Origin of the sequence: Burkholderia territorii, assembly GCF_001718335.1 — a bacterium.
In the GTDB taxonomy this organism is placed as follows: domain Bacteria; phylum Pseudomonadota; class Gammaproteobacteria; order Burkholderiales; family Burkholderiaceae; genus Burkholderia; species Burkholderia territorii.
Genome location: NZ_CP013366.1, coordinates 2,051,141 through 2,107,171, shown reverse-complemented (window position 1 = coordinate 2,107,171; position 56,031 = coordinate 2,051,141). Strand labels below are relative to the sequence as shown.

Here is a 56,031-nt window from a genome sequence, read left to right as displayed (position 1 = left end):
CGGCCGGAGCTGCGGCGGCGTCGCGCAACTGCCCGAGCGCACGCACGGCGCGCAAGCGAACCTGCCAGTAGTCGTCGTCGAGTGCGGCGACGAGCGGTGCGCGCGCGGTCGCGACCCGCAGCTTGCCGAGCGTCGCGGCCGCTTCCTCGCGCACCTGCCATTCGGTGTCGCGCAATGCCGCGAGCAATGCGGTGACGACGGACGATTCGTCCGGCGCCGCGAATCCGATCGCACCCACCGCGACGCGTCGTACGTCCGCATTTGTATCGTTCGTTGCGATGCGTGCGAGCGGCGCCAGCGCGCGCACGTCCTTGAGCCAGCCGAGCACGGCGACGGCCTCCGCGCGCACGGCTGGCGTCGGCGCGTCGAGTGCGCGCAGCGCCGGTGCGAACGCCCTTGGGTCGCGCAGTTCGCGCAAGCCGCGCAGCGCCGCGCCGCACACGAATGGCTCGGCGCGTTCGGCCCAGCGGCACAGCACGGCGCCGGACGCGACATCCTTCAGTTCGGACAGGCTTTGCGCGGCCGTGGTACGCACCTCGTCGTCGGCGTCGAGCAGTGCGCGGCATAGTGCATCGACGACATCTGGCTGTTCCCACGCGGCGAGCACGCGTGCGGCTTCGCGGCGCACATCGGCGGACGGATCGGCGTGCAGCGCCGTGACGAAGATCGGCACGAGGCCGGGATCCTCGAGATCGTCGAGCTCGAGCAGCGCAATGCGGCGCACCGATGGGTCAGGCGCGGCCACGCGCGCAATGAGCGAAGCGCGGCCGGGATCGTGCGCGCCCGGCGGCGGGAAGGCAGGGGAAGAAGCGGTCATGGGTAAAAACTCGCAGCAGAAAGGTGACGTGCGATCAGGCTGGCATCGCGCAAGTGCGTGAGGCAGCGACGCTCGAAGTCGATGAAAGCAGGTTCGGTGGCGCTGTCGCAGATACGCGGCCGCGCGCGCGGCACGCGAATGCCGGCGACGCGCACGCGCGACGGGGCGCTGCCGGCGCGAGCGACGCGGCAAACGGCAAACCGGCGCAGCGGTCGTTGCTCGGGTTTCATGTGTCGTGAGTCCGCAAGGCGGGAAGCGACGCACCGGTCAGCGCAGCAGGTACGGGATGTCGACCTTCACTGCGCCGGTCGGGCAGTCGCGCTCGCACGGCATGCAGTACCAGCATTCGTCGAACTGCATGTACGCCTTGCCTTTGGTCACGTCGATCGCGAGCAGGTCGAGCGGGCACACGTCGACGCAGACGGTGCAGCCCTTGTCGGCGATGCAGCGGTCCTCGTCGATCGTCACGGGCGCGCTGCTGCGCAGGAAGATGTCGTGCGGGGTATGGGGCACGGTAAGGCTCCTCGGAGTCAGAGGGCGGCCGCGACGGCGGCCGGTTCGCGGATGCGCAGGTGCGCGTAGGCGCTGCGCTCGTCGTCGGCGAGCGGCACGATGTAAGGCTCGACCGGCCGTTTCTCGCTGCGCATCGTGCCGTCGGCATCCTTGCGCAGCCAGGTATGGCAGAACCATTCGTCGTCGTTGCGATGCGGAAAATCGACGCGGTGGTGGTACAGTCCCCAGCGGCTCTCGGTACGGAACAGCGACGCACGCGCGGCCATTTCGGCGCAGTCGCGAATCGCGCGCACCTCCGCCGCTCGCATCAGCTCGTGCGGGTTGTGCGCCTTAAGTTCTTCGATATCCTCAATAATTCCGTCAAAACGCTGGAGACCGATTTCCATCTTGCGCGTGACCTTCGGCGGTTGCAGATAATCGTTCACCATGCGGCGCAGCTTGTATTCCACCTGTGCCGGCGCGAGGCCGCGTTCGCGCGTGAGCGGTGCGAGCACGCGGGCGCGTTCGGCCGCGACCTGTTCGTCGTCCACCGGCGCGTGATCGCGGCCGGCCACGTCGTCCGCCGCGTTCTGCCCGGCGAACCAGCCGTAGGTAAACGCGCCGAGCATGTAGTTGTGAGGCACGGCCGCCATGTCTCCTGCTGCGTAGAGCCCCGGCACCGTCGTTTCCGCGCGGGCATTCACGTACACGCCGGATGCACTGTGGCCGCTGCACAAGCCGATCTCGGAGATGTGCATCTCGACCATCTGGTGCCGGTAGTCGGTGCCTCGGCCCGCATGGAAGCGGCCGCGGCTCGGCCGCTCGTTCGTGTGCAGGATCTGCTCGATCGTCTGGATCGTTTCTTCCGCGAGATGATCGAGCTTCAGGAACACCGGGCCGTTGCCGCTTTGCAGTTCCTGATGGAACTCCCACATCATCTGGCCGCTCCAGTAGTCGCATTCGATGAAGCGCTCGCCCTTGCCATTCGCGGTGAAGCCGCCGAGCGGGCCCGTCACGTACGCGCAGGCCGGGCCGTTGTAGTCCTTGATCAGCGGATTGATCTGGAAGCATTCGAGGTTCGCGAGCGCCGCGCCTGCGTGGTACGCCATCGCATAGCCGTCGCCCGCATTGGTCGGGTTCTCGTACGTGCCCATCAGGTAGCCGGATGCCGGCAGCCCGAGACGGCCGGCCGCGCCGCAGCACAGGATCACGGCCTTCGCGCGGATCACGTGAAAATCGGCCGTGCGGCAGTCGAAGCCGAGCACGCCGCTTGCGCGGCCGTGCGCGTCGGTCAGCACCCGCGTTGCGACGATCCGGTTGGTGATCGCGATGCGCGCGCGCTTCAACTGCCGGTACAGCACCTTCTTGATGTCGTGTCCTTCCGGCATCGGCAACACGTACGAACCCATGTGGTGAACCTTCTTCACCGCGTAGTCGCCGGTGCCGTCCTTTTCGAACTTCACGCCCCAGCGATCGAGCTGCTCGATCGTCGCGAAGCTGTGCGCCGCATACGCGTACACGGCTTCCTGATCGACGATCCCGTCGTTGGCGATCGTGATCTCGCGCGTGTACTGCTCGGGCGTCGCGTGGCCGGGAATCACCGCGTTGTTCAGGCCGTCCATGCCCATCGAGATCGCGCCGCTGCGCTTCACGTTGGCCTTCTCCAGCAGCAGCACGCGCAGCGACGGATCGCGTTCCTTCGCCTTGATCGCCGCCATCGGGCCGGCCGTGCCGCCGCCGACCACGACGATGTCGTATTCGAGTATATGAGTGTTCATTGGGGATTCCTTACGGGTTGATGCGTCTTCTGCCGATCGATGCGCAGCCGGTACTGGAAAGCGTCGCCGCGGAAGTACAGGTGTTCGTAGTCGACCGGCATGCCTGACGCGTCGTGCGTGAGCCGTTCGATCCGCAGCACGGGGCTGCTTTCCTCGACGCGCAATGCATCGACGATTTCATCGTCGGCGAGGATCGCGTCGATCGACACGTCGGCGTGGCCGAGCGGCACGCCGCAGTCGTTTTCCAGTATCAGGAAGATGTCGCGGGTCGCGAGATCGGCGCCCGCGAGCCGCTTGCCGAGCGCCTCGGGCACCCACGTCTGCTCGAGCGACACCGGCTCGCGGTTCAGCAGCCGCACGCGGTGGATCTCGACGAGCGGCGCGCCTTCCCGCACGTTCAGTTTCGTCGCGAGATGGCGGTCGGCATTCACGGTGCGAAAGCTGCGCAACTGATTGACGATCTCGTAACCCATCGACGACATCGCCTCGGCGAAGCCCTGCAGCGATGTCACGTTCTGGAACGCCTTCGGCTTGGACACGAACGTGCCCTTGCCGTGCAGCCTGAACAGCAGGCCTTCCTTCTGCAGGTCGCCGAGCGCCTGGCGCACCGTGATGCGGCTCACGTCGAACATCGCGCAGAGTTCGTGCTCGGACGGCATCCGGCTGTGCGGCGCGTACGAACCGTCGAGGATACGTGCGCGCAGCGTGTCCTTGATCTGCACATAGAGCGGTGCCGTCGACAGCGGCACGACGTTGGATGGGTTCATGGGTCAACTTGTCATGACAAGAGGATTGGAGTGTAGTGAGCGCGCTTGCCTGCCCGAACCAACTATTTCTGATTTCGACTTTCCGATTCCGGGAAAGCGGGGCGGCCGAAAGCGGATCGGATCTGCCCCCTTGTCAGCCGCTCGAATGGGTCGACAATCGGACATTCGCGGCCGCATGGGTCGCGCATGTCGATTTGCCCGCGTCTCGTTCGTCGTATCGATGCCGACCGGATTTGCGATGACGCCCGCAATCCGGTTCCTCATCCATCAATGCCTGATCGACAGAGAGAAAGGAGGTGCCAGATGCGTGATTCGCGCTATCGCTGGGTGATCGTCGCTGCGGGCGGCCTGATGGGCTGCATCGCGATCGGCGCGATGTTTTCGCTGCCGGTGTTCCTGCGGGCCATCGCACGGGACACCGGCTGGTCGATGACCGGCATTTCCGCCGCGATGACGCTCGGCTTCATCGCGATGGCCTTCGCGAGCATCGGCTGGGGTAGCCTGTCGGACCGGATCGGCACGCGCGCGGTGGTCGTGACGGGCGCCGTCCTGCTGTCGGCGAGCCTGGCGCTTGCGAGCCGCGCGCCGTCGCTGCTCGCGTTCCAGCTGATTTTCGGGCTGGCCGTCGGTGGCGCCACGGCCGCGGTGTTCGCGCCGATGATGGCGTGCGTGACGGGTTGGTTCGACACGCACCGCAGCCTCGCGGTGTCGCTGGTGTCGGCCGGCATGGGCATGGCGCCGATGACGATGTCGCCGCTCGCGGCGTGGCTCGTCTCGGGGCACGGCTGGCGTACGTCGATGTTGTTGATTGCCGCGCTCGCGGCCGCCGTGATGATTCCGGCGTCGCTGCTCGTGCGCCGCGCGCCTGCGCTCGACGCGCCGCCTGCGGGGCCGGCGCCGGCTGGCGGGCCCGCGCCGCTGTCGGTCGGCGGCGCGCTGCGTTCGCCGCAGTTCCTCGTGTTGTTGCTGACCAACTTTTTCTGCTGCGCGACGCACTCCGGCCCGATTTTCCATACGGTCAGCTACGCGGTGACGTGCGGGATTCCGTTGATCGTCGCGGTGTCCATCTACAGCGTCGAAGGGCTTGCCGGCATGGGCGGGCGCATCGCGTTCGGACTGCTGGGCGACCGCCTCGGCGCGAAGCGCATGCTGGTGGCCGGGCTGCTCGCGCAGGCGCTCGGCGCGCTCGGCTATTACTTCGTGCGCACGCTCGACGGGTTCTACGCGGTCGCGACGCTGTTCGGCTTCATCTATGCGGGCGTGATGCCGCTCTATGCGGTGCTCGCACGCGAAAACTTCCCGCTGCGGATGATGGGCACCGTGATCGGCGGCTGCGCGATGGCCGGCAGCCTCGGGATGGCGGCGGGGCCGGTGGCGGGCGGGTTGATCGTCGACGCACTGGGCGGTTACGGGTGGCTGTACCTCGGATCGTTCGCGATCGGCATCGGGGCGTTCCTCGTCGCGATGATGTTCCGGCCGTTTCCGAAGGCCCGGTCGCAAGCGCTCGCCGCGTGACCGGGCAGTCGCGAAACCGCGATTTCGGCCGGAGGACGAGCGCGGTCCATCCGGGCGAAATTCAAAACCGGAGCGGAGCTTGCCTGCGCAAAATGCCGCGAAAACCGCGCGGAGCCTGCTGCGGCGCAGCACAGCGGGAAGTCGCGGTGATCGGCACGCATGCGCAGCGATTCGGCCCCTAAAAACACAATATCGAGCATACCTTCGAAGGGCCTGTCATACGCACGTCACCCTGCTAGAATTCGGCTGCCGCATTTGTTCCGATTGACTGATGAGATTGCTTGATGCACTGGTCGAACAACGCATTGCCGCCGCTGCCGCGCGGGGCGAGTTCGACGATTTGCCGGGTACCGGCGCGCCGCAGGCGCTGGATGACGACCTGCTCGTACCGGAGGAGGTCCGGGTGGCCAATCGCATTCTGAAGAATGCGGGCTTCGTGCCGCCGGCCGTCGAGCAACTGCGCGCGCTGCGCAATCTGCAGGACGAACTGCAGGCGGTCAGCGATCGTGCGGCGCGCTGCCGGCTGCAGGCGAAGATCCTCGCGCTCGACATGGCGCTCGAATCGTTGCGCGGCGGCCCGATGGTGATGCCGCGCGACTATTGCCGACGCATCGCGGAACGTCTGTGCGAGCGCGGGCTCGACGACGTGCCGGCCGAAGCGGGGCCGATGTGAGTGCCGACGCGCTGCACGACGCGGCAGCCGGATCGGCTGCCGCTTGCGATTCTGCCGTTCCCGAAGCTGCGCCCGTGTCCGCCCGCGACCTGCATTTCATGCGGCTCGCGCAGGCGGCGGCCGAAGAGGCGCGCGCGGCCGGCGAAGTGCCGGTCGGCGCGGTGCTCGTGCGCGGCGACGAGGTGATCGCACGCGGCTTCAACCATCCGATCGGCGGGCACGACCCGTCCGCCCATGCGGAAATGGCCGCGCTGCGCATGGCCGCGCAGCATCTTCAAAATTACCGGATGCCCGGCTGCGAACTGTACGTGACGCTCGAGCCGTGCCTGATGTGCGCGGGCGCGATCATGCATGCGCGCATCGCGCGAGTCGTCTATGGCGCCGCGGATCCGAAAACGGGCGCATGCGGCAGCGTGATCGACGCGTTCGCGAATCCGCAACTGAACCACCATACCGTCGTGACGGGCGGCGTGCTCGCCGACGAGTGCGGCGCCGCGCTGAAGTCGTTCTTCGCGGAGCGCCGTCGCGCGCTGCGTGAAGCAAGGCTCGCCCGAGACACCGAATCCGGCGCCCCGTAAGCTGCTGCGCGCGTCGCCTGAAGCGGGGCGGGCAGCACCGTTGCGTGAACCGGAGACGGTTCGGACCCTCTAAGCAGGTTTGACGATCCCGATACCTTTCGCCATGTCCCTCCAGCCCGCTGCGTCCTACACCATCCGCCTGCTGGCGCCGTCCGGTTATCCGCACGATCCCGACGCGATCAATCGCGCGCTCGAGCGCCTGAGCGGCGCGCAACATCGCATCGAGAACATCGAGGCGACGCAGCGCCGCTTCCAGCGATTCGGCGGCACCGACGGCGAGCGGGCCGGCGACCTGAACCGCCTCGCGGACCCGGAGCGCGCGCTGCCGGACATCGCGCTCGCGGTGCGCGGCGGCTACGGCGCCGCGCGCATCCTGCACGGGCTCGACTATCGCGGGCTCGAACGACGCCTGCGCGACCAGCCGATCGCGCTCGTGGGTCACAGCGACTTCACCGCGATCCAGCTCGCGCTGTATGCGAAGGCGCGCATCAAGACTTTCGGCGGGCCGATGCTCTCCGCCGACTTCGGCGCGGAAACACCGAGCGACTTCACGATGCAGCACTTCTGGCGGACGCTGTCGCGGCCGAGCACGACGATCGTCGCCGATGCGCCGCAGGTCCAGACCGCGAACGTGACGGGCACGCTGTGGGGCGGCAACCTGGCGATTCTCACGTCGCTGGTCGGCACGCCGTACATGCCCGACATCGAGGGCGGCATCCTGTTCGTCGAGGACGTCAACGAGCAGCCGTTCCGGATCGAACGGATGATCTACCAGCTGCACCTGTCGGGTGTGCTTGCGCGCCAGCAGGCGCTCGTGCTCGGCCAGTTCACGGGCGCGCGGCCGTTCGAATACGACAACGGCTACGACATGCAGGCGATGATCGACCAGGTGCGCTCGGTGGTCGGCATTCCGGTCATCACCGGGCTGCAGTTCGGTCACGTGCCCGATCTGCTGACGCTGCCGTTCGGCGCGCAGGCCGAACTCGTCGCCAATGCGCACGGCTTCCGGCTCACACTGTCGGACTATCCGCATCTCGGCTGAGCCGGTCGGCTACGATCGAAAGGCGGGGTTTACCGCCTTTTTCTTTAAGTAAGTGTGCAACTAACGGTCAACTATTTTCGTCACCGTCGCTCGGCTTGGTGCCCGGGCGTGCACCAATTTTGTCAACAAAACGACCGCGAGGGTATACACCGTGAGCCGCTATGGAGAAGCAGGAGAGGCTTGCCGTGCCTGGATTTCGGGCGCGATGCACCTCTCTGGCACGGGCGGGTGCACGCGGATTGTGCACATTTCGCGAAAAGAATTGTTGACAATCTTTATGTCCATCCTAGGATGAGGATCATCACGCGATGCAGAACATGAACGACCTCGATTCCCATCCGTCCGGCGCTGCCGGCCCCGAAGCGATCGCCGAGCGGATCCGCACGGCGATCCTCGAGCATCGGCTCGCGCCCGGCGCGAAGCTGACGGAGGCGCAGCTCTGCGACGTGTTCGGCGTGAAGCGCGGGACGATCCGGCAGGCGCTCTCGCAGCTCGCGGCCGACAAGCTGGTCGATCTCGAGCCGAACCGCGGCGCGTTCGTCGCGAGTCCGACGCTGCAGGACGTGCACGAGGTATTCGAGATGCGCCGGATCATCGAGCTGGCCGTCGTCGAGCGGCTCGCGACGGGGCCGGGCGCGAAGCGGCTGAAAGGCATCGCTACGCTGATCGACAAGGAACGCAAGGCGTTCGAGCGGCACGACTTCGCGGCGTGGATCCGGCTGTCGGGCGAATTCCACACGGCGCTCGCGGCGCTGACGGGCAATGCGACGCTCTGCGAGTGCCTCGACGGGCTCGTCGCACGCTCGACGTTGATGTCGGCGCTGTATGAATCGCACGGCCGCAGCCCGTGCTCGTGCGACGACCATGACGAGATCCTGACCGCGCTGGAAGCGGGCGATTCGAAGCGGGCGGTGACGCTGATGGCGCACCACCTGCAGCATGTCGAACTGAAGATGCTGGACCGGCCCGCGCAAGGGCAGGTCGATTTGCGCGAAGTGTTCGGCGGCGCCTGAGCGGCGACGCGAATCCGGCTGCGCGCCACACGACAAGAGCAATGCAGGCCGGCGGTTCGCGCCGTCGGCCGCCAGTCCGACTCCGGGCGATGTCCGGAGCGATATCGATGACGGTGGAGCGGCTCCCAGGCCGCGTCAAGGAGAAGTCATGGCTCAGTTCAGTGTGGCGCACGACAGCGCGTATCCGGAGGAAGAAGGCGGCGAGGGCGGCGGCCCGGCGTTGCCGGACGGTTACAGTCAACGTTTGTACAACGAAGATTTGGCACCCCTGAAGAATCAGACGTGGGGCGCCTACAACATCTTCGCGTTCTGGATGTCGGACGTGCACAGCGTCGGCGGCTACGTGTTCGCGGGCAGCCTGTTCGCGCTCGGGCTGACGAGCTGGCAGGTGCTGATCGCGCTGATCGTGGGCATCACGATCGTGAACCGGCTGTGCAACCTGATCGCGCGGCCGAGCCAGCAGATCGGCGTGCCGTACCCGGTCGCATGCCGTGCGACGTTCGGCGTGCTCGGCGCGAACGTGCCGGCGGTGATCCGCGGGCTGATCGCGATCGCGTGGTATGGCATCCAGACCTATCTCGCGTCCAGCGCGCTCGTGATCGTCGTGCTGAAGTTCTTTCCGCAATGGCTGCCGTACGCGGACGTCCATCGCTACGGTTTTCTCGGGCTGTCGGCGGTCGGCTGGGCCGGCTTCATGCTGCTGTGGGTGCTGCAGGCGCTCGTGTTCTGGAACGGGATGGAGACGATCAAGAAATTCATCGACTTCGCCGGCCCGGCCGTCTACGTCGTGATGTTCATCCTGGCCGGCTACATGGTGTGGCGTGCGGGCTGGCGCAACATCGGCATCAACCTCGGCGGCGTCAAGTATCACGGCGCGGAAGTGATTCCGGTGATGATCACGGCCGTGTCGCTGGTCGTGTCGTACTTCTCCGGGCCAATGCTCAACTTCGGCGACTTCTCGCGCTACTGCCGCTCGTTCGGCGACGTGAAGCGCGGCAACTTCTGGGGGCTGCCGGTCAACTTCCTCGCGTTCTCGCTGGTCACGGTGATCACCACCGCCGCGACGCTTCCTGTGTTCGGCGAGCTCATCACCGATCCCGTCGAGACGGTCGGCCGCATCGACCATCCGACGGCCGTGATCCTCGGTGCGCTGACGTTCACGATCGCGACGATCGGCATCAACATCGTCGCGAACTTCGTGTCGCCCGCGTTCGACTTCTCGAACGTGGCGCCGCGGCTGATCAGCTGGCGCGCGGGCGGCATGCTCGCGGCCGTCGCGTCGATCTTCATCACGCCGTGGAACCTGTTCAACAATCCGGCCGTGATCCATTACACGCTCGACGTGCTCGGCGCGTTCATCGGCCCGCTGTACGGCGTGCTGATCGCCGACTTCTACCTCGTCAAGCGCGGCCGGCTCGTGCGTGACGACCTGTACACGATGTCCGAGCGCGGCACCTACTGGTACACGGGCGGCGTGAACCGCCGCGCGCTCGCCGCGCTGCTGCCGGCCGCGGTGATCGCCGTCGTCTGCGTGATGGCGCCGGGCTGGCAGGCCGCCGCGAACTTCTCGTGGTTCATCGGCGCGGGGCTCGGCTTCGTGTTCTACCGGCTGCTCGTGAGCACGAAGGCTTGAGGAGCGCACGATGAAGATCAAGCTGATCAATCCCAACACGACGCAGCGGATGACCGATGCGATGGGCCGCTGCGCTCGCGAAGTCGCGGCCGCGGGCACCGAGATCGTCGCGGTGAGCCCGCCGATGGGTCCGCCGTCGATCGAAGGCTATTACGACGAGGCGCTCGCGACGCCCGGGCTTCTGGCCGAGATCGCGCAGGGCGAGCGCGATGGCTGCGACGCGTACGTGATCGCATGTTTCGGCGATCCGGGCCTTCATGCGGCGCGCGAACTCGCGCGCGGCCCGGTGATCGGGATCGCCGAGGCGGCGATGCACGCGGCGAGTGTGCTTGCGCCGGGCTTCTCGGTCGTCACGACGCTCGCGCGCACCTGCGGGATGGCGTGGCATCTCGCCGAGCGCTACGGGATGAAGCGGTTCTGCCGCAACGTGCGGGCGACCGATGTCGCGGTGCTCGAGCTCGACCGCCCCGGTTCGGCCGCGCGACGGATCATCGTCGATGAATGCCGGCGCGCGCTCGACGAGGACGGCGCCGACGCGATCGTGCTCGGCTGCGCCGGGATGGCCGAATTCGCGCACGAGATCGAGCAGCAGATCGGCGCGCCGGTGGTGGAAGGCGTCACGGCGGCCGTCAAGTGGGCCGAGGCGCTCGTCGCGCTGCGCCTCGCGACCGCGAAGCGCGGCGATTATGCGCGGCCGCTGCCGAAGCGCTACGACGGCGAATTCGCGCGGTTCAGCCCGCCGGAGGACGCGTCCACGGCCGGGCCGGCCGCCGCGGCCGCGCGCAGCGGCGGCGCCGACGAGGAACCGGTGCCGAATTTGCCGCAATCGCACATACACGCCGTCTGACATGCACTATCTGCGCCGCTGTATGGGCGCGTATGGACGTTTTCGCTACACTGGGCCGTCATCGCATCGGCCCGTGCGGCCGGCCCTCGGGCAGCCGCGCGCGTCGATGCGAACCCATTACTTCAGCAGGCTTTCGCCGCACCTCGAACTCATGTCACTCGATCCCGATTATCCTCGCGACCTGATCGGCTACGGCCGCCATCCCGTGCAGGCGAACTGGCCCGGGCGTGCCCGCGTCGCCGTGCAATTCGTCCTCAACTACGAGGAGGGCGGCGAGAACTGCGTACTGCACGGCGATCCGGGCTCCGAACAGTTCCTGTCCGAGATCGTCGGCGCGGCCGCGTATCCGGACCGCCACATGAGCATGGAATCGATCTACGAATACGGCTCGCGTGCCGGCGTGTGGCGCATCCTGCGCGAATTCGAGAAGCGCGGGCTGCCGCTGACGGTGTTCGGCGTGGGCATGGCGATCGAGCGTCATCCGGAACTCGCGCGTGCGTTCGTCGAACTCGGCCACGAGATCGCGTGCCACGGCTGGCGGTGGATCCACTACCAGAGCATGTCGCCCGAGCTCGAGGCCGAGCACATGCGCCTCGGGATGGAAGCGATCGAGCGCGTGACGGGCGAGCGTCCGCTCGGCTGGTACACCGGCCGCGACAGCCCGAACACGCACCGCCTCGTCGCGGAATACGGCGGCTTCCTGTACGACTCCGACAACTACGGCGACGACCTGCCGTTCTGGATGGACGTCAAGGTGTCCGGCGGCGGCACGTCGCCCCAGCTGATCGTCCCGTACACGCTCGATACGAACGACATGCGCTTCGCGACGCCGCAGGGCTTCAACACCGGCGAGCACTTCTTCGAGTACCTGCGCGACGCATTCGACGTGCTGTACGCCGAGGGCGACGAAGCGCCGAAGATGCTGTCGATCGGCATGCACTGCCGACTGCTGGGCCGGCCGGGACGTTTCCGCGGGCTGCAGCGTTTCCTCGACCACATCGAGAAGCACGATCGCGTATGGGTGACGCGCCGTGTCGATATCGCGCGTCATTGGCGTGAACATCATCCGTATCAGCCCAATCATCGAAACGAAGGGAAAGCATGAAGGCGATGCGTTACACGTTGGAGCAACTGAACACGATGGCGCCGAGCGCATTCGTCGCGGCGCTGTCGGGAATCTTCGAACATTCGCCGTGGGTGGCCGAGATTGCCGCGGCCGCGCGACCGTTCGCGAGCATCGACGCGCTGCACGAGACGATGTCGAACGCGGTGGAGACGAGCGGCGAAGTGCGCCAGCTCGCACTGATCAACGCTCACCCGGAACTGGCCGGGAAAGCTGCGGTGCGCGGCGAGCTGACGGCCGAGTCGACGCGCGAGCAGAGCGGCGCGGGCCTCGACCAGTGCACGCAGGAAGAGTTCGACAAGCTGCTGACGCTGAACCGCACGTATCGCGAGAAGTTCGGCTTCCCGTTCATTCTCGCGGTGCGCGGCTACGACCGGCACGGCATCATCGCGAATTTCGAGTCGCGCGTGAACCACTCGCGCGCCGAAGAACTGCGGGCGAGCCTCGACCAGATCTACCGGATCGCGCGCTTTCGTCTCGACGACCTCATCGACGCCTGACTCCGCAACATGGCCTGCTGCGGCGCAGCGGCCGGTTCGCTTTACTGAAACAAGGAAACATCATGGCTGTTCCGCTTCTCGATCCCGACGCACCCGATTTCACGCGGCGCTACGTGAACCTCGCCGACCCGCGCCTCGGTGCGCAGGCGCTCGAGGCCAGCGACGACTTCTTCGCGCCGAAGGAGCGGATGCTGAATCCGGAGCCGGCGGTCTTCATCCCCGGCAAGTACGACGATCACGGCAAGTGGATGGACGGCTGGGAGACGCGCCGCAAGCGCACGACCGGTTATGACTGGTGCATCGTCAAGCTCGCGCGGCCCGGGGTGATCAAGGGCTTCGACATCGACACGAGCCACTTCACCGGCAACTTCCCGCCGGCCGCGTCGATCGAGGCCGCCTACGTGGCCGATGGCGCGCCGACGCATGCGACCGAATGGGTCGAGATCGTGCCGTCGACGACGCTGCAGGGCAACAGCCATCACTACGTCGAAGCGAGCGACGCGCGTGCATTCACGCACCTGCGCGTGAACATCTATCCGGACGGCGGCATCGCGCGCCTGCGCGTGTACGGCCAGCCGCAGCTGGACTGGGCCGGCGCGAGCGCGACCGAGCAGTTCGACCTCGCGGCGATGGAAAACGGCGGTTACGTGGTGGCCGCGAACAACCAGCATTTCGGCGTCGCGTCGAACCTGCTGCTGCCCGGCCGCGGCGTGAACATGGGCGATGGCTGGGAGACCCGCCGCCGCCGCGAGCCGGGCAACGACTGGGCAATCATCGCGCTCGCGCAACCGGGCGTGATCCGCAAGATCGAAGTCGATACCGCGTTCTTCAAGGGCAACTATCCGGACCGCTGCTCGATCCAGGCCGCGTACGTGTCGGGCGGCACCGATAGCTCGCTGATCACGCAGTCGATGTTCTGGCCGGCTCTGCTCGGCGAACAGAAGCTGCAGATGGACAAGCAGCATTACTTCGAACACGAGATCGCATCGCTGGGCCCGGTGACCCACGTACGCCTGAACATCATTCCGGACGGCGGCGTGTCGCGCCTGCGTCTGTGGGGGACGCTCGACAAATGAAGACGCTTGCAATCGAACCGCTGACCAAGGACGCGTTCGCGCCGTTCGGCGACGTGATCGAAACGGAAGGTGCGAAGCAGATTCCGATCAACCTCGGCACGACGATCCGCTTTCACGATCTCGCGAAGGTCGACGTGACCGACGAAGGCGGCCGCACGCTCGTGAACCTGTTCCGCGGCCAGCCGCGCACGCTGCCGTTCGAGGTGAAGATGCTCGAGCGCCATCCGCTCGGCAGCCAGGCGTTCGTGCCGCTGAACGACCGGCCGTACCTGGTCGTCGTCGCGCCGGCGGGCGATCTCGATCCGTCGAAGATCCGCGCGTTCGTGACGAGCGGGTGGCAGGGCGTGAACTATGCGAAGGGCGTGTGGCATCACCCGCTGATCGCGCTCGGCGGCGTCAGCGACTTCATCGTCGTCGATCGTGGCGGCGACGGATTGAATCTGAACGAGCAGGACCTGCAGGAATCGCTGTGGCTCACCGAGGATGCGCTGGATGCCGTGACGGCCTGAGCAGCATTTCTGCAGTACCTCGTTTCATCAAGGAAACCCGCGCGAAACTGCGCGGGTTTCTTTATGTCCGCCGCGCACGCACGCGCATCGCGCGATCGCCATGTCGAAGACGTCGATCGCATGCTATCGTGCCCGCATCGCTACCGCACGACGCCCGGCTTCCGGGCCGTACCACGATGAGCCGCCCTGAAAACGACCTCGCGAACCTGTTGCGCACGATGCGTCCCGAGCTGCATCGCGATGCGTTCGCCTTCGTCGCACTGCCTGCCGATGCCGACATATCGTTATCCGAAGCGATTGCGACGTTCCGCGAAACGGAAGGCACGACGGTCGTGGTCCACGAGGCGACGGCCGCGCGTCGTGGCTGGCCCGTGCTGTTTCGCGCTGCCTGGATCACGCTGACCGTTCATTCGGACCTCGCGGCGGTCGGCCTGACGGCCGCGTTCGCAAGTGCCCTCGGCGCGGCTGGCATCAGCTGCAACGTGATGGCTGCTGCGTATCACGATCACATCTTCGTGCCGTTCGACGACGGCCCGCGCGCGCTCGATGTGCTCGTCGCGCTGCAGCGCGACGCGATGCGCGGCTAGCGGAGACGCGTTCCGGACGCGCAAAAAAAAACGGGCCCGTTTCCGGGCCCGCGAACGGAGAGGATTGCGCCGGCATCCAGTGCCGGCGCACGGCGGCTTACTTGACCGCGCCACCCTCGAACCAGGCGGCGAGCTTCACGCGCTCGTCGTCGGTCATGTGCGTGACGTTGCCGATCGGCATCGCCTTCAGGCGCACGGCCTGTTCGTAGATGCGCTGTGCGTTCTTCGACACTTCGTCCGGCGTGTCGAACATGACGCCGGCGGGTGCGCTGCCCATCAGCGTCGGCTTCGCCGAGTGACACTCGACGCAGCGCTGCTGCAGGATCGGCATGATGTCGTTGATCACGATCTTCGGTGCGTTCGCGGCTTGCGCTTCCGGTGCGACCGGCTTCGGCATCGTCCACACCAGTGCGCCCGACAGCAGCGCGACGCCGCCGATCGGCAGGTACCACAGCTGCTTGCCACGGTGGCGCATCACGAAGAACTGGCGGATCAGCGCGCCGGCCAGCATGATCAACACGAGCACGACCCAGTTGAACTTGTTCGTGTACGTCATCGCATAGTGGTTCGACAGCATCGCGAACACGACCGGCAGCGTGAAGTACGTGTTGTGCACCGAACGCTGCTTGCCGCGCTTGCCGTAGATCGGGTTCGGCTCCTCGCCCTTGAGCATCTTGTCGACCATCTTGCGCTGGCCCGGGATGATCACGAAGAACACGTTCGCCGACATGATCGTCGCGAGCATCGCGCCGACGATCAGGTACGCCGCGCGGCCGGAGAAGATGTGGCACGCGAGGTATGCGGCGATGACGACGTAGATGCCGACGCAGATGCCCAGCACGCGATCGTTGGTGCCGAGGATGCGGCACAGCGAGTCGTAGACGATCCAGCCGGCCGCGAGGAAGCCGAGAGCGGATGCGACGGCGACGACCGGGCCCATGTCGAGCACGCTCTTGTCGATCAGATACGTGTTCGGTGCGAGCAGGTACAACACGAAGAACAGCGAGAAGCCCGACAGCCACGTCGTGTACGACGGCCATTTCGACCAGTGCAGGTCATCCGGCATTTCCGGCGGAGCGACCGTGTACTTCTGCATGTTGTAGAAACCGCCGCCGTGGACGTGCCACAGTTCGCCGAACACGCCGCGCTTGCGCTGATTCGCGTCGGTCGGCGGTTTCAGGCTGTTGTCGAGCGCGACGAAATAGAAGGACTCGCCGATCCACGCAATGGCGACGATGACGTGCAGCCATCGCAGCGCGAGGTTCAGCCAGTCGGTGATGAAGCCTTCCATGAAACTCCTCCAGACTCAGATCGTTGTCTTTGATGCGGGCGCCGATGCGTGTGTCAGCTGCCGCGATAGGTGCTGTACGACCACGGCGACACGAGCAGCGGCACGTGGTAGTGCGAGGCGGTGTCGGCAATGCCGAAGCGCAGCACGACGCGGTCGACGAAGCGGGGTTCGGGCACCTTCACGCCGAGCGACGCGAAGTAGTCGCCGGCATGGAACACGAGTTCGTATTCGCCGGCGGCGAGTGCGGCACCTTCGAGCAGCGGTTCGTCGCAGCGGCCGTCGCTATTGGTCAGCACGGTCTTGATCGCGCGGCGCGATTCGCCGTCCAGCGCGTAGAGGTCCACCTTGATGGCAGCGCCGGGGCGACCGTGTGCCGTATCGAGTACGTGGGTAGTGAGCTTTCCCATTCGCAATTGTCCTTGTGTGAATGCGAGGTTCGGCGGCGACTCGATCCATTGACTGTGCGGCGGATCGAGGCTCCACGTCACGTGGCTACATACCCGTCGGCGAGATTGAAGCGAGCGCCGTGCAGGCATTGTAAAAAGGTTCCCCGCGCGAATGCGGGCGCGATATCAAAGATAATGCGCCGCGCATGAACCGCTGTCGACGCCCGGCCGGGAGCGGCCGGCGGCCGGGAATTCCGGCGCCCGCCCGGGCCGCGCGCGGCGTACCATATCGAAACCGTGAAGTGCGGTATTCCGGATCGCGCATTGTGCGTTGCGCGCACTTGGGCGATGCTCCGGCCGTGCGCGTCGGGCGTCGGTCCGCGCGTACCCCGAAGACGGCATTCACGCCGGGTAACCGGGCCAGCGCGTTCGAACGGACGCAGGCACCGGGGCGTGCCGCGAATCAGCGTTCGAACGGCCTTGTGACGGCCTCCGGGAGCGGCTCCCGGGGGCAGACGACGCGGAGAACGCATGAACCTCGAGCAGCACGCCGGCGCACGCGCGCCGCACCCATCCTCATCCCGCCCGAAAACCTTGCTGGTCAAGCACGCCGACGTGCTCGTGACCATGGACGACACGCGCTGCGAATTGCGCGATGCAGGGCTCTATATCGAAGACAACCGGATCGTCGCGGTCGGCCCGAGCGCCGAGTTGCCCGATACCGCGGACGAAGTGCTCGACCTGCGCGGCCACCTCGTGATCCCGGGGCTCGTGAACACGCATCACCACATGTACCAGAGCCTCACCCGCGCGGTGCCGGCCGCGCAGAACGCCGAGCTGTTCGGCTGGCTCACGAACCTGTACCGGATCTGGGCGCACCTGACGCCCGAGATGATCGAGGTGTCGACGCTGACCGCGATGGCCGAACTGCTGCAGTCGGGCTGCACGACGTCGAGCGACCATCTGTACATCTATCCGAACGGCAGCCGGCTCGACGACAGCATCGGCGCCGCGCAGCGAATCGGCATGCGCTTTCACGCGAGCCGCGGCGCGATGAGCGTCGGCCAGCGCGACGGCGGGCTGCCGCCCGATTCCGTCGTCGAGCGCGAGCCCGACATCCTGCGCGACGCGCAGCGCCTGATCGAGACCTATCACGACGAAGGCCGCTACGCGATGCTGCGGGTGGTGGTCGCGCCGTGCTCGCCGTTCTCGGTGAGTCGCGGCCTGATGCGCGACGCGGCCGTGCTGGCGCGCGATTACGGCGTGTCGCTGCACACGCACCTTGCCGAGAACGTCAACGACATCGCGTACAGCCGCGAGAGGTTCGGGATGACGCCTGCCGAATACGCGGAGGATCTCGGGTGGGTCGGCCATGACGTATGGCACGCACACTGCGTTCAGCTCGACGATGCGGGCATCGGCCTGTTCGCGCGCACCGGCACCGGCGTCGCGCATTGTCCGTGTTCGAACATGCGGCTCGCGTCCGGCATCGCGCCCGTGAAGAAGATGCGTCTCGCAGGTGTGCCGGTCGGGCTCGGCGTCGACGGCTCCGCGTCGAACGACGGCGCGCAGATGGTCGCCGAAGTGCGGCAGGCGCTGCTGCTGCAGCGGGTGGGTTTCGGGCCCGACGCGATGACCGCGCGCGAGGCACTGGAGATCGCTACGCTGGGCGGCGCGAAGGTGCTGAACCGCGACGACATCGGCGCGCTGAAGCCCGGCATGGCCGCGGACTTCGCCGCATTCGACCTGCGCCAGCCGCTGTTCGCGGGCGCGCTGCACGATCCGGTCGCGGCGCTCGTGTTCTGCGCGCCGTCGCAGACGGCGTACACGGTGGTGAACGGAAAGGTGGTGGTGCGGGAAGGGCGGCTTGCGACGCTCGATTTGCCGCCGGTCATCGAACGTCACAACGCGCTGGCGCGCTCGCTGGTGGAGGCGTCGCGCTGACGCGTCGATGGGAAAGTCACGCCGCGTGCCGCGGATCGCGCGCGCGGCGGCGGGCGTGGCCGCCGCACGCCGCGCATCGCACCGGGCCGCGCTGCAACGGCGCGACCGCCGCGCGCGTGCTGCGCGATTACGCCTCGATCAGCGTGCGGGTTGCTTCGGCGACGAGGCCGCGCAGCCAGCGCACTTCGTCCGAGTAGTGGCAGCGTTCGTGCCACAGCTGGTAGTACTGCATCGGCGGGAAGTCGAGCGGTGCCGGCACGACCGACAGCGGCAGGAACTTCGCGTAGTGATCGGCGAACAGGCGCGTCGTCGTGAAGATCAGGTCGGACTTCACCAGCACGTACGGCGCGAGGTTGAAGTACGGCAGCGTGACGACCACGTGACGCTTGAGCCGTTCGCGCGCGAGATGCACGTCGATCGCGCCGCGCTGGCCGACGGAGTACGGCGTGGGCGCGAGATGCGGCGCGTTCAGGTACTGGTCGAGCGTGAGCCCGCCGCGCTTCGCGAACGGATGCGTGTTGCTCATCAGGCAGACGATTTCGTCGACGAACAGGTTCGACAGGTGCAGCTGCTCGGGCGGCTCCGGCCAGTTGCCGACGACGATGTCGAGCTTGCCGTCTTCGAGCGCGAGCTCGTAGTCGAATGCGGGGCCGAGCGAGTGAAACTCGAGCGTTGCGTTCGGTGCCGCCTGGCGGAAGCGTTCGACGACGGTCGGCACGAACAGCACGTTCAGATAGTCGGGGCAGCCGATCCGGTAGCAGCGGATCGACGTGGCCGGGTCGAAATTGTGCTGCTGGAACTTGATGCGCTCGATTTCGCGCAGTGCGTTTTGTACCGGCTCGAGCAGGCGCAATCCGTATTCGGTCGGGACCATGCCGGACTTGCCGCGCACGAGCAGCGGGTCGCCGGTGATGTCGCGCAGGCGCCGCAGCGCGGCGCTGATCGCCGGTTGCGACTGGTTCAGTTTGACGGCCGCGCGCGTGACGCTGCGCTCCATCAACAAGGTGTGCAAGACGCGCAAGAGGTACGTGTCGATCGCCTCGCGTTGCTGACTCATGATTTCTCCAGTTTATATGGCTGGGCTGATCGAGGGATGCTGTGGGTATATGGTTTTTAATATGAACGAAAGTCAGCGTCAAGAGATGGATACCCGCAGACGGCCGCCGGCCGGGCCTTGCGAAGGACGCGAACGGACGGAGGCGGGTGGGCGCGGCACCGCGCGGATGCGCATTGCACACATCCGTTGGCCCGGCACCGCGCGTGAAGGTGAAGCGCGTGCGTCAGTCGTCGATGCGCATGCCGACTTTCAGCGTGACCTGCCAGTGGATGACCTGGTCGCCTTCGATGTGGCCGCGCGTTTCGGTGACCTGGAACCAGTGCAGGTTGTGCAGCGTCTTGCCGGCTTTCGAAATCGCGTTGCGGATGGCGTCGTCGCAAGACTGCTGCGATGAGCCGGTCAGTTCGATCAGCTTGTAGACGTGGTCGCTCATGATGCGCTCCCTGGAATGTCGGTATGTGCGGCCGGCGCAAGCGGCGGGCCCGAGGCGGCACCGCGCGTGTCCGGCTTCTTGAGTGATAGGTATGATGGGCGGCAAGTGCAACCCCAATTGGAGGCGAGAAACATCGTGGAAGTCGGATTTTGCGGACCGGGATTGATGGGCGCGCCGATGATTCGGCATCTGCTGGCGGCGGGCCATCGGGTCAGCGTATGGAACCGGACGCGCGGCAAGGCAGAGGCGCTTGAAAAAGACGGTGCACAGGTGGTCGACACGCCGCGCGAACTGGCCGAGCGCGTCGACACGGTGTTCGTTTGCGTGCTTGACGGTCGCGCGGTCGGCGACGTCGTGTTCGGCGAGCACGGGCTTCTTGCCGGCGATGCGAATGCGCGGCGCCTGAAGCGCATCGTCGATCATTCGAGCATTCCGCCGGCCGCGACGCGCGACTATGCGGCGCGCGCGGCCACGCTCGGCGTCGGCTGGATCGACGCGCCGGTGTCGGGCGGCGTGCCCGGCGCGCAGGCCGGCACGCTCGCGGTGATGGCGGGTGGCGGCGCGGCGGATCTCGACGCGGTGCGGCCGCTGATCGACACGTATGCGTCGCGCATCACGCACATGGGCGACGCTGGCGCGGGCCAGACCGCGAAACTCTGCAACCAGGCGATCGTTACCGCGACGGTGACCGCGATCGCGGAAGCGGTCGGCCTCGCGCAGGCGAGCGGCATCGACGCCGCGCGGCTCGCCGATGCGCTGGCCGGCGGGTGGGCCGATTCGGTGCTGCTGCAGACGTTCGTGCCGCGCATGACGTCAGGCGGCCATCCGCCGATCGGCGCGCTGAGTACGTTCCAGAAGGACGTCGACGCGATCGCCGACGCCGCACGCGACACGGGCGCGGTGATGCCCGTATCGGCCACGGTGCAGCAGGTGCTTCGGCTGGGCGCCGCGCAAGGGCTCGCCGGTGCCGATTTCGCCGCGTTCATCGACATCGTCCGGCCCGGCAACGGACGTGCGGCGGCGCAGTAAGCATGCGGCGACGCTGAAGCGGGAAGCCTGAATGGCCGATGGGCCGCTGCGAGGCGGCCCATCGTGTCGGTGTCGGTTCAGCCGAGCGAGCGCGGTGTCGTGTCGCCGGCGTTCTGGCGTCCGAGGCCGCCGCGCAGGCTGGCCTTCGTGCCTGCACCAAATTCGGGCAGGATGCGGGCCCGGGCGCGGCTTGCGAACACGAGGAAGCCGAAGCCGTTCGCCTCGTACCAGTACCCGCCGTTCTCGAGGCCGTCGAGCGGCTGTTCGAGTGCGTTGGCGATCGATTCGATACAGCGCTTGCGCAGTTCGGCGATGGCCGGATAGGGCGGCTGTGCGCCGCGCACACTGCACAGGAGCACGTCGAGGCCGGGCAGCACATGCGCATAGAGGACGGGCTCGTCCTGCGCGCGAGCGCGGGCAATCTTGGTGTCGAGTTGCGCGAACGGTTTCGAGTGGCGCAATACCGCGAGGAACGACTCCTGGCCGTCCTGTTGCGCACGTCGACGTTTTTTCGGGAAGGACATAAACACTCGCCTCAAAAACAATTGCAAGAAATGCGGCACTTTCATGCGACCCACTCCCGGCTATGTACGCCGCATGTCGATCCTTTATAGCACACGAAAATGCTGCACTCGCGCGGTACGACGATCAATGTCTCCCGTCGACCCGCTTGCCACGATGATCGACACAGCCAGCGTCTTGGCGCCCGTACTGTCGTTTAGTCTCCATCATAGACCTGCTTTTCCCGCGCGTGCATTCGCGCGTCACAAAAAAGTGCGATGGGCCACGCGCGGCACGCGCCCATGAAAAAGGCCCGCACTTGGCGGGCCCGGCGGATGCTGCGTGGCGCGAAGCTCAGCGCTGCTTGAGCGAATCGCGGATCTCGCGCAGCAGCACGATGTCTTCCGGCGTCGCGGCCGGCGCGGCTTCTTCCGGCTTGCGCAGCTTGTTGATGAATTTCACCATCAGGAAGATGATGAACGCGAGGATCACGAAATTGATCGCCACGGTGATGAACGAGCCGTAGCCGAATGCGGCCACGCCCGCGGCCTGCAGGTCCTTGAACGAATCGGGATTACCCTTGAACGACGGAGGGATGGTGCCGAGCAGAACGAACTTGTTCGAGAAATCCAGACCGCCCGTCAGCACGCCGATGACCGGCATGATGAGGTCTTTCACGACCGAGTCGACGATCTTCGAGAATGCGCCACCGATGATCACGCCGACGGCGAGATCCATCACGTTGCCTTTGACGGCGAACTCCTTGAATTCCTTGATTATGCTCATGAGCGGCTTTCTCCTGGTTGGGCGAGGGGAGGCGTGCCGCGACGCGCAGGGCTGCGAAGCGTCTGACGGGTCGGAGGGGGATCGGAGGCACGCCGATGGCCGCATGATAGCGAACGTGCCCCATTGCCGGTAGCCCATCTTGAAATGATTAACAAATCGCGGACGGGTCGGCGAGCGCGGAATTGAAAGGAAGCGCGGTGCGACGGGGCGGGCGTGGCGCGATGCGATGCGTCCACGTCCGCGTGTGCAATGCTCAGGTGTTGTCGTCGGTCCAGCCGTCGTCGTTGCTGCCGAGATCGACGCCGCCGCCGCCGTTGCCGTCGCTCCAGTTCGAGTCGTCGCCGCGGCCGAGGTCGAAGCCCGGATCGTTGTTTTCCTGGCGTCGGCGCTGGTCGTCGACGATCACATCGCGTTCGACCACGCGTTCGCGCCCGCCGGACATCGCCTCGCCGAGCAGCACGCCGGTCAGCAGGCCACCCATCCCGCCGCCGAAGCCGCCGCCTTGCTGGATCACGACGGGCGGCTGCTGTTGCGGATACGGCTGCGGCGGATAAGGCTGTTGCGGGTACGGTTGCTGCTGATATGGCTGGCCTTGCGCGCCGGTCACGCGATCGGCTTCCTGCGCGTACACGGAGCCGCTGCCGTTCGCGGGCGCCGCGGGTTGCGCGCTCGGATCGGGGCGGCCTTCGACGCGCGCCTTCACGCTCGCGTGTCGCTGTTCGAGTTCGTCGACGCGATACGGCGGCACGGGATTCTTGCCGTTCGACAGTGCTTCGACGAGCGTGCGTGCGTCGGTCTCGATGCCTTCGATTTCGCTGACGAGCGCGGCGGCGCCCGGCGCCGTCGACAGCTTCGCGTCGAGCTTCAGCGGACGGATGTCGTTCAGCACGTCGGTCGCGCGCTTCAATTGCGTGCGGCGTTCGTCGTCGGCGCGACCGTCTCCGGCCGAGCGCGCGCGTCGCAACGTCCAGCGCAGCACCAGCGCGACGATCGCGACGATCAGCCCGAGGCCGATCCACATGCCGGTCGACGGACCGTGTTTCGCGACCGGCGCGGCAGGGGCCAGCGACGACTGCAGCGAACCGCTCTGCGTGGCAGACGGTGCGTTGCCGCTCGTGCGCGCGGCGTCCGCGCGGATGCGCGATTCGGTCTGCGCGAAACGCGACGCGTCGGTGAAGCGCAGTTGCGGGTCGAGCGACTTCGCCTTCTGCAGTTGCGCGAGCGCGTCGGACGCGCGGCCTTCGCGGTCCAGCACCTGCGCGTACAAATAGCGCGCATGCGCGTTGTTCGGGTGGGCGTCGATGACTTGCGACAGCTGCGTGTCGGCTTGCTGCCAGTTGCGCTGCGCGATCGATTGCTCGACCTGCTGCAGCGACGGGACCGCGAACGCGGCGGACGACAGCAGCATCAGCGAGAGGCCGAGAGCGGCGAGAGATTTCTTCATGGTCGAACCGGGCGCGAGCGCCCGTCTCCTGACGATCGGTGCGCGCCGCAGGCCCGGCGGGCCGCGGCGCGGTGGCCGTTACTGCGCGGGCGTGTCGAGCTGCTTCTTCAGCGCGGCGAGGCGGTCCTCCACCGACGGGCCCTTGTTCAGCGCGGCGAGCTTGTCGTCGAGCGCCTTGCCGCTCGACGTGTCGGCCGAATTGAGGCGCGCGTCCGAGCGGGCGTTCTGCAGCGCGACCTTGTCCTCGAGCTTCTGGAAATCCTCGGACAGGTTCTTGCCGCCGATGCCACCCAGCGCGCTGGCTGCGACGTCCTTCGCCTGCGCGATTTCCTGCTTCGCCTGCAGGATGTTCGAGCGTGCGTTCAGATCGTTGCGGCGCTGGCGCATGTCGGCGATCTGCCCCTTCAGCTTGTCGACCGACGGCTCGAGCGTCGCCAGCTCGGCCGCGAGCGCATCGCGCTCGGCTTCGGCGTTCGCCTGCGCGGCGAGCGCCTCGCGTGCGAGCGCTTCGTCGCCGGCCTGCAGCGCGCGCTTCGCGCCGTCCTCGTACTTCTTCACCTTGTCGTCGGCCGCGTCGCGCTTGCTGCGCTGGGTCGCGACCTGTGCCTCGATCTCGATCAGCGAATTCTCGGCACGGCCGATGCTGTCGTCGAGCTCCCGCACGATCTGCCGTGCGTCGCGCGACGGATCCTGTACCGAGTCGGCCGCGTCGTTCAGCAGGCCTTTGATCGTGCGCGAAACAGAGTCGAAAAGCGACATGAAATCCTCCGTGGTTAAAAGGTGCCGCGTGGGCGGCAAGGCCCGTCGCGAATCCGTTCCGACCCGCGTGAGCTCGCGGATATTACACCGCCGGCCCCTTAAATACGGCTTAAGTGCGCGAGTTCAAGCGCCATGCGCGTGCGGATGCCGACCTTTCGTATCTGAAAGAAATGCCGCGGCACGCAGCGGGTTGCGAGTCCATGATAGGCGGAGCATGGCGCGAATACGTTCCGCAATTCACGCTCGTGCGGGAATTTTTACAAAAAATCGCGAAGCCGGCCGGACGATTTCATTAAAATGCGCTGTCACGTCGCGGGAACGGATCGCCGCGCGGCGGGGTCTGTCGACGTGACAGTTGCCACGATGCACCCACTCTGACTCATCCGCTTGCATTTTCCGCATGCGTCCGAGGGCGCCACGCCGCCCGCCATTCCGACATGCCAATTATCAAACGACCGTCTTCTCCTTCCGACCGGAACGAACCTCACTACACGCTGCGCCGTTCGCCGTCGGGAGCCTATTACCCCGATGACGATGAGCGCGGCGACGACCGGCGCACGCAGCGTCGCGGAAGCGGGGGCGGCGATCGCCGTTCGTTCGGCTCGCGCGTCGCGCTGTGGTTCGTCGGCCTGTTCGCGACGCTCGCGATCGTCGGTGCGCTGATCGTCGGCTACGCGCTGGTCGTGATGGCGCCGCAACTGCCGTCGCTCGATGCGCTGACCAACTACCAGCCGAAGGTGCCGCTGCGAGTGTTTACCGCCGATCACGTGCTGATCGGCGAGTTCGGCGAGGAGCGCCGCAGCCTCGTGCGCTTCCAGGACATCCCCGACGTGATGAAGAAGGCGGTGCTCGCGATCGAGGACTATCGCTTCTACGAGCACGGCGGCGTGGACTTCCTCGGCATCCTGCGCGCGGGCGTTGCCGACCTGATGCACGGCGGCGCGCGGCAGGGCGCGAGCACGATCACGATGCAGGTCGCGCGCAACTTCTTCCTGTCAAGCGAGAAGACGTATACGCGCAAGATCTACGAGATGCTGCTCGCGTACAAGATCGAAAAGGCGCTGACGAAGGACCAGATCCTCGAGCTGTACATGAACCAGATCTACCTGGGCCAGCGCTCGTACGGTTTCGCGGCCGCCGCGCGCGTGTATTTCGGCAAGGACCTGAAGGACATCACGCTCGCGGAAGCGGCGATGCTCGCGGGGCTGCCGAAGGCGCCGTCCGCGTACAACCCGGTCGTCAATCCGAAGCGCGCGAAAGTGCGTCAGGAGTACATCCTGAAGCGCATGCTCGAGATCGGCTACATCACGCAGCCGCAGTACGACCAGGCGGTGAAGGAAGAGATCCACGTGCGCACGCCGGGCAACCAGTACGCGGTGCACGGCGAATACGTCGCCGAGATGGTGCGGCAGATGATGTATCAGCAGTACAAGGACGAAACCTACACGCGCGGGCTGACCGTCACGACGACGATCAACGCGGCCGACCAGGAAGCCGCGTACCAGGCCGTGCGTCGCGGCATTCTCGACTACGAGCGCCGCCACGGCTATCGCGGGCCGGAAGGCTCGATCAACCTGCCGGCCGCCGGCGACGATCGCGACGAGGCGATCGACGATGCGCTCGCCGACCACCCGGACAACGGCGACCTGCAGTCGGCGGTGGTGCTCGCCGCGTCGCCCAACGCGGTCGAGGTGCAGTTCGTCGGCGGCGCGACGACGACGATCGGGCCGGCCGGTCTGCGCTTCGTGTCGGCCGCGCTGAGCCCGCGCGCGAATGCGACGCTGCGGATCAAGCCGGGCTCGATCGTGCGCGTGCTGAAGGACGGCAAGACGGGCTGGCAGGTCGTGCAGCTGCCGCAGGTCGAAGGCGCGCTCGTCGCGATCGCGCCGCAGGACGGTGCGATCCGCTCGCTCGTCGGCGGCTTCGACTTCAACAAGAGCAAGTTCAACCACGTGACGCAGGCGTGGCGCCAGCCGGGTTCGTCGTTCAAGCCGTTCATCTATTCGGCGTCGCTCGACAAGGGGCTCGGACCGGCGACGATCATCAACGATGCGCCGCTGTACTTCCCGCCGAGCGTGCCGGGCGGCACCGCGTGGGAGCCGAAGGACGACGACCAGCCCGACGGCCCGATGTCGATGCGCACGGGCCTGCAGCGGTCGAAGAACCTCGTGTCGATCCGGATCCTCGCATCGATCGGCACGCAGTATGCGCAGGAGTACGTGACGCAGCGCTTCGGCTTCGATCCGGCGAAGACGCCGCCGTACCTGCCGATGGCGCTGGGCGCCGGCCTCGTCACGCCGCTGCAGCTCGCGACCGGCTATGCGGTGTTCGCGAACGGCGGCTACAAGGTCGATCCGTACCTGATCGCCGAAGTCGACGACGCGCGCGGCCAGCCGCTGCAGAAGTCGCAGCCGGTGATCGCCGGCGGCACCGCGCCGCGCACGATCGAAGGCCGCAACGCATACGTGATGAACAGCCTGCTGCACACGGTCGCGACGGCCGGCACGGGCGCGGGCACCAACGTGCTCGGCCGCAGTGACCTGCAGGGCAAGACGGGTACGACGAACGATGCGAAGGACGGCTGGTTCGCCGGCTACCAGCAGTCGCTCGTCGCGGTCGCATGGATGGGCTTCGACCAGCCGAAGAGTCTCGGCAGCCGCGAATTCGGCGCGCAGCTCGCACTGCCGATCTGGGTGAACTACATGCGCACCGCGCTGAACGGCGTGCCCGAGCAGCAGATGCCGATGCCGGACGGGCTGACGACGATCGACGGCGAGCTTTACTACGCCGATCGCACGCCGGGCAACGGCTTCGTCGGGAGCGTGGACATCAACCCGGCCGCGAACGCGATCAGCGCGAACGACGCGCTCGGCTCGGCCGGCTCGGAGGGGCTCGCGCCGCCGCCCGTCACGCAGCAGGAGAAGCAGCAGATCATGGACATGTTCGAGAACAAGTAACCGACACGCGGATGTCTCGCATGCGACGGGCGCCTTCGGGCGCCCGTTTTTTGTGCGTCGTCGCGCGTCGGCCGGCGAGGGCGAATCAGAACGACGCGCAGGCCGGCACGAGCGTGATGCCGACGGACTCCTGCCGGAAGCGCTCGCGGTACGCTTGCCGGATCTCGGCAAGCTTCGTGCGCGTGTCGGCCGTATCGTCGGCGACGATGCGGATCACGAAACTCGCTTCGCGGACGATCCGGCCGGTGGCGCGGTCGCGCCATTGGCCATGGGTGTCCCAGTACGTGAGACCGTCCGGAAAGCGCGGCGTGACGACGTCGGCGAGGAATGCCGCGCGTTGCGCATCGGTGACGGGGCCGAGCCCGGCGATATCGCGCCCGAACAGCAGGTCGGCTTGCAGCATGTGCCGCGCGTCCGGCTGCACGCAGGCGGCGGGTGTGTCGATGACGGGCGAGGGCGGTGTCACGCAACCGGCGAGCAGTGCGATGGCGGCAGCGCCGATCGCGTGGCGCGCGCGACGCGGCCACGTCGCGGCTTGGGCGTCCGCAGGCGTTATCTGCCTATTTCGCGTCCGGCACGCTTCACGCGCGTAAAACGCTGCGCGCTCAACCACTTGCGTGCATGTCCGGCGGGTTATCAACAGGGCTGTCAACATAAACTGGGGATAACCCTCGGTGCGGTGCGCGGCTTCAGCGCTGCAATTTCGCGTGCGCGAGATGCATGCCGAGCGTCGCGGGGTCGGTGTTCGTGCCCGACAGCAGCACGCCGACCCGCTTGCCCTGCAGCGTTTCGCGCAGCGGGCCGAGCAGCGCCGCGAGCGCCGCCGCGCACGCCGGTTCGACCGACAGCTTCAGGTGCGAGAACAAGAACAGCATCGCCGCGCGCAGCGCGTCGTCGGACACGGTCACGATGCGATCGACGTGGCGCCGGCACAGCTGGTAGCTGTATTCCTCGGTGTGCGGCGCCATCAGCGAATCGGCGATGGTCTGCATCGCGCTCATCTTGATCGTGTGATTCGCCGCGAAGCTGCGGCACATCGCATCCGCGCCTTCCGGTTCGACGCCATACACGTGCACGCGCGGATTCGCGAGCCGTAGCGCCGTCGCCATGCCGGCCGCGAGCCCGCCGCCGCCGATCGGCACGATCACGGCGTCCAGATCGGGCGTTTGCGTCGCCCATTCGTAGCCGAGCGTCGCGGTGCCGAGAATCGTGTGATAGCCGTTGAACGGATGGATGAAGAAGCGGCCTTCCTCGGCCTCGATCCGCCGCACGAGGTCGAATGCCTGCGACGCGCTGCCGGCGAGCACGACTTCCGCGCGGTACTGCTTGCACTGCGCGATGCGCGCCGGGCTCGCGGTGTGGAACATCACGACCTTCGCGCTGCTGCCCAGACGCATCGCCGCGTAGGCGACGGCTGCCGCATGATTGCCGGCCGACACGCACGTGACACCGGCGTTCTTGCGCGCTTCGTCGAGGGCCAGCAGGTGCGTGAACGCACCGCGCGCCTTGAAGCTGCCGCTCACCTGCAGCAGCTCGAACTTGAAGTTGACGTGCGTGCCCTCCAGCGACGGCAGGTCGGCGCGCTCGAACACGGGCGTGCGCGCGACCCACGGCGACAGCGCGAAATGCTGGGCGGCGATTTCATCGAGCGTCGGGATCGGCTCGCCATCGATGGTCGTATGGGCAGTGCCCTGTTGTTCAGTCGACATGACGTGGCAGGTGGCGGGGTGGGCCGGCCCGCGCACGCAGGCCGGCGGGGCGGGGGCAGTCAGCGTGCGTCGACCGACATGCTGCGGATGAACTTGCGCAGGAACTGCTCGCAGGCGGCGAGCTGCGCGAGTTCGACATATTCGTTCGGCTTGTGCGCCTGTTCGATGTTGCCGGGCCCGCAGACGATGCTCGGGATGCCCGCGCGTTCGAACAGTCCGGCCTCGGTGCCGTAGGCAACCTTGCGTTTGTCCTGGTCGGCCGTCAGCGCGCGCACGAGCTGCGTGATCGCGGCCTGCTCGGTCGCGTCGAGCCCCGGTGCGGCCGCGATCTTCGAGAATTCGATCGCCGCGTTCGGATGCTCGCGACGCATCTGCGGCAGCAGCGTTTCCTGCGCATACGCTTCGATGCGCGCGAAGATCTGCTCGGGATCGAGCGTCGGCAGGTTGCGGAATTCGAAATCGAACCGGCATTCGGCCGGCACCGTGTTGATCGCGTTGCCGCCCTGGATCGTGCTCGTTTGCGCGGTCGTGAACGGTACGTCGTACAGCTCGTCGAACGGGCCTTCGGCGCGGAAGCGCTCGGCGATGTCGCGGATGTGGCAGATCAGGCGCGCCGCGTATTCGATCGCGTTCAGGCCCTTCGGCGTCAGCGACGAGTGTGCCGCATGGCCGCGCACGCAGCAGCGGTACGCGTTGATGCCCTTGTGCGCGATGATCGGTCGCATGCTGGTCGGCTCGCCGACGATGCAGCCGGACGGCTTCACGCCGCGCTTGACGAGATCGGCGATCAGCAGCGGCGCGCCCGCGCAGCCGATTTCCTCGTCATAGGACAGTGCGAAATGGATCGGCTGCGCGAGCTTCGTCGCCTGCATCTCGGGCAGCAGCGCGAGTGCCGCCCCGATGAAGCCCTTCATGTCGCACGTGCCGCGGCCGTAGAGGCGGCCGTCGCGCAGCGCCGGCGCGAACGGGTCGCTGTCCCACTGCTGGCCGTCGACCGGCACGACGTCGGTGTGCCCCGACAGCACGATGCCGCCGTCGGTCGAGCCGTCGTGGGCGGGCACGGTCGCGAACAGGTTGGCCCAGCCTTCGCGCGGATCGTGCGTGAGCGTCGACGCGATGCCCTTGGCGGCAAGCGCGTCGCGCACCGTTTCGATCAGGCCGAGGTTCGGCACGCGGCTCGTCGTGTCCATCGACACCAGCCGCTCGATCCAGGGCAGGCTGACGAGCGAAGCGTCGCCTTCGGGTGCGGCGGACGGCGCCGGCGCGTCGAGAGTGGACATGGCAAGACTCCGTCTGATGAATTGGAAAATCATACTCAAAAACGCGTTCGCCCGCCTTCGTCGGCCGCGATGCGGTGCAGCATCGCGGCCGTGCGGTCAACGTGCCGCGCTCGCCGCGTCGGCGCGCGGCGCGAGTGCGCGCAGCGTTTCCTTGATCGTCGACACGCGGATCGCCAGGTCGGGCGAGCGCGTCTCGATGCGCAGCTTGTCCTGGCCCGCGAGCTTGATGTGCCGGTGTTTCTGCACCATCTCGATGATCCGCATCGGATCGATCGGCGGGTTCGGCTCGAACTGCAGCCCGATCGCGGCCTCGCTCGCGTCGATCTTGACGATGCCGAGCGGCTTCGCGGCGAGCCGCAGCCGGTGCGTCTCGACGAGCGCGTGCGCCTGCGGCGGCAGCTTGCCGAAGCGGTCGATCAGCTCTTCCTGGATGCCGTCGATCGCGTCGCCGTGCTCGCAGTTCGCGAGGCGCTTGTACAGCGACAACCGCTCCTGCACGTCCGCGCAGTAATCGGCCGGCAGGATCGCGGGCGCATGCAGGTTGATCTCCGTCGTCGCGGCGAGCGGGGCGGTGAGGTCGGGCTCCTTGCCGTTCTTCAGCGCCTTCACCGCGTCGTTCAGCATGTCGGTGTAAAGCTGGAAGCCGATCTCGTGGATCTCGCCCGACTGCTTGTCGCCGAGCACCTCGCCGGTGCCGCGGATCTCGAGGTCGTGCATCGCGAGATAGAAGCCCGAACCGAGTTCCTCCATCTGCTGGATCGCCTCGAGCCGGCGTTGCGCCTGCTTGGTCAGCGACTGCGGGTCGTGGACCAGCAGGTACGCATACGCCTGGTGGTGCGAACGGCCGACGCGGCCGCGCAACTGATGCAGCTGCGCGAGGCCGAACTTGTCCGCGCGATGCATGATGATCGTGTTCGCGCTCGGCACGTCGATGCCGGTCTCGATGATGGTCGTGCACAGCAGCACGTTCGCGCGCTGCGCGACGAAATCGCGCATCACGCGTTCGAGTTCGCGCTCGTGCATCTGGCCGTGCGCGATCACGATGCGCGCCTCGGGCACGAGTTCCTCGAGCATCGCCTTGCGGTTCTCGATCGTCTCGACCTCGTTGTGCAGGAAGTACACTTGGCCGCCGCGCTTCAGTTCGCGCAGCATCGCCTCGCGGATCACGCTTTCTTCCTCGCGCCGCACGAAGGTCTTGATCGCGAGCCGCTTTTGCGGTGCGGTCGCGATCACCGAGAAGTCGCGCAGCCCTTCGAGCGCCATGCCGAGCGTGCGCGGGATCGGCGTCGCGGTGAGCGTCAGCACGTCGACTTCCGCGCGCAGCGCCTTCAGCGCTTCCTTCTGGCGCACGCCGAAGCGATGCTCCTCGTCGATGATCACGAGGCCCAGGCGCTTGAACTGCACGTCCGACGACAGCAGCTTGTGCGTGCCGATCACGATGTCGACGCTGCCTTCGTTGATCTGCGCGATCGCCGCGTTCACTTCCTTCGTGGTCTTGAAGCGCGACAGCTCGACGATGCGCACCGGCCAGTCGGCGAAACGGTCGGCGAAGGTCTGCGTATGCTGCTCGGCGAGCAGCGTGGTCGGCGACAGCAGCGCAACCTGCTTGCCGCCCATTACCGCGATGAACGCGGCGCGCAGCGCGACCTCGGTCTTGCCGAAGCCGACGTCGCCGCACACGAGGCGGTCCATCGGCTTGCCGCTCGTCATGTCGCCGATCACGGCCGCGATCGCCGCGGCCTGGTCGGGGGTTTCCTCGAAGCCGAAGCTTTCCGCGAACTTCACGTAGTCGCGCGGTTCCAGCGCGAACGCATGGCCTTCGCGGGCCGCGCGGCGCGCGTACAGGTTCAGCAGCTCGGCGGCCGTGTCGCGAATCTGCTGCGCGGCCTTGCGCTTCGCGCGCTCCCACTGGCCGGAGCCGAGCGCATGCAGCGGCGCGCTGTCGGGATCGGCGCCGCTGTAGCGCGAGATCACGTGCAATTGCGCGACCGGCACGTAGAGCTTGCTGTCGCCCGCGTATTCGAGATGCAGGAACTCGGTCTCGCCCTCGCCGAGATCCATCGACACGAGGCCCATGTAGCGGCCGATGCCGTGTTGCGCGTGCACGACCGGGTCGCCCACCTTCAGCTCCGACAGGTCGCGCACCATCGCATCGACGTTGCTCGCCTGTTCCTGGCGGCGGCGCCCGGCGCGGCGGCCGAGCGCGCCGTACAGCTCGGTTTCGGTGACGATCGCGTAGCCTTCGCCCGGCACCGCGAAGCCGCTCGCGAGCGGCGCGACGCCGAGCGCGAAGGGCGCGTCGCTTTCGAGCCAGCCTGCGAAGTGGTCGTTCGACGCGGGGCGCAGGTGATGCTCGGCGAGCAGTTGCAGGATCGTTTCGCGGCGGCCAGCCGATTCGACCGTCAGCAGCACGCGCTTGCCCGACGATTCGACGAACGTGCGCAGCGCGGCGAGCGGATCGTCGGCATGGCGATCGACGGTGAGCTCGGGCAGGCCCGTCGCCCAGCCGCCGGCCGGCTGCGCGGGCAGCACGACGCGCGCGAACGGCTTCGCGAATGCGAAGAAATCCTCGTCGGACAGGAACAGGCGCTGCGGCTCGAGGATCGGCCGCTCGCGATCGTGCGCGAGGAACGCGTGACGCTGCTTCGTATCGGCCGTGAAGCGGCGGATCGACGCTTCGAGATCGCCGGCGAACACGAGGTGCGCATCCTGCGGCAGGTAGTGGAACAGCGTGGCCGTCTCGTCGAAGAAGAGCGGCAGGTAATACTCGATGCCCGCTGACGGCACGCCGTTGCCGATGTCCTTGTAGATCGGCGCGCGGCTCGGGTCGCCTTCGAAGGTTTCGCGCCAGCGGCTGCGGAACGCCGTGCGCGCGGCTTCGTCGAACGGAAACTCGCGGCCCGGCAGCAGGCGCACGTCGCGCACCGGGTAGAGGCTGCGCTGCGTATCGGGATCGAACGCACGAATCGAGTCGACCTGGTCGTCGAACAGGTCGATCCGGTAGGGCAGCGGCGAGCCCATCGGGTACAGGTCGATCAGCGAGCCGCGCACGCAGTATTCGCCGGGCCGCACGACCTGGCTCACGTGCTCGTAGCCGGCCAGCGTGAGCTGCGCCTTCAGCTTCGCTTCGTCGAGCCGCTCGCCCTGCGCGAACGCGAACGTGTACGCGGCCATGAACGACGCGGGCGGCATCCGGTACAGCGCGGTGGTCGCGGGCACCAGCAGGATGTCGCAGCGGCCCTCGCCGAGGTCGTGCAGCGTCGCGAGGCGCTCGGAGACGAGATCCTGGTGCGGCGAGAACGTGTCGTACGGCAGCGTTTCCCAGTCCGGCAGCAGACGCACGCGCGCATCGGGCGAGAAGTAGCGGAGTTCCTGCGACAGCCGCTGCGCGTCGACCGCATTCGCGCAGATCACCGCGAGGAGCGGGACCGCGTCGCGGTTGTCGGCGAGATAGCGGGCGATGACGAGCGCGTCGGCGGAGCCGTGCGCACCGTCGAAGGCGAACCGCTGGCCCGGTTTGACGCGGGCGACGGGCGAGGCGAACGGGGTGGAAGCGTTGTCTGGCATAGGGACGGCAGGGGTGGCGGGCACGGGCGCATCGCGGTGCGCCGGTCGAGACGAAAGACCTATTATAAAATCCGCTTCTCGATTTCATCTTTCCGGCGTTTCCCCTTCGTGACTCCCCGACTTTTCGCCCTGATTCCTTGCGCCGGCACGGGCAGCCGTTCCGGTTCGGCCGTGCCGAAGCAATACCGCACGCTGGCCGGCCGCGCGCTCCTGCATTACACGCTCGCCGCGTTCGACGCATGCAGCGAATTCGCGCAGACGCTCGTCGTGCTCGCGCCCGACGACACGCATTTCGACGCGCGCCGCTTCGCGGGCCTGCGTTTCGCGGTGCGCCGCTGCGGCGGCGGCTCGCGGCAGGCGTCGGTGCTCAACGGCCTGCTCGAGCTGGGCGAATTCGGCGCGACCGACCACGACTGGGTGCTGGTGCACGACGCTGCCCGCCCGGGCATCACGCCCGAGCTGATCCGCACGCTGGTCGCGACGCTGAAGGACGACCCGGTCGGCGGGATCGTCGCGCTGCCGGTGGCCGATACGCTCAAGCGCGTGCCGGCCGGCGGCGACGCGATCGCGCGCACCGAATCGCGCGACGCGTTGTGGCAGGCGCAGACGCCGCAGATGTTCCGCATCGGCATGCTGCGCGACGCGATCCTGCGCGCGCAGCGCGAAGGGCACGACCTGACCGACGAGGCCAGCGCGATCGAGTGGGCCGGCCATACGCCGCGCGTCGTGCAGGGCAGCCTGCGCAACTTCAAGGTCACGTACCCGGAAGATTTCGCGCTCGCGGAAGCGATCCTCGCGCGCCCCGCCAACGCTTCCTGACTTTCACCTCATCTCAACCGGAATACGCATGGATTTCAGAATCGGACAAGGCTACGACGTGCATCAGCTCGTCCCGGGGCGCCCCCTCATCATCGGCGGCGTGACGATTCCGTACGAGCGCGGCCTGCTCGGTCATTCGGACGCGGACGTGCTGCTGCACGCGATTACCGACGCGCTGTTCGGTGCGGCCGCGCTAGGCGACATCGGCCGTCATTTCTCCGACACCGACGCGGCGTTCAAGGGCGCGGACAGCCGCGTGCTGCTGCGCGAGTGCGTTGCCCGCGTGACGGCGGCCGGCTTCACGATCCAGAACGTCGACAGCACGGTGATCGCGCAGGCGCCGAAGCTCGCGCCGCACATCGACGGCATGCGCGCGAACATCGCGGCCGATCTCGGGCTGCCGCTCGAGCGCGTGAACGTGAAGGCGAAGACCAACGAGAAGCTCGGCTATCTCGGCCGCGGCGAGGGCATCGAGGCGCAGGCCGCCGCGTTGCTGGTGAAGCGGGGCGCGTGAGCGCCTGAAGCCGCTCCGGGCGGCGCGCCGTTGCGCCGCCGGAATGAAAAAATGCCACGCGCTTGCGTGGCATTTTCGTTTTGCGGTGCGAGGCGGTGCGCGCGTGATCGCCGCACCGCGGTGCCGCTTATTCGCCTTCGGCGGCGATCACTTGCGCAGCGGCGTTGATCACCGACGCGATGCGGCCGACATCGCGCAGCTGCGTCGTCGTCATGCCCTGCTCGTTCTTCAGCAGCGCATAGTGCGACTTCACGCAGAAGTGGCACTTGCCGACGATCGATGCGGCGAGCGCATACATCTCGAACCGGCGCTTGTCGACGCCGCCGTGGGACGCATACGCGCCCATCCGCAGCTCGGCACGCTGGGTCTTCAGGTCGGCGTCGTCGGCCATCTCGACATACGGATACCAGGTGTTGTTCATCCCCATCAGCGCGGCTGCCGTCAACGCGGCGTTCGTCTCTTCGGGCGACAGCACGCCGGCTTCGCGGATCGTCTTCACGAGCACGGTGCTCTTCGCCGCGACTGCCGCCGCCAGCGCGACGCCGACTGCATCGTTGCCTTCGAGCGACGAGCGCGAGATCGTGCCGTCGAGGTTCAGGCGAATGTCCTTCGCGTAGTCGGGGATGCGTGCCTTAATCGAGTCGATGAATTCCATTGATATCTCCTATGGGTTGGCCGTTAAAAAAGCCCGCAGGCAGGACGTGCGCCGCGGGCTTCGTGCATCGATGCGCTTACAGCGTTGCGCCGCCGACTGCGCGGTTGCACGGGCACAGTTCGTCCGTTTGCAGGCCGTCCAGAATGCGCAGGACTTCTTCCGGGCTACGGCCGACGTTCAGGTTGTTCACCGAAACGTGCTGGATCGTGTTGTCCGGATCGACGATGAACGTTGCGCGCAGGGCCACGCCGGCTTCCTTGTCGCGCACGCCGAGCTGGTCGATCAGCTCGCCCTTGACGTCGCCGAACGAGTAGTGGTTCAGCTTGTCGAGATCCTTGTGCTCACGGCGCCATGCGAGCTTCACGAATTCGTTGTCCGAGCTGCCGCCGAGCAGGACGGCGTCGCGCTCTTCGAATTGCTTCGCCAGCTTCGCGAACTCGACGATTTCCGTCGGGCACACGAACGTGAAATCCTTCGGATAGAAGTAGATGATCTTCCACTTGCCCGGGAACGACGCTTCGGTGACGGTCTCGAACGCCGACTGGCCGTTTTCCTCGTGATTGTTGAAGCCCGGCTTCGCGGCTACGACGGTGAATGCTTCGAGTTTATCGCCCACGGTTTTCATGCGGATACTCCTGTGTGAGTTGGGAAGAAGACTGAGTCAAGCTACCTCGGTGCTGCAACGTTGATGTGACAGCATGGGCTCGACTATAACACTATTAACAAGGCGCTTCAATAGTTTCTAACTAATGATTCCCATAGTTTTTTTCAACCGCGCCGATAGTGTGACGCGCAAGAAGCGTGCGCGAACGCGTCACGCCGTCGCACGCGCCTTGCCGGCGCCGGGGAATTCGAGCGTGACTTCGAGGCCCGCTTCGGGGCTGCGGTTGCGCAGGCGCAGCGCGCCGCGATAGCGGCCGACGAGGCGCAGCACGATCGCCATGCCGAGCCCGGTGCCGTCCGCTTTGGTGCGCGCCGTGTCGACGCGGTAGAACGGGCGCATCACGAGCGGCAGCTGATCCTCGGGGATGCCGGGGCCCTCGTCGCTCACCGACAATTCGACGCGCGCGTGCGTCACGCGCGTCTCGAGCGTGATGCGCGACACGCCGTCGTCGCGGCTCTGGCCGTACTTGCGCGCGTTCTCGACGAGATTGCCGATCACGCGGCGCATGTCGGTTTCGTCTGCTTCGATCACGGCGCTCGGCGCAAGCCGCGTGCGGATCTGCACACCGTCCTCGCCGGCCACGCGCGCGGCGACTTCGTGCGCGATCGACGACAGGTCGACCGGCTCCGGCTTGCGCTGGCTCGGACGCGCGTAATCGATGAAGGCCGCGATGATGCGATCCATCTGCTCGATGTCGTCGACCATCGCGTCCTTGGTTGCCTGATCGGACGGGCTCATCTCGGTTTCGAGCCGCAGCCGCGCGAGCGGCGTGCGCAGGTCGTGCGAGATGCCGGCGAGCATCAGCGCGCGATCGGCCTCGAGCTGCTCGAGGTCGCGCACCATCTGGTTGAAGCTGCGATTGGTTTCGGCCGCGACGCCCATCCCGCGCTCGGGCAGCGGGTCGGGCGCCTGGCCGGAACCGACCTGGCGCGCGGCGAGCGCGAGCCGCGAGAACGGCCGGTTCACGAGGCTCGTGATGAACGCGGAGCCGAATAGCGACAGCGCGAGCGCGAACAGGCCCCAGCCGGCCCATTGCAGGCCGGTGACGCTGTCGAGCTGGTCGCGATCGAGCGCGACCCAGTAGTCGTCGTCGTCGATCTTGAAACTGATCCACACGCCCGGGATGTCGTTGACCGACTGCGCGATCACGGTATCGTCGCCGAGGCGGCTGCGAATGTCGTGTTCGATCAGGCGGTTCAGCGATTCGTCGGGCTGCAGCTTGAACTTGTCGGTCTTTTCGCGCGGGTACACGCGCACGCCCTCGTTGCTTTCGAGATCCTGCAGCAGCGCACGCCGCAAGTCGGGATCGGAATAGAGCAGGGCGGTGCGCGTGAGCTTCACGATCGCGACGAGCTGGAGCGCGACGCGCTGCGCGCGCGGCTCGCGCTCGATCACGCGAAAGCTCTGGAACCACGCGGCGAGACTGACCGAGATCAGCAGCGCGATCAGCAGGAAGGTGCGCCAGAACAGCCCGCCGAACGCGAGCTGCAGGAGGCGCCGGTCGATACGCATGGGACGGGCCGTGGGCGGACGAAACCGCAAGGGAAAAAGATCAGGCAGCGCCGTCCGGGATGAACACGTAGCCGAGGCCCCAGACGGTCTGGATGAAACGCGGGCTGCCCGGATCCGGCTCGATCAGCTTGCGCAGGCGTGAAATCTGCACGTCGAGGCTGCGGTCGAACACTTCGTATTCACGGCCGCGCGCGAGCTCCATCAGCTTTTCGCGCGACAGCGGCTGGCGCGGATGGCGCGCGAACACCTTCAGCACCGAGAATTCGCCGGTCGTCAGCGGAATTTCCTGGCCCGACTTCGTCAGCGTGCGCGTCGCGAGGTTCAGCGAGAACTCGCCGAACTCGAACACCTCGGTGGTTTCCGACGGCGCGCCCGGCAGTTCGGCCGGTGCCTGGCGGCGCAGCACCGCGTGAATGCGCGCGACGAGCTCGCGCGGATTGAACGGTTTCGGCAGGTAGTCGTCGGCGCCCATCTCGAGGCCGACGATGCGATCGACGTCCTCGCCCTTCGCGGTGAGCATGATGATCGGCGTGCGGTCGTTGCTGCCGCGCAGGCGGCGGCAGATCGACAGGCCGTCCTCGCCCGGCAGCATCAGGTCGAGCACGAGCAGGTCGAAGCGCTCGCGCACCCAGAGCTTGTTCATCGCGGTCGCGTTTTCGGCGACGTATACGTTGAAACCCTGCTCGCCGAGATAGCGGCGCAGCAGATCGCGCAGGCGCGGGTCGTCGTCGACGACGAGAATCTTGGAGGGGTTTTTCGTTTCCATGAGCGGCATCTTATCGCGAATGGGAAATCACGCACGCTCGCGAATTTTCGCGCGTTACAGTCCGTTACAAAATTTACCCGTAGTGTCGCGCGGAGTAAAGGCAGGCTATAGAGATTCCTTTACTCGAAGCCGAAATTCGGTAGATACTCCCCTGCACTCCATCTTTCATCTTTGTACGCCCGAATTCCGCAGGGTTTTTCAAGTACCAGAGGTAACCGGTTGCCGCGTGACGAAGGGAACAAATCGACCAAAGAAGCGAGGACGGTCATGCGATCTGCCCGGATTGCACTGATGCTGACGATCGCACTTGCCGGTCCATATGCGTCGAACTTCGCGTATGCGCAGCGCCCCGAGCCGGGCGCCTCGTCGCGCAAGATGCAGCGCGGCAAGGCGCCGCAGTCCGATCGCGCCGCCGACACGGCGGCCCGTTCCGCCGTGCCTCCCGATCTCGAGCAGCGCCGCCGCGACGGGCACATGACGCCCGAGGAGCGCCACCTGTTGCGCCAGCACATCGAGGACGCCGTCCGCGAGCTGTACAAGCGCTGACCCGCACGCGCGTTCGCGCGGCATGGAAAGATTCCGTAGCAATTTTTCCGTCAACTTTCGGATGCCTGCTGCCGTTGTACCGGCATCCGCACCGCCGGTGCGTTCCGGGAGTCCACGACGATGAAAGCGAACGCTGCCGCTCCGGCATCGCCCGCGATGCAGGCGCCGCTCGACGCCGACGATGCGCTGTTCTTCCTGAGCCGCACCGGCTTTTCTCCCGCACCGGCCGAAGTCGCCCGCATCGTCGGGATGACGCGCGCACAGGTCGTGGCCGATACGCTGGGCAACGTGCGCCGCGACCCCGTGACGAGCTGGCCCGACTGGCTGGCCGAATCGCCGCCGACCCGTGCACAGCGACAGGCGCTCACGCCCGACATGCGGCGCGACGAGCAGCGCGAACGCGATCGCCGCTACGATGCGTTGCGCGCGGCGTGGGTCAACGAGATGGTCATGACGCCGTCGCCGCTCACCGAGCGCATGACGCTGTTCTGGCACGGGCACTTCACCTCCGGGCAGGACAAGGTTCCGTATCCGCAGACGATGGCCGCGCAGAATGCGCTGTTGCGCCGCGAGGCGCTCGGCAACTTCGGCACACTGCTGCATGCGGTCGCGAAGGATCCGGCGATGCTTCAGTATCTCGACGGCGCGAGCAACCGCAAGGGGCGCCCGAACGAGAACTTCGCGCGCGAGGTGATGGAGCTGTTCACGCTCGGCGAAGGGCACTACACGCAGCGCGACGTGACCGAGGCCGCACGCGCGATGACGGGCTGGAGCGTCGATCCCGATACGTTGCGATTCGTGGTGCGGCCCGAATGGCACGACGCGGGCGACAAGACGATACTCGGCGAGACCGGCGCGTTCGATGGCGACGGCTTTCTCGACATTCTGTTGAAGCGGCCCGATACCGCACGCTTCATCGCCGGCAAATTGTGGCGCGAGTTCGTGTCCGATACGCCGGACGCCGGCGCGCTCGATATCGTCGCCGAACGGTTTCGCGCGAGCGGCTACGACATTCGTGCGGCGCTCGCCGCGCTCTGGTCGACCGACGCATTCTGGGATCCGCGCAATCGCGGCGTGCTCGTGAAATCGCCGGTCGAGTTCGTCGTCGGGTCGGTGCGGCTGTTCGACGTCGCGTACGGCGATCCGCAGATGCTCGCGAACACCGTGCGCACGCTCGGGCAGAACCTGTTCTATCCGCCGAACGTGAAGGGCTGGCCGGGCGGCGCGATGTGGATCAACAGCACCACGCTTCTTGCGCGCAAGCAGTTCGTCGAGCAGTTGTTTCGCGCGACCGAGACCGCCGGCATGCGGGCGCCCGCGCATGCGATCGCGCAGCCGGTGCCGAATGCACGCGCGCAAGCGATGCCGGTCGCTGCTCCCGCGTCGGTTGCCGGCGTGCGCGGTGCGCCGGCGCGGCCCGCGCGCGGCGGCCTGCGGTTCGACCTCGAACGCTGGCTTGCGCAGTATCGTGCGCGGCCGCAGGCGATCGCCGGATTGTCGACCGAGCTTCAACTGCAGCATGCGGTGCTGCCGGTGTCGCCGGTCGCGGCGATCGATACGGACTCGACCGGCAGCGCGTATCTCGAGGCGCTGCTGATGGATCCGGCCTATCAACTGAAATGAACGAAACGACGATGAACAGGCGCGCTGTCGCGGTGGCCATGCCGCGCGGCGAACCGAAGGATGCACGATGAACCGACGTGATTTTCTGACGCTGACGGGCGCCGCGGCCGCGGCGGGCGTGTCGTTGTGGCAGCCGCCCGCGCAGGCGGCGACATCGATGGCCGCGGCGGGGCGGCAGCCGACGGCCGGCTACGCGAACGTGCTGATCCTCGTCGAGCTGAAGGGCGGCAACGACGGCCTGAACACGGTCGTGCCGTATGCGGATCCGCTCTACTACCAGTTCCGCCGCAGCATCGGCATCAAGCGCGACCAGGTGCTGCAGCTCGATGCGCAGACGGGGCTGCACCCGTCGCTTGCGCCGTTGATGCCGCTGTGGCGTGACGGCCAGGTCGCGATCGTGCAGGGCGTCGGCTATCCGCAGCCGAACCTGTCGCATTTCCGATCGATCGAGATCTGGGATACCGCATCGCGCTCCGACCAGTACCTGCACGAAGGCTGGCTCACGCGCACCTTCGCGCAGGCGCCGGTGCCGCCCGGCTTCGCGGCGGATGGCGTCGTGCTCGGCAGCGCCGAGATGGGGCCGCTCGCGAACGGCGCGCGCGCGATCGCGCTCGTCAATCCGGCGCAATTCATTCGCGCGGCGCGGCTGGCCGAACCCTCGTCGCTGCGCGAACGGAATCCGGCGCTCGCGCACATCATCGACGTCGAGAACGACATCGTGAAGGCGGCCGACCGGCTTCGCCCACGCGGCGGGATGCGCGAGTTCAGGACGGCCTTTCCGTCCGGTACGTTCGGGACGTCGGTGAAGACCGCGATGCAGGTGCTCGCGGCATGCGAGGCCTCGGGGCCCGGCGCGCAGGACGGCGTCGCGGTGTTGCGGCTCACGCTCAACGGCTTCGATACGCACCAGAACCAGCCGGGGCAGCAGGCTGCGCTGCTCAGGCAGTTCGCGGAAGGGATGAGCGCGATGCGTGGCGCGCTGATCGAGCTCGGGCGCTGGAACCAGACGCTCGTGATGACGTATGCGGAATTCGGGCGGCGCGTGCGCGAGAACCAGAGCAACGGCACCGATCACGGTACCGCCGCGCCGCATTTCGTGGTGGGCGGCCGCGTGGCCGGCGGGCTGTACGGCGCGGCGCCGGCACTCGGACGTCTGGACGGCAACGGCAACCTGCCGGTCGCGGTCGATTTCCGTCAACTGTATGCGACGGTGCTCGGCCCGTGGTGGGGGCTCGATGCGACGCATGTACTGCAGCAGCGCTTCGACACGCTGCCGCTGCTGAAGGCGTGAGGCGTGAGGTCGTGACGGCGTCGGTCAGCGGCGGCGCGCGGCGCGCCACGCGATCCACAGCTTGCGGATCGGCGTCAGCGCGATGCGCTGATGCAGCACCTGATAGCCGTCGCGCTCGATTTCATCGAGCAGCGCGCCGGCCAGTGCGATCTGCGCACGCAGCGTGCGTTGTGCGCGGCGTTCGGATGCCGGGATCGCCGCGTCGGCGGCGGTGAGCGCTTCGCGTGCGCGGCCCGTCTGAAACTGCAGCAGCTCGGTGAAGGCCGGACTGTAGCGGCGGTTCAGCAGATCGGCGGCGGTCACGTTGTAGCGTTGCAGTTCGTCGATCGGCAGATAGATGCGGCCATGGCGCGCATCGTTGCCGAGTTCCTGCACGAATTGCGCGAGCATCAGCGCGCGGCCGGCATCCGCGGCCCACGGTTGCGGGTCGGCCGGATTCGCGGCGCTCGCGCGTGCGACCAGCGCCGCGAAGGTGCCGCCGACTTGCGCGATGTAGCGCTGCAGGTTCGCGAAATCCAGGTAACGCGCCTGTTCGAGATCCATCCCGTAACCGTTGACGAGCGTGCGCAGCGCCTCGGATTCGGCGCCGATCGCCGGGTGATGCTGCGCGAGCGCCTTCGTGACCGGGTGCGACGGTTCGCCGGCGGCGAGCGCCGCGAGTTCCTTGTGCCACCACGCGAGCTTCGTGTGTCCGACGGTCGGATCGCTGGTTTCCTTGACGGTTTCCTCGAGTTCGCGGCGCAGCGCGAACAACGCCGTCAGGCGCGGTGCGGCGGCGAGCGGTGCCTGGCGCAGCGCGTAATAGACGCTGGAGCCCGCGGGGGCGGCCTTTTGCTGACAGTAATCGTCGAAGTTCACGGGTGGGATCGTGGCGGAGGCGGGTTTGGGGACGCGCGCCGGCGCGCGGCCGGCACGTCGAGCGCGGCATTCTAGCACCGCTCTCCGACGGGTGTCGGTGGGGCGAGACAATGCTGCACAGATCGGGTAGAATCTCGCGCTCGCCTGATCGGGCGTGCCGGTTTTCTGGCCGGCATGAAGGCCCGGGCGCGTGGAGAACGCATCTTGCGTGCCGCGCAGTCAGGCGACAGACATGCGCGTGAGTGGCGAAATTGGTAGACGCACCAGGTTTAGGTCCTGACGCCCGCAAGGGTGTGCCGGTTCGAGTCCGGCCTCACGCACCACGAAGTCGAACGTGCCGCGCCAAGGCCGTTCCAGAAAAAGCGCTGCCGGTCGGTCGACCGCAGCGCTTTTTTGTTGCAGCCCGGTTTTCGCCCGTCCATACAACAGGCTCGTTAAGCACAAGCGGAAGGCAGAATCGCGTTCGGCGTGCCAATCCTCATTACAATGCCCGCACGCAGCGCATCTTGCCGAGGACCGCACATGAAGAACATCGCACATGCATCGATTGCCGTGCTGACATTCGCACTGGCCGCACCCGCATTTGCCACGACGGCCGCCGACAACATCGCGCGGAGCGCCAGGCCCGCGCAGCCGGATGTGTCGTCGCCGGAGTGCTCGGCCTACTCGGGCCGGCTGATCGCCAGCGGCGTGCCGCTGTCGGGCGAAACCGTCCTGAAATCGGTCGGCACCGCACTTCTCGGCTCCGCGCTGGGTTTCGCCGGTGGATATCAGGGTTCGGTTCCCAACCCGTGCAGGCATGCCGGCCTGTGAGCGGCCGTGAGCCGATTACCAATATCGCTACGCGTTGAACAAAAAGGCGCCGCACGTCTTCCGACCGCGGCGCTTCGTCGTTTCGAGCGAGCCTAATCCCAGAAACTCCGCACCGCGACCGCGACGATCACCGGCACCGAAAACACGAGCGGAATCGCGAAATACTGCGCTTCGCGATCGACGATCCAGCTATAGATCAACCACGCCGCGCCGATCGCGAACGTGATCAGGCCGACCAGCACGGCGGCGATATTCAGTGCGAGCCTGGAGGGCTGGCGACGCGCCTTGTCTTTGTCGTTGGTGTCGCGGTCGCGCGGAGACGATTTCATCGAACGGGGGCCGGGCAGGTGTAAAGGCACAGGAAACCTCATCCGCACCGATCGCGCAAGGGTCGGCCCCGTATCGTCGGTGAGCGCGCGTTACAAGCCGAACGACACAGCCAGTTCGTCGAGCAGCTCGCGCTGGAATCTCACGAACCGCTCGCCCGGCTGCTGCGCGATCGCGAGATCGAGCATCGGATCCGCGACATCGGTGCGGATGCCGGCCAGCTCCTCGACGATTGCGAGTCCGCAGAACGGCACGTACGCTTCCGAATAGCCGCCCTCATGGACGATCACGAGCCGTCCGCCGCAGTGGCGCTGCGCCGCCTCCTTCATCGCACGCGTCATGTACCGGTAACTGTCCGTATGCAGCTGCATGCGTGCGAGCGGATCGACCGCGCTCGCGTCGAGGCCGCTCGCGACGACAATCAGTTCCGGCCGGAACCGCTCCAGCGCCGGCAGCACGATCCGCTCGAACGCATGGTGATACGCATCGTCGCCGCTGCCCGCGAGCAACGGCACGTTCAGGTTCGCGCCGACGCCCGCGCCTTCGCCGCGATCGTCCGCGCCGCTGTAGCCGGGCGGAAAGCAGCGATCCTGATGCAGCGAGATCGTCAGCGTGTCCGGATCGTCGTAGTAGATCGCCTGCGTGCCGTTGCCGTGATGCACGTCCCAGTCGATCACGGCGACACGGTCGATGCCATGCTTCGCGCGGGCGGCCTCGATCGCGATCGGGATGTTCGCGAGCAGGCAGAAACCCATCGGGCGATCGCGCAGGCAGTGATGGCCGGGCGGCCGCGACAGCGAGAACGCGTTGGCCGCGCGTTCCGTCACGACGGTGTCGACCGCCGCGATCGCGAGACCCGCCGACAGTGCGGCAATCTCGTAGCTTCCGTTGCCGAACGGCGCGAGATCGCCGAGGTCGCCGCCGTTCGCGTTGCTGAGCGCGCTGAATGCATCGAGATAGCTCGCCGGATGGATACGCAGCAGAGCGTCGGTGGTGGCCGGCGCGGCGCCGCGCATGTCGAGATGGTGGGCCAGGCCCGACGCCTGAACGAGCGACAGGAAGCGGCGCTTCGAATCGGGCGATTCGGCGTAGCCGGCGCTCGACGGCGGCTGGACCCAGCCGCCGACGGGGAAGAACAGCGCATGCGTGCCGCCGGTGTGCCAGAAGGTGCGTTCGTCGGTGAAGAAGGCGGTGCGATTCATGGATAGGCTGACCTGTCACGGGTGGGAAGAAACGGAAGTCGTGGAATTGCGCGTGCGCCGATCGATGTGGCGCAGCGCGGCGAACGACGCGATCGCGACGGCCGCCGCCGCCCCGAACAGCACGTGCATCGTGCCGCCGGCATCGAGCAACAGTCCGGCGAGGAGCGGGCCGGCCGCAAGGCCCGCGCCGATCACGAAATTGAGCGTCGCCACCAGGCGGCCGGACGTATCGATCTGCGCGACGGTCGCGAGAATGAACGGCAATACGAACGTCCACGCGAACTTGAACGCGAAGATCGCGGCGCTGTAGCCGCTCGCATGCGGCAGCGCGGCGAGTGCGACGAGCGACGCCGCGAGCAGCGCGTAACCGGCGGCCAGCATCGCGTGCCGGGCAAGCCGGCCGCCCGCGCACGATGCGAGCGCCGCGCCGGCGATCCCCATCACGCTCGCGATCGCGAGCACGTTGCCCGTCGACTGCGGATCGAGTCCGGCCTCCGCCGCCGCGCGGCTCGCGAACGTCCACACGCTGCCGATCGCGAGATAGAAGGTCAGCACCGCGCCGATCGCGAGCGCGACGAAGCGCCGGGACGCACGGGTCGCGGCGCCGTGAGCGGCCCGTGCGGACGCGTTCCGCGTGCCGAGCGTCGCGGGAAAGCCGCGCGACAGCGGCGCGGCGAGCAGCGCGAGCACGGCCAGTGCGACATACAGCGCGCGCAGCCCGAACGCGGCGAACACGTGCGGCAGCACGAACAGCCCGATCGCGCCGGCAATCAACTGGCCGACGACCCACAGCCCGTACACGCGATCGCTGTTCTCGCTCGTCGCCGCGCTTGTCATGCAAAGCACCATCAGCGAGCCGCCGCCGAGCGCGGTGACGGCGCGCAGCGCGAGGAGCGCGACGAAGCCGGGCATCCACAACGCGGTCACGAGATTGCCCGCGCCGAACAGCGCGATCGCGCACGCAGCGACGCGGCGCGCATCGATACGGCCGAGCCACAGGTACGACGGCACGGTCGCGAGGCTGAACGCGCCGAGTTCGACGAAGAAGTAGGTGCCGATCTGCGAAGCGGACAGCCCGAGCTGCATCGCGAGTTGACCGGCGACGGCCGGCGCGACGAGCAGCAGCAACGGCGTAATGGCGGCGAACACGACGAGTGCGACGAGCGTCGAGCGCGCGAAACTCGACGCGCTGCCGTCGGACGGCAGCGCGGCGTTGGAGCTAAGGGTCTTCATGGCGGGTTCTCGCTGAAGGGAATCAGAACAGGTGATACATGCCGACCATCGCGCCGAACTGCGATGCGCCGGCAAGCGGTGTCGGGTCGTATTCGTAGACGGTTTGCGAACTCTGGCCGCTGTTGCGCGCATAACCGAGGTTCACGTACGCGACGGTGCGTTTCGACAGCGCGTAAGTGGTGCTCGCGATGAACAGCGTCGGGTGACCGATCGCGGGCGTGTGCGAATCGGTGTGGTAGACGCCTGCGTTCAGTCCGATTCCGCCCGGTGTCAGGTATCGCGCGCCTCCCCAGACGATCGTGCGCGCCGCATCGAGGTCGCCGGTCAGGCGCTCGATGCCCGCGTAGAGGGTGAGCGGCAGCGTCGCGAACGCGTAACGCGCGGCGAGCGTACCGAGTTCGCGGCGGCGCGAGGACGTGTCGTCGGCGGCCGCCGCATCGCCGTGCGCCTGGTGCAGCACCGCGCTGACCGACAGCCCGTTGCTCGTGTACTGGCCGCCGAGTTCGAGCACGCGCCCGACGCGCGCATTGCCCGCGACGCCGGCGGTCGCGGCGAGGGCCTCGACATCGAAGCCGGCCAGCGTCGGAGACTGGTACTTGATCGAGTGGTCGATGAAGTTCGCGGTCATCGGTACGAGCACGCCCTGGCCGCTGTACGACGCGTACCAGAGCGGGTCGTAAAACAGCGTCTTGTCGAACAGCACGCTGAACTGCCGGCCGAGTGTCACGGTGCCGACGGGCCCCGCGACGCCGACGTATGCGCCGCGGAAGAATGCGTAGCCCGGCGCGGTCGCGGTGCCGTCGTTGACGTTGAGGCCCTGTTCGAGCTTGAACAGCGCTCGCCAGCCGCCACCGAGATCCTCGTGGCCCTTGATCGCGACCTGCGAAGGCAGGATCCCGTAGTTCTGCAACTGCACGGCCGAGTGGCGCCCGTCGGCGTGCGTCAGGTACTGCACGCCGACGTCGAGCGCGCCGTAGAGCGTAAGGGCCGACTGCGCGTGCGCGGTGGCGCTGCACGCGGCAAGCGTCGCGGCGGCAGTGGCCATGCGGATGAAGCGGGGTGTCGTCACGTGGGGTTCTCCATACCGTCGTCCATCGTTTGTCGTTGGTGTTGTCGCGACGCAGTGTCGGCAGCAGGAAAACCGCTGAACAGTCGTGCAGATGAACGGTATGGAAAACCCGCGATGCCCGACGTGGACATGCCGCGACGCCGCGACGCGGCGTGCTGCGCGGCAGCAACGGGCGGCGCACCGTTCAAATGGATGGGATTGCCGCGTGTTCCGGCGACGCGGCCCGCCAAAAAAGGCGGCCGCTATAATCGGCCGGTCTGCGTTGCGCGCATCAGCGGCCCGATCGGGCAGGGGAGTGGAAGTTGAGGACCACGACGGATATCGGACAGGATCCCGATGCGCTGCGCGACGTGCCGGCCGCGATCGTGCTCGACGAGTCCGCATGGCCGGCGGTTCCGCCGCGCCGTGCCGACTTCGACGGCGTGACGCGCGGCGACGCGGCGCGACGCGAACTCGGCCTGATGCTGCTCGACCTGTACGCAGTGGCGGCGCGCTCGGGTATCGGCGAATTCGAGTGCCGCTTCTTTTCGCTGCTGCAGGGGCTCATCCCGTTCGATGCCGCGTGGACGGGCGTCGCGACGCACGTGCCGACCGGTCCCGTGATGCACAACAGTTTCCTGTACCGTCTTCCGCACGCGTTCTTCAGCGACTGGAAACGCGTGCGCGACTGCGATCCGCTCGCGCAGCGCACGCTGCTCGGCGCGCACGGTCGCGCGGTGCGCTTGTCGGTCGTCGAGCCCGGGGTCGACGCGCGGTTTCGCGACTGGTGCGTGAAATACGGGCTCGCGCAACTGATGTGCGTGTGTACGCTCGATCGCCGCTTCGGGCTGACGACGTTCATGTCGATCTACCGCCAGGGCCTGAATCGTCCGTTCAGCGATGACGACGCGAGTCGCTTCGAAGAAGTGATTCCGCATCTCGCGGCCGCGCTGACGATCAACCGCGCGGCACAGCTCACGCGCGAGCGTGCCGATGCGGTGGCGCCGACGGCCCGCGCGCTGTGCGACAACTTCGGCGTGCTGCACCACGCCGATCACGGCTTCGACGACGTGCTGCGAACCGAATGGCCGGCATGGACGGGGCCGCGCGTGCCCGAGCCGCTGGTCGCGCATGTGCGGCGCCACACGGGCCAGCCATACGTCGGCGACGCGCTGCGTATCCAGTGCGTGCCCGTCGCGGGCCTGTTCCAGATCGAGGCGCGGCCGCGCTCGCTGCTCGACCGGCTGAGTCCGCGCGAGCTGGCGGCGATCCGCTATTACGGTGGCGGCCGCTCGCACAAGGAGGTTGCACAGCAGATGGCGATTTCGCCGACGACCGTGCGTCACTATCTGCGCTGCGCATACCGCAAGCTCGGCATGCACGACAAGAGCCAGATCGCCGGCGTGCTCGGCGCGACGCGCGGCCCGGCCGACGACGACCCCGCGGCGGCGGGCGTTGCGCCGCGCTGAATGCTGGTGCGAACCACGGCCTGCAGCGGCTTGAGCAGATAGTTGTATCCGCAACGATTGAGCGTTATGCTCGTCGTCTTCCGTCAGACGGATTTCCATCATGAACGACACGAATTCAGGAACGGCGCGTGCGGCGGTGGTCGGGGTCGGCGCGATCGGCGGGTTGCTTGCTGCCGCGCTGTCGCGGGCCGGCATGACGGTGAGTGCATTCGCGCGCGGCGCGACGCTCGATGCGCTGAACGCGCACGGCGTGCGCGTGATCGACGAGGCGGGCACCGTGTCGTCGGTCCCGGTGCGCGCAAGCGACGACGCAGCCGCGCTCGGCGTGCAGGATTACGTGGTGATCGCGCTGAAGGCGCAGGCGTTGCCGGCGCTGGCTGAGCGCATCGCGCCGCTGATCGGTCCCGGCACGGTAATCGTCGCCGCGATGAACGGGTTGCCGTGGTGGTTCACGCACGGGCTCGCGGGCCCGCTCTGCGGCGTGCCGCTCGATGCGGTCGATCCGGCCGGGGCGGTGTCGGCGGCGCTGCCGCCCGCGCAGGCGATCGGCTGCGTGGTGCATCTGTCGTCGAGCACCGATGCGCCGGGTATCGTGCGCCGCGGCCGCGGCAACCGCCTGATCGTCGGCTCGCCCGATTCGCGGCTCGACGCGGCGACCGCGCGATTCGCGGCGGCACTCGCCGCGGGCGGCTTCGACGTCGAGTCGACGCCTGCGATCCGCACCGAGATCTGGGCAAAGCTGTGGGGCAACATGAACATGAATCCGTTGAGTGCGCTGACGGGTTCGGCCGCCGACCAACTGCTCGACGATCCGTTCACGCAGGGCCTCGCGTTGCGGATGATGGAGGAGGCGGCCGCGATCGGCGCGAAGCTCGGTCTCGATACGGGGATGAGCGGGCCGGAGCGGATTGCCGTGACGCGCAGGCTCGGCGCGTTCAAGACGTCGATGCTGCAGGATCTCGAAGCTGGGCGAGCCCTGGAAATCGGACCGATCCTCGGCGTGTTCCCGGAACTGGGGCGCAAGCTCGACGTGCCGACCCCGTATTGCGACGCGGTGCTCGGGTTGTTGCGTCAGCGCGCGGCGAACAGCGGGCTATAGCGGCGCGCGCGTCGCGGCGCTGGCCGGTACGCGCGCAAGGGCGAAGAAGTGACGGGAAGTGGCCCGGGCGCCCGGCTGGGAAGCCGCGCGCGCTGCAGTTTCGCCAGCGTGATGCGGGCGCCTGCAGGCGTCATCTCGTCTGAAGAAAGCGGGGGCGCGGCTCGCGCCTGAAGCGTGCGAAGTCGTCGCGACGTGCCCGACTCATGCCGCATCGTCGCGGCACCGCGCGCACTCGCCGCGCGCGGCTCATTCGTCGCGTTCGACCGCGTTCGCGACGACCTTGTCGAGCAGTCGCTCGAACGTCTGGCGCTCGCTGTCGGACAGGCACGCGAGCAGGCCGTCATTCCACTTGCGCACGATCGGCATGATCTTGCGATGCAGCGCGCGGCCGTCGCCGGTCAGCGCGATCAGCACGACCCGGCCGTCTTCCTCGCTCGCGCTGCGCTCGAGCAGCCCCTGGCGCAGCAGCGCTTCCGCCGCGCGGCTCGCCTGGCTCTTGTCGAGGTTGGTATGACGCGCGAGATCCATGATCGAAAACGGACCGAAGGCACCGACGGCGGCGATCACGCGCGCCTCGGGCAGCGAGATGTCCAGCTTGTGCCGGTACACCTCGGCGATCCCGCGATCGGATCGCTTCGTGAGCGCATGGAGGCGATAGGTCAGAAACTGATCGAGCCCGGCTTGGCGGCCTTTCATGTCGAATCCTGAAGAAAAAGGGCGGGCCCGATTGTTCCTGTATCGCGCGCTCGGGTCAACGGTCAGTGTGCGCCGTACTTCAGCCGTGTCAACTGTTCGGCTTCGTTCGCGAGCAGGTTCGCCGCATCGCGAATCGCGACGTCGAGCGTGATCGGGCCGGGGGCGGGTGAAAAGCAGCCGGAAAAGTGTTCGGACAGGCGCGGCAGCGCGGCCGGGTCGACCGCGCCGGACAGCAGCGACGCGGGCACGCCCGCGGCCTGCGCATGACGGCACGCGATGAACGGCGCCTTGCCATGCAGCGTCTGCACGTCGGAGCGACCTTCGCCGGTGATCAGCCAGTCGGCACCTGCGAGTGCGGCATCGAGCCCGATCTGCCGCGCGACGACTTCCGCGCCGGCTTCGAACTGCGCGCCGAGCATGTGCAGCGCGAATCCGAGGCCGCCCGCGGCGCCGGCGCCGGCCAGCTCGCGCCCATACCGGTCGAGCGTGGCCTCGAGCAGGTCGGCGAAACGGCCGAGCGCGGCATCGAGGGTCGCAACCTGCACGGGCGTCACGCCCTTTTGCGGGCCGAATACCGCGGTCGCGCCGTGCGCGCCCGTCAGCGGGTTGTCGACGTCGGACATGCCGATGAATTCCGCTTCCTTCAGACGCGGATCGAGGCCCGACGCGTCGATCCGCGCGATATCGGCGAGCCGCGCCGGGACGGGTTCGACCGGCTGGCCGGCCGCGTCGAAGCATTGCAGGCCGAGGCCGGCGAGCAATCCTGCGCCGGCGTCGTTGGTGCTGCTGCCGCCGAGCGCGACGAAGAAGCGGCGCACGCCCTCGTCGAGCAGCGTACGGATCGCCTCGCCCATGCCGCGCGTGCTGCGCGCATCGACCGGCACGCTCATGCCGACCGGGTCGGTAATGCCGACGATCTCGGCGGTTTCGATGATCGCGGTGCGCGCATCGATCACGCCGACCGCCGCATCGCGTGCGGCGAGCGACGCGCCTGCCACCCGCAGCGTGCGCCGCGTGCCGCCGCCCGCCAGCATCGCGTCGAGCGTGCCTTCGCCGCCGTCGGCCATCGGGCAGCAGCGCACGACCGCGTCGGGACGGGCGCGGCGGATGCCGGTGGCGATCGCGTCCGCGACCTGCTCGGCGGAAAGCGAGCCTTTGAACGAATCGGGCGCGATGACGACGACAGGCGCGGACGGGTATTGCGGCATGGTGTCTCCGGAAGGCGTGATTGGTATGAAAAATGGTGGCCGAGACCGCGGCGCACCCTCAATCGGAGCTTACAGGATGGCGGCCCCGCAGAGGATATGCCGTCCGGCATAGCGGCGATCCGCGTGCATTGCCGTGCCCGGGCGCGGGCGGCACGGCCGGCGCGCATCGTTGTCGCGCCGATCTGGCGGTGCGGGGAAAATAGTTTGCTAGAATAGTCGATTCTTCCGGCCAAAGCCGTGCTCCGAGCCGCTTGCGCTAGCCATCCGGCGCGTGCAGGGATGGCGTGGCGCTCCGGCGCGGCGTGTGAGTGCGACGCACCGCGCGCTGCAGGCAGGCACGGCAAGGAAAACCCGATTCGCTCGAATAATTTTAGGACGATTGAAGCCATGGCTAACGTTGTTGAGAACCTCGGCAAGCTTGAACGCCGCGTGACGATTTCCCTGCCGAAGGACACCGTGCAGAAGGAAATCGACGCCCGTATCCAGAAACTCGCGAAGAACGTTCGCATGCCGGGTTTCCGCCCGGGCAAGGTGCCGCTCAAGATGGTCGCCCAGCAGTACGCGGGTCAGGTCGAGGCGGAAGTGCTGAGCGACAAGATCGGCCAGGAGTTCTTCACGATCAGCCGCGCGGAAAACCTGCGCGTCGCCGGCCAGCCGAGCTTCGAGCCGAAGCAGGAGCAGGCCGAGGACGCCTATGCGTTCGACGCGACGTTCGAGGTCTACCCGGAAGTGAAGATCGGCGATCTGTCGACGGCTGAAGTCGAGCGTTCGACGACGTCGATCGGCGACGCCGAAATCGACCGCACGCTGGACATCCTGCGCAAGCAGCGCGTGCACTACCACGCGCGCGGCGAAGCCGGCGAGCACGGCGACGGCGGCGCGGACACCGCAGCGAAGAACGGCGATCGCGTGACGGTCGATTTCGTCGGCAAGATCGACGACGTCGCGTTCCAGGGCGGCACGGCCGAAGACTTCCCGTTCGTGCTCGGCGAAGGCCGCATGCTGCCGGAATTCGAAACGGCCGCGCTGGGCCTGAAGGTCGGCGAACAGCGTACGTTCGACCTGAAGTTCCCGGACGACTACCACGGCAAGGACGTGGCGGGCAAGACGGCGCAATTCACGGTCACGATGAAGAAGATCGAGTGGCCGCACATGCCGGAAATCGACGCCGAATTCGCGAAGTCGCTCGGCATCGAAGACGGCGACCTGACGAAGATGCGCGCCGAAATCAAGGAAAACCTTGAGCGCGAAGCGAAGCGTCGCACGCAAGCCATCGTCAAGAACCAGGTGATGGACGCACTGCTGAAGATTTCCGAACTCGACGTGCCGAAGGCGCTGATCGAGCAGGATCAGCAACGCCTCGTCGAAATGGCTCGCCAGGATCTGGCGCAGCGCGGCGTGCCGAACGCGAAGGACGCACCGATCCCGGCCGAGATGTTCGCCGAGCAGGCAGAGCGTCGCGTGAAGCTGGGCCTCGTGCTGGCCGAGCTCGTGAAGGCGAACGGCCTGGAAGCGAAGCCGGAGCAGATCCGCGCGGAAGTCGACGAGTTCGCGAAGAGCTACGAAGACCCGAAGGAAGTGGTCCGCTGGTATTATTCGAACCAGCAGCGCCTCGCCGAGATGGAAGCGTTCGTCGTTGAAAGCAACGTCGTCGACTTCGTGCTGGGCAAGGCAAAGGTGACGGACAAGGAAGTGAGCTTCGAGGCACTCGCGAGCGCATCGGCGCAAGCGTAAGTGTCGCTCTAGCGGCGTGCCGGCTGTCGGAGCGACGGCCCGCACGCCGTTTTTACGTCAAGCGCACGGTTGCCATTAATATGGCGATTGAGCGGGCGGCTTCCCTCCGTTCAATTTTCCATTCGAACAAGGTTCATTGAATGATCACTCGCGCTGAATTGCTGGACATGCTTGCTTCGAACGCGCCGCAGGGTTTCGAGGCGCAAGCGCTGGGGCTGGTGCCGATCGTCGTCGAAACGAGCGGCCGCGGCGAGCGTTCGTACGATATCTATTCGCGTCTCCTGAAGGAGCGCCTGGTGTTCATGGTCGGCGAAGTGAACGACCAGACCGCCAACCTCGTGGTCGCGCAATTGCTGTTCCTCGAGAGCGAGAATCCCGACAAGGACATCAGCCTCTACATCAACAGCCCGGGCGGCTCGGTGTCGGCCGGCATGGCGATCTACGACACGATGCAGTTCATCAAGCCGGACGTGTCGACGCTCTGCATGGGCCTCGCGGCCAGCATGGGCGCGTTCCTGCTCGCGTCGGGCGCGAAGGGCAAGCGTTTCGCGCTGCCGAACTCGCGCGTGATGATTCACCAGCCGCTCGGCGGCGCGCGCGGCCAGGCGTCCGACATCGAGATCCAGGCACGCGAAATCCTTTACCTGAAGGAACGGTTGAACAACCTGCTCGCGCAGCATACGGGCCAGGACGTCGAACGCATCGCGCGCGACACCGACCGTGATAACTTCATGTCGAGCGAGGACGCGAAGGCGTACGGGCTGATCGACCAGGTGTTGCTGAAGCGCCCGTGAGCTTAAGTGGGGTGCCGCCCCGATTCGGGCGGCGCTCTTGCAATGTCCCGAGTGCCCTGAGCATCTGCGGCAAGCGCATCCAGCCGACTCCGGTCGCGCCCTAGGCGCGGCGTTCGGAGCATTCGGCGTATCATGTCATTTACCTGTCCGGAGGCTCTACATTCATGGCGGACAAAAAAGGTTCGAACAGCGAGAAGCTGTTGTATTGCTCGTTTTGCGGGAAGAGCCAGCATGAGGTGAAGAAACTCATCGCGGGCCCGTCGGTGTTCATCTGCGATGAGTGCATCGACCTCTGCAACGAGATCATTCGCGACGAGGCGGCTGCCGCCGGCGTCGAGGCCAGCCTGTCCCGGTCGGATTTGCCGAGCCCGCAGGAAATTCGCGACATCCTCGATCAGTACGTGATCGGCCAGGAGCGCGCGAAGAAGATCCTCGCGGTGGCCGTGTACAACCATTACAAGCGTCTGAAGCATCTCGACAAGAAGGACGACGTCGAGCTGTCGAAGAGCAACATCCTGCTGATCGGCCCGACGGGTTCCGGCAAGACGCTGCTCGCGCAGACGCTCGCGCGGTTGCTCAACGTGCCGTTCGTGATCGCCGACGCGACGACGCTGACCGAAGCCGGCTACGTCGGCGAGGACGTCGAGAACATCATCCAGAAGCTGTTGCAGAACTGCAACTACGAGGTCGACAAGGCCCAGCGCGGGATCGTCTACATCGACGAGATCGACAAGATCAGCCGCAAGTCGGACAACCCGTCGATCACGCGCGACGTGTCGGGCGAAGGCGTCCAGCAGGCACTGCTGAAGCTCGTCGAGGGCACGATGGCGTCGGTGCCGCCGCAGGGCGGCCGCAAGCACCCGAACCAGGATTTCATCCAGGTCGACACGACCAACATCCTGTTCATCTGCGGCGGCGCATTCGACGGCCTCGAGAAGGTGATCACCGATCGTACCGAGAAAACCGGCATCGGCTTCGGCGCGACGGTCAAGAGCAAGCAGGAACGCGACGCGGGCGAAGTGCTGCGCGAAACGGAACCGGAAGACCTGATCAAATTCGGTCTGATC

Annotated in this window: 54 protein-coding genes and 1 tRNA gene (2 of these 55 only partly in view); 27 read left to right on the top strand and 28 right to left on the bottom strand. The window is 67.1% G+C overall.

Features of this window, described 5'->3' with window-relative positions; translation table 11 throughout:
* The 5 genes in view from WS51_RS20295 to WS51_RS20275 are tightly spaced (at most 37 nt apart) and all read right to left on the bottom strand, a layout consistent with a single transcriptional unit that may run on beyond the window.
* Positions 1-817, bottom strand: the 5' portion of a protein-coding gene (locus tag WS51_RS20295) for a HEAT repeat domain-containing protein (RefSeq protein ID WP_069229700.1). The gene continues 179 nt to the left of window position 1, outside the view; only the first 817 of its 996 coding nucleotides appear in the window; the start codon lies at positions 815-817; the stop codon falls past the left edge of the window.
* The gene (locus tag WS51_RS31225; RefSeq protein ID WP_081060600.1) at positions 814-1,047 is read right to left on the bottom strand and encodes a hypothetical protein; all 234 of its coding nucleotides are present in this window, start codon (positions 1,045-1,047) and stop codon (positions 814-816) included. Before WS51_RS31225 ends, WS51_RS20295 begins: the two co-directional genes overlap by 4 nt.
* A gap of 37 nt (positions 1,048-1,084) precedes the next feature.
* On the bottom strand, positions 1,085-1,330 hold the full coding sequence (locus WS51_RS20285) for a 4Fe-4S dicluster domain-containing protein (protein ID WP_006755644.1): 246 nt from the start codon (positions 1,328-1,330) through the stop codon (positions 1,085-1,087).
* Positions 1,331-1,347: 17 nt separating this feature from the next.
* Entirely contained in the window at positions 1,348-3,087 is a 1,740-nt protein-coding gene (locus tag WS51_RS20280; protein WP_059547294.1) for a fumarate reductase/succinate dehydrogenase flavoprotein subunit, read from the bottom strand.
* Positions 3,084-3,854, bottom strand: coding sequence for a GntR family transcriptional regulator (locus tag WS51_RS20275; protein ID WP_069229698.1), 771 nt, complete (start codon positions 3,852-3,854; stop codon positions 3,084-3,086). Before WS51_RS20275 ends, WS51_RS20280 begins: the two co-directional genes overlap by 4 nt.
* 303 nt (positions 3,855-4,157) lie before the next feature.
* Between WS51_RS20275 and WS51_RS20270 the strand changes: the two genes are divergently transcribed.
* The 12 genes from WS51_RS20270 (at position 4,158) to WS51_RS20215 (ending at position 14,950) form a co-directional block, all read left to right on the top strand.
* A complete protein-coding gene (locus tag WS51_RS20270) occupies positions 4,158-5,369 on the top strand; it encodes an MFS transporter (RefSeq protein ID WP_069229697.1) in 1,212 nt (403 codons plus the stop codon).
* A 271-nt stretch (positions 5,370-5,640) separates the two neighbouring features.
* Positions 5,641-6,042, top strand: a complete 402-nt coding sequence (locus WS51_RS20265; protein ID WP_057925390.1) for a DnaJ family domain-containing protein — start codon at positions 5,641-5,643, stop codon at positions 6,040-6,042.
* A complete protein-coding gene (tadA, locus tag WS51_RS20260) occupies positions 6,039-6,620 on the top strand; it encodes a tRNA adenosine(34) deaminase TadA (protein WP_059503245.1) in 582 nt (193 codons plus the stop codon). Before WS51_RS20265 ends, tadA begins: the two co-directional genes overlap by 4 nt.
* A gap of 103 nt (positions 6,621-6,723) precedes the next feature.
* A complete protein-coding gene (ldcA, locus tag WS51_RS20255) occupies positions 6,724-7,662 on the top strand; it encodes a muramoyltetrapeptide carboxypeptidase (RefSeq protein ID WP_069229696.1) in 939 nt (312 codons plus the stop codon).
* Positions 7,663-7,970: 308 nt separating this feature from the next.
* A complete protein-coding gene (locus tag WS51_RS20250) occupies positions 7,971-8,675 on the top strand; it encodes a GntR family transcriptional regulator (RefSeq protein WP_059503243.1) in 705 nt (234 codons plus the stop codon).
* A 148-nt stretch (positions 8,676-8,823) separates the two neighbouring features.
* A complete protein-coding gene (locus WS51_RS20245) occupies positions 8,824-10,308 on the top strand; it encodes an NCS1 family nucleobase:cation symporter-1 (RefSeq protein ID WP_059503241.1) in 1,485 nt (494 codons plus the stop codon).
* A gap of 10 nt (positions 10,309-10,318) precedes the next feature.
* Complete coding sequence (locus WS51_RS20240; protein WP_059547308.1) at positions 10,319-11,155, top strand: aspartate/glutamate racemase family protein; 837 nt, start codon at positions 10,319-10,321, stop codon at positions 11,153-11,155.
* A gap of 151 nt (positions 11,156-11,306) precedes the next feature.
* Positions 11,307-12,260 carry an allantoinase PuuE gene (gene puuE / locus WS51_RS20235; RefSeq protein ID WP_059503542.1) on the top strand — a complete coding sequence of 318 codons (954 nt, stop codon included), beginning with the start codon at positions 11,307-11,309 and terminating at the stop codon, positions 12,258-12,260.
* Positions 12,257-12,778 (top strand): 2-oxo-4-hydroxy-4-carboxy-5-ureidoimidazoline decarboxylase, encoded by a 522-nt coding sequence (gene uraD / locus WS51_RS20230; RefSeq protein WP_059449985.1) that lies wholly within the window; start codon positions 12,257-12,259, stop codon positions 12,776-12,778. The genes puuE and uraD overlap by 4 nt, the downstream gene beginning before the upstream one ends.
* Before the next feature lie 62 nt (positions 12,779-12,840).
* Positions 12,841-13,854 (top strand): allantoicase, encoded by a 1,014-nt coding sequence (alc, locus tag WS51_RS20225; RefSeq protein WP_059449984.1) that lies wholly within the window; start codon positions 12,841-12,843, stop codon positions 13,852-13,854.
* A complete protein-coding gene (locus WS51_RS20220; protein WP_059503238.1) occupies positions 13,851-14,363 on the top strand; it encodes an ureidoglycolate lyase in 513 nt (170 codons plus the stop codon). Before alc ends, WS51_RS20220 begins: the two co-directional genes overlap by 4 nt.
* A gap of 176 nt (positions 14,364-14,539) precedes the next feature.
* Positions 14,540-14,950 carry an ACT domain-containing protein gene (locus tag WS51_RS20215; protein ID WP_059503236.1) on the top strand — a complete coding sequence of 137 codons (411 nt, stop codon included), beginning with the start codon at positions 14,540-14,542 and terminating at the stop codon, positions 14,948-14,950.
* A gap of 97 nt (positions 14,951-15,047) precedes the next feature.
* Here WS51_RS20215 and WS51_RS20210 read toward each other — a convergent pair whose 3' ends face one another.
* A complete protein-coding gene (locus tag WS51_RS20210; RefSeq protein WP_059449982.1) occupies positions 15,048-16,241 on the bottom strand; it encodes a urate hydroxylase PuuD in 1,194 nt (397 codons plus the stop codon).
* 53 nt (positions 16,242-16,294) lie between these two features.
* On the bottom strand, positions 16,295-16,648 hold the full coding sequence (gene uraH, locus WS51_RS20205) for a hydroxyisourate hydrolase (protein ID WP_011657188.1): 354 nt from the start codon (positions 16,646-16,648) through the stop codon (positions 16,295-16,297).
* Positions 16,649-17,158: 510 nt separating this feature from the next.
* Here uraH and WS51_RS20200 point away from each other — a divergent pair.
* Positions 17,159-18,571 (top strand): 8-oxoguanine deaminase, encoded by a 1,413-nt coding sequence (locus tag WS51_RS20200; protein WP_069229695.1) that lies wholly within the window; start codon positions 17,159-17,161, stop codon positions 18,569-18,571.
* A 127-nt stretch (positions 18,572-18,698) separates the two neighbouring features.
* Here the strand turns inward: WS51_RS20200 and WS51_RS20195 are convergent, their stop codons facing one another.
* Both WS51_RS20195 and WS51_RS20190 read right to left on the bottom strand, forming a co-directional pair.
* Positions 18,699-19,628: a LysR substrate-binding domain-containing protein gene (locus WS51_RS20195; RefSeq protein ID WP_040144447.1), complete on the bottom strand. Its 930-nt coding sequence runs from the start codon at positions 19,626-19,628 to the stop codon at positions 18,699-18,701.
* A 223-nt stretch (positions 19,629-19,851) separates the two neighbouring features.
* Complete coding sequence (locus tag WS51_RS20190) at positions 19,852-20,061, bottom strand: dodecin (protein ID WP_059503232.1); 210 nt, start codon at positions 20,059-20,061, stop codon at positions 19,852-19,854.
* A 135-nt stretch (positions 20,062-20,196) separates the two neighbouring features.
* Between WS51_RS20190 and WS51_RS20185 the strand changes: the two genes are divergently transcribed.
* The gene (locus tag WS51_RS20185; protein WP_059503230.1) at positions 20,197-21,090 is read left to right on the top strand and encodes an NAD(P)-dependent oxidoreductase; all 894 of its coding nucleotides are present in this window, start codon (positions 20,197-20,199) and stop codon (positions 21,088-21,090) included.
* Positions 21,091-21,167: 77 nt separating this feature from the next.
* Here the strand turns inward: WS51_RS20185 and WS51_RS20180 are convergent, their stop codons facing one another.
* The 4 genes from WS51_RS20180 to WS51_RS20165 form a co-directional block, all read right to left on the bottom strand.
* Positions 21,168-21,614, bottom strand: a complete 447-nt coding sequence (locus WS51_RS20180; RefSeq protein WP_027784713.1) for a hypothetical protein — start codon at positions 21,612-21,614, stop codon at positions 21,168-21,170.
* 331 nt (positions 21,615-21,945) lie between these two features.
* Positions 21,946-22,377: a large conductance mechanosensitive channel protein MscL gene (gene mscL / locus WS51_RS20175; RefSeq protein WP_006752022.1), complete on the bottom strand. Its 432-nt coding sequence runs from the start codon at positions 22,375-22,377 to the stop codon at positions 21,946-21,948.
* Between the two features lie 253 nt (positions 22,378-22,630).
* Positions 22,631-23,821 (bottom strand): tetratricopeptide repeat protein, encoded by a 1,191-nt coding sequence (locus tag WS51_RS20170; RefSeq protein WP_059806737.1) that lies wholly within the window; start codon positions 23,819-23,821, stop codon positions 22,631-22,633.
* A 78-nt stretch (positions 23,822-23,899) separates the two neighbouring features.
* On the bottom strand, positions 23,900-24,580 hold the full coding sequence (locus WS51_RS20165) for a PspA/IM30 family protein (protein ID WP_059449977.1): 681 nt from the start codon (positions 24,578-24,580) through the stop codon (positions 23,900-23,902).
* Positions 24,581-25,017: 437 nt separating this feature from the next.
* Between WS51_RS20165 and WS51_RS20160 the strand changes: the two genes are divergently transcribed.
* Entirely contained in the window at positions 25,018-27,537 is a 2,520-nt protein-coding gene (locus WS51_RS20160; RefSeq protein WP_059547332.1) for a penicillin-binding protein 1A, read from the top strand.
* A gap of 85 nt (positions 27,538-27,622) precedes the next feature.
* Here the strand turns inward: WS51_RS20160 and WS51_RS20155 are convergent, their stop codons facing one another.
* The 4 genes from WS51_RS20155 to mfd all read right to left on the bottom strand — a co-directional run bounded on the left by WS51_RS20155 (position 27,623) and on the right by mfd (position 34,093).
* Positions 27,623-28,150 (bottom strand): DUF3574 domain-containing protein, encoded by a 528-nt coding sequence (locus WS51_RS20155; protein ID WP_236872372.1) that lies wholly within the window; start codon positions 28,148-28,150, stop codon positions 27,623-27,625.
* A gap of 76 nt (positions 28,151-28,226) precedes the next feature.
* Positions 28,227-29,246 carry a threonine/serine dehydratase gene (locus WS51_RS20150; RefSeq protein ID WP_059464303.1) on the bottom strand — a complete coding sequence of 340 codons (1,020 nt, stop codon included), beginning with the start codon at positions 29,244-29,246 and terminating at the stop codon, positions 28,227-28,229.
* 59 nt (positions 29,247-29,305) lie between these two features.
* Entirely contained in the window at positions 29,306-30,526 is a 1,221-nt protein-coding gene (argE, locus tag WS51_RS20145; RefSeq protein WP_059503224.1) for an acetylornithine deacetylase, read from the bottom strand.
* A 96-nt stretch (positions 30,527-30,622) separates the two neighbouring features.
* Positions 30,623-34,093, bottom strand: a complete 3,471-nt coding sequence (gene mfd, locus WS51_RS20140) for a transcription-repair coupling factor (protein WP_059547337.1) — start codon at positions 34,091-34,093, stop codon at positions 30,623-30,625.
* A gap of 108 nt (positions 34,094-34,201) precedes the next feature.
* Between mfd and ispD the strand changes: the two genes are divergently transcribed.
* Positions 34,202-34,912, top strand: coding sequence for a 2-C-methyl-D-erythritol 4-phosphate cytidylyltransferase (gene ispD / locus WS51_RS20135; protein WP_059503221.1), 711 nt, complete (start codon positions 34,202-34,204; stop codon positions 34,910-34,912).
* Positions 34,913-34,940: 28 nt separating this feature from the next.
* Positions 34,941-35,426 (top strand): 2-C-methyl-D-erythritol 2,4-cyclodiphosphate synthase, encoded by a 486-nt coding sequence (gene ispF / locus WS51_RS20130; RefSeq protein WP_059547340.1) that lies wholly within the window; start codon positions 34,941-34,943, stop codon positions 35,424-35,426.
* Positions 35,427-35,553: 127 nt separating this feature from the next.
* On the opposite strand, the gene WS51_RS20125 is transcribed toward ispF, so the two are convergent.
* The 4 genes from WS51_RS20125 to ompR all read right to left on the bottom strand — a co-directional run bounded on the left by WS51_RS20125 (position 35,554) and on the right by ompR (position 39,032).
* The gene (locus WS51_RS20125) at positions 35,554-36,081 is read right to left on the bottom strand and encodes a carboxymuconolactone decarboxylase family protein (protein WP_059503217.1); all 528 of its coding nucleotides are present in this window, start codon (positions 36,079-36,081) and stop codon (positions 35,554-35,556) included.
* 76 nt (positions 36,082-36,157) lie between these two features.
* A complete protein-coding gene (locus tag WS51_RS20120; RefSeq protein ID WP_009691824.1) occupies positions 36,158-36,706 on the bottom strand; it encodes a peroxiredoxin in 549 nt (182 codons plus the stop codon).
* 189 nt (positions 36,707-36,895) lie between these two features.
* On the bottom strand, positions 36,896-38,257 hold the full coding sequence (locus tag WS51_RS20115) for an ATP-binding protein (protein ID WP_059449970.1): 1,362 nt from the start codon (positions 38,255-38,257) through the stop codon (positions 36,896-36,898).
* A gap of 40 nt (positions 38,258-38,297) precedes the next feature.
* Complete coding sequence (ompR, locus tag WS51_RS20110; protein WP_004192636.1) at positions 38,298-39,032, bottom strand: osmolarity response regulator transcription factor OmpR; 735 nt, start codon at positions 39,030-39,032, stop codon at positions 38,298-38,300.
* Positions 39,033-39,290: 258 nt separating this feature from the next.
* Here ompR and WS51_RS20105 point away from each other — a divergent pair, with 258 nt between their 5' ends.
* The 3 genes from WS51_RS20105 to WS51_RS20095 all read left to right on the top strand — a co-directional run bounded on the left by WS51_RS20105 (position 39,291) and on the right by WS51_RS20095 (position 42,483).
* Positions 39,291-39,569 carry a hypothetical protein gene (locus WS51_RS20105; RefSeq protein WP_059449969.1) on the top strand — a complete coding sequence of 93 codons (279 nt, stop codon included), beginning with the start codon at positions 39,291-39,293 and terminating at the stop codon, positions 39,567-39,569.
* 120 nt (positions 39,570-39,689) lie between these two features.
* Positions 39,690-41,192 (top strand): DUF1800 domain-containing protein, encoded by a 1,503-nt coding sequence (locus WS51_RS20100; protein WP_059770210.1) that lies wholly within the window; start codon positions 39,690-39,692, stop codon positions 41,190-41,192.
* A gap of 67 nt (positions 41,193-41,259) precedes the next feature.
* Positions 41,260-42,483, top strand: a complete 1,224-nt coding sequence (locus tag WS51_RS20095; protein WP_069229694.1) for a DUF1501 domain-containing protein — start codon at positions 41,260-41,262, stop codon at positions 42,481-42,483.
* Between the two features lie 24 nt (positions 42,484-42,507).
* Here the strand turns inward: WS51_RS20095 and hpnD are convergent, their stop codons facing one another.
* Positions 42,508-43,341, bottom strand: a complete 834-nt coding sequence (gene hpnD, locus WS51_RS20090) for a presqualene diphosphate synthase HpnD (protein ID WP_059846018.1) — start codon at positions 43,339-43,341, stop codon at positions 42,508-42,510.
* A gap of 236 nt (positions 43,342-43,577) precedes the next feature.
* Between hpnD and WS51_RS20085 the strand changes: the two genes are divergently transcribed.
* Together WS51_RS20085 and WS51_RS20080 are read left to right on the top strand one after the other, a co-directional pair.
* Positions 43,578-43,664, top strand: a tRNA-Leu gene (locus WS51_RS20085).
* A 199-nt stretch (positions 43,665-43,863) separates the two neighbouring features.
* Positions 43,864-44,154, top strand: coding sequence for a hypothetical protein (locus WS51_RS20080; RefSeq protein ID WP_059503210.1), 291 nt, complete (start codon positions 43,864-43,866; stop codon positions 44,152-44,154).
* Between the two features lie 92 nt (positions 44,155-44,246).
* Here the strand turns inward: WS51_RS20080 and WS51_RS20075 are convergent, their stop codons facing one another.
* From WS51_RS20075 to WS51_RS20060, 4 genes are all read right to left on the bottom strand, one after another.
* Complete coding sequence (locus WS51_RS20075; protein WP_059449964.1) at positions 44,247-44,483, bottom strand: hypothetical protein; 237 nt, start codon at positions 44,481-44,483, stop codon at positions 44,247-44,249.
* A gap of 90 nt (positions 44,484-44,573) precedes the next feature.
* Entirely contained in the window at positions 44,574-45,683 is a 1,110-nt protein-coding gene (locus tag WS51_RS20070; RefSeq protein ID WP_069229693.1) for a class II histone deacetylase, read from the bottom strand.
* A gap of 15 nt (positions 45,684-45,698) precedes the next feature.
* Positions 45,699-46,916: an MFS transporter gene (locus WS51_RS20065; RefSeq protein WP_059846012.1), complete on the bottom strand. Its 1,218-nt coding sequence runs from the start codon at positions 46,914-46,916 to the stop codon at positions 45,699-45,701.
* 22 nt (positions 46,917-46,938) lie between these two features.
* Positions 46,939-47,985, bottom strand: a complete 1,047-nt coding sequence (locus WS51_RS20060; protein ID WP_069229692.1) for a porin — start codon at positions 47,983-47,985, stop codon at positions 46,939-46,941.
* Positions 47,986-48,287: 302 nt separating this feature from the next.
* Here WS51_RS20060 and WS51_RS20055 point away from each other — a divergent pair, with 302 nt between their 5' ends.
* Both WS51_RS20055 and WS51_RS20050 read left to right on the top strand, forming a co-directional pair.
* A complete protein-coding gene (locus WS51_RS20055) occupies positions 48,288-49,433 on the top strand; it encodes a helix-turn-helix transcriptional regulator (protein ID WP_069229691.1) in 1,146 nt (381 codons plus the stop codon).
* A gap of 100 nt (positions 49,434-49,533) precedes the next feature.
* Positions 49,534-50,532 (top strand): 2-dehydropantoate 2-reductase, encoded by a 999-nt coding sequence (locus tag WS51_RS20050; RefSeq protein ID WP_069229690.1) that lies wholly within the window; start codon positions 49,534-49,536, stop codon positions 50,530-50,532.
* A 246-nt stretch (positions 50,533-50,778) separates the two neighbouring features.
* On the opposite strand, the gene WS51_RS20045 is transcribed toward WS51_RS20050, so the two are convergent.
* Together WS51_RS20045 and WS51_RS20040 are read right to left on the bottom strand one after the other, a co-directional pair.
* The gene (locus tag WS51_RS20045; protein WP_059449958.1) at positions 50,779-51,228 is read right to left on the bottom strand and encodes a MarR family winged helix-turn-helix transcriptional regulator; all 450 of its coding nucleotides are present in this window, start codon (positions 51,226-51,228) and stop codon (positions 50,779-50,781) included.
* 62 nt (positions 51,229-51,290) lie between these two features.
* The gene (locus WS51_RS20040; protein ID WP_069229689.1) at positions 51,291-52,436 is read right to left on the bottom strand and encodes a glycerate kinase; all 1,146 of its coding nucleotides are present in this window, start codon (positions 52,434-52,436) and stop codon (positions 51,291-51,293) included.
* A gap of 387 nt (positions 52,437-52,823) precedes the next feature.
* Here WS51_RS20040 and tig point away from each other — a divergent pair, with 387 nt between their 5' ends.
* The 3 genes from tig to clpX all read left to right on the top strand — a co-directional run.
* Complete coding sequence (gene tig, locus WS51_RS20035; RefSeq protein WP_059449956.1) at positions 52,824-54,170, top strand: trigger factor; 1,347 nt, start codon at positions 52,824-52,826, stop codon at positions 54,168-54,170.
* Between the two features lie 140 nt (positions 54,171-54,310).
* On the top strand, positions 54,311-54,964 hold the full coding sequence (clpP, locus tag WS51_RS20030; RefSeq protein ID WP_006496351.1) for an ATP-dependent Clp endopeptidase proteolytic subunit ClpP: 654 nt from the start codon (positions 54,311-54,313) through the stop codon (positions 54,962-54,964).
* 164 nt (positions 54,965-55,128) lie between these two features.
* On the top strand, positions 55,129-56,031 hold the 5' portion of the coding sequence (gene clpX / locus WS51_RS20025) for an ATP-dependent Clp protease ATP-binding subunit ClpX (RefSeq protein WP_006489345.1). 369 nt of this gene lie beyond the right edge of the window; 903 of the gene's 1,272 nt are visible here — the first part of the coding sequence; the start codon lies at positions 55,129-55,131; the stop codon falls past the right edge of the window.

What these genes read in the sequence shown, in the direction of transcription:
- puuE (WP_059503542.1), top strand. Translation starts at nt 11,307, where the DNA reads ATGTCACTCGATCCCGATTATCCTCGCGACCTGATCGGCTACGGCCGC.
- WS51_RS20280 (WP_059547294.1), bottom strand. Translation starts at nt 3,087, where the DNA reads ATGAACACTCATATACTCGAATACGACATCGTCGTGGTCGGCGGCGGC.
- WS51_RS20180 (WP_027784713.1), bottom strand. Translation starts at nt 21,614, where the DNA reads ATGTCCTTCCCGAAAAAACGTCGACGTGCGCAACAGGACGGCCAGGAG.
- WS51_RS20045 (WP_059449958.1), bottom strand. Translation starts at nt 51,228, where the DNA reads ATGAAAGGCCGCCAAGCCGGGCTCGATCAGTTTCTGACCTATCGCCTC.
- WS51_RS20160 (WP_059547332.1), top strand. Translation starts at nt 25,018, where the DNA reads ATGCCAATTATCAAACGACCGTCTTCTCCTTCCGACCGGAACGAACCT.
- WS51_RS20050 (WP_069229690.1), top strand. Translation starts at nt 49,534, where the DNA reads ATGAACGACACGAATTCAGGAACGGCGCGTGCGGCGGTGGTCGGGGTC.
- WS51_RS20210 (WP_059449982.1), bottom strand. Translation starts at nt 16,241, where the DNA reads ATGGAAGGCTTCATCACCGACTGGCTGAACCTCGCGCTGCGATGGCTG.
- clpP (WP_006496351.1), top strand. Translation starts at nt 54,311, where the DNA reads ATGATCACTCGCGCTGAATTGCTGGACATGCTTGCTTCGAACGCGCCG.
- ispF (WP_059547340.1), top strand. Translation starts at nt 34,941, where the DNA reads ATGGATTTCAGAATCGGACAAGGCTACGACGTGCATCAGCTCGTCCCG.
- WS51_RS20265 (WP_057925390.1), top strand. Translation starts at nt 5,641, where the DNA reads ATGAGATTGCTTGATGCACTGGTCGAACAACGCATTGCCGCCGCTGCC.
- mfd (WP_059547337.1), bottom strand. Translation starts at nt 34,093, where the DNA reads ATGCCAGACAACGCTTCCACCCCGTTCGCCTCGCCCGTCGCCCGCGTC.
- WS51_RS20165 (WP_059449977.1), bottom strand. Translation starts at nt 24,580, where the DNA reads ATGTCGCTTTTCGACTCTGTTTCGCGCACGATCAAAGGCCTGCTGAAC.
- WS51_RS20275 (WP_069229698.1), bottom strand. Translation starts at nt 3,854, where the DNA reads ATGAACCCATCCAACGTCGTGCCGCTGTCGACGGCACCGCTCTATGTG.
- WS51_RS20245 (WP_059503241.1), top strand. Translation starts at nt 8,824, where the DNA reads ATGGCTCAGTTCAGTGTGGCGCACGACAGCGCGTATCCGGAGGAAGAA.
- WS51_RS20240 (WP_059547308.1), top strand. Translation starts at nt 10,319, where the DNA reads ATGAAGATCAAGCTGATCAATCCCAACACGACGCAGCGGATGACCGAT.
- WS51_RS20150 (WP_059464303.1), bottom strand. Translation starts at nt 29,246, where the DNA reads ATGTCGACTGAACAACAGGGCACTGCCCATACGACCATCGATGGCGAG.
- uraD (WP_059449985.1), top strand. Translation starts at nt 12,257, where the DNA reads ATGAAGGCGATGCGTTACACGTTGGAGCAACTGAACACGATGGCGCCG.
- WS51_RS20040 (WP_069229689.1), bottom strand. Translation starts at nt 52,436, where the DNA reads ATGCCGCAATACCCGTCCGCGCCTGTCGTCGTCATCGCGCCCGATTCG.
- argE (WP_059503224.1), bottom strand. Translation starts at nt 30,526, where the DNA reads ATGTCCACTCTCGACGCGCCGGCGCCGTCCGCCGCACCCGAAGGCGAC.
- WS51_RS20080 (WP_059503210.1), top strand. Translation starts at nt 43,864, where the DNA reads ATGAAGAACATCGCACATGCATCGATTGCCGTGCTGACATTCGCACTG.
- WS51_RS20215 (WP_059503236.1), top strand. Translation starts at nt 14,540, where the DNA reads ATGAGCCGCCCTGAAAACGACCTCGCGAACCTGTTGCGCACGATGCGT.
- WS51_RS20200 (WP_069229695.1), top strand. Translation starts at nt 17,159, where the DNA reads ATGAACCTCGAGCAGCACGCCGGCGCACGCGCGCCGCACCCATCCTCA.
- WS51_RS20170 (WP_059806737.1), bottom strand. Translation starts at nt 23,821, where the DNA reads ATGAAGAAATCTCTCGCCGCTCTCGGCCTCTCGCTGATGCTGCTGTCG.
- WS51_RS20065 (WP_059846012.1), bottom strand. Translation starts at nt 46,916, where the DNA reads ATGAAGACCCTTAGCTCCAACGCCGCGCTGCCGTCCGACGGCAGCGCG.
- ldcA (WP_069229696.1), top strand. Translation starts at nt 6,724, where the DNA reads ATGTCCCTCCAGCCCGCTGCGTCCTACACCATCCGCCTGCTGGCGCCG.
- WS51_RS20075 (WP_059449964.1), bottom strand. Translation starts at nt 44,483, where the DNA reads ATGAAATCGTCTCCGCGCGACCGCGACACCAACGACAAAGACAAGGCG.
- WS51_RS20250 (WP_059503243.1), top strand. Translation starts at nt 7,971, where the DNA reads ATGCAGAACATGAACGACCTCGATTCCCATCCGTCCGGCGCTGCCGGC.
- uraH (WP_011657188.1), bottom strand. Translation starts at nt 16,648, where the DNA reads ATGGGAAAGCTCACTACCCACGTACTCGATACGGCACACGGTCGCCCC.
- WS51_RS31225 (WP_081060600.1), bottom strand. Translation starts at nt 1,047, where the DNA reads ATGAAACCCGAGCAACGACCGCTGCGCCGGTTTGCCGTTTGCCGCGTC.
- WS51_RS20195 (WP_040144447.1), bottom strand. Translation starts at nt 19,628, where the DNA reads ATGAGTCAGCAACGCGAGGCGATCGACACGTACCTCTTGCGCGTCTTG.
- WS51_RS20270 (WP_069229697.1), top strand. Translation starts at nt 4,158, where the DNA reads ATGCGTGATTCGCGCTATCGCTGGGTGATCGTCGCTGCGGGCGGCCTG.
- alc (WP_059449984.1), top strand. Translation starts at nt 12,841, where the DNA reads ATGGCTGTTCCGCTTCTCGATCCCGACGCACCCGATTTCACGCGGCGC.
- WS51_RS20100 (WP_059770210.1), top strand. Translation starts at nt 39,690, where the DNA reads ATGAAAGCGAACGCTGCCGCTCCGGCATCGCCCGCGATGCAGGCGCCG.
- ompR (WP_004192636.1), bottom strand. Translation starts at nt 39,032, where the DNA reads ATGCCGCTCATGGAAACGAAAAACCCCTCCAAGATTCTCGTCGTCGAC.
- WS51_RS20070 (WP_069229693.1), bottom strand. Translation starts at nt 45,683, where the DNA reads ATGAATCGCACCGCCTTCTTCACCGACGAACGCACCTTCTGGCACACC.
- WS51_RS20190 (WP_059503232.1), bottom strand. Translation starts at nt 20,061, where the DNA reads ATGAGCGACCACGTCTACAAGCTGATCGAACTGACCGGCTCATCGCAG.
- WS51_RS20220 (WP_059503238.1), top strand. Translation starts at nt 13,851, where the DNA reads ATGAAGACGCTTGCAATCGAACCGCTGACCAAGGACGCGTTCGCGCCG.
- WS51_RS20125 (WP_059503217.1), bottom strand. Translation starts at nt 36,081, where the DNA reads ATGGAATTCATCGACTCGATTAAGGCACGCATCCCCGACTACGCGAAG.
- tig (WP_059449956.1), top strand. Translation starts at nt 52,824, where the DNA reads ATGGCTAACGTTGTTGAGAACCTCGGCAAGCTTGAACGCCGCGTGACG.
- mscL (WP_006752022.1), bottom strand. Translation starts at nt 22,377, where the DNA reads ATGAGCATAATCAAGGAATTCAAGGAGTTCGCCGTCAAAGGCAACGTG.
- WS51_RS20115 (WP_059449970.1), bottom strand. Translation starts at nt 38,257, where the DNA reads ATGCGTATCGACCGGCGCCTCCTGCAGCTCGCGTTCGGCGGGCTGTTC.
- WS51_RS20095 (WP_069229694.1), top strand. Translation starts at nt 41,260, where the DNA reads ATGAACCGACGTGATTTTCTGACGCTGACGGGCGCCGCGGCCGCGGCG.
- WS51_RS20105 (WP_059449969.1), top strand. Translation starts at nt 39,291, where the DNA reads ATGCGATCTGCCCGGATTGCACTGATGCTGACGATCGCACTTGCCGGT.
- WS51_RS20120 (WP_009691824.1), bottom strand. Translation starts at nt 36,706, where the DNA reads ATGAAAACCGTGGGCGATAAACTCGAAGCATTCACCGTCGTAGCCGCG.